The sequence below is a fragment of the Methylophilus flavus genome, assembly GCF_042678905.1.
Taxonomy (GTDB): domain Bacteria; phylum Pseudomonadota; class Gammaproteobacteria; order Burkholderiales; family Methylophilaceae; genus Methylophilus; species Methylophilus flavus.
This window is the reverse complement of sequence record NZ_JBHTLN010000002.1, coordinates 1-57,671: the sequence shown is the minus strand read 5'-3', so window position 1 is coordinate 57,671 and position 57,671 is coordinate 1. Positions and strand designations below refer to the sequence as shown.

The 57,671-nt window shown below is 50.2% G+C and carries 51 protein-coding genes and 1 tRNA gene; 31 read left to right on the top strand and 21 right to left on the bottom strand.

All coding sequences use genetic code 11. The features are described 5' to 3' along the window. The first annotated feature begins 142 nt into the window (after positions 1-142). The 5 genes from ACFQ2T_RS10220 (at position 143) to hemE (ending at position 10,452) form a co-directional block, all read left to right on the top strand. Entirely contained in the window at positions 143-1,180 is a 1,038-nt protein-coding gene (locus ACFQ2T_RS10220; RefSeq protein ID WP_379034065.1) for a S1 family peptidase, read from the top strand. Positions 1,181-1,259: 79 nt separating this feature from the next. Beyond that, the gene (gene hemL, locus ACFQ2T_RS10215) at positions 1,260-2,540 is read left to right on the top strand and encodes a glutamate-1-semialdehyde 2,1-aminomutase (RefSeq protein WP_379034063.1); all 1,281 of its coding nucleotides are present in this window, start codon (positions 1,260-1,262) and stop codon (positions 2,538-2,540) included. 471 nt (positions 2,541-3,011) lie between these two features. Next, a complete protein-coding gene (locus tag ACFQ2T_RS10210) occupies positions 3,012-7,682 on the top strand; it encodes a glutamate synthase-related protein (protein WP_379034061.1) in 4,671 nt (1,556 codons plus the stop codon). A gap of 88 nt (positions 7,683-7,770) precedes the next feature. Further along, positions 7,771-9,198 carry a glutamate synthase subunit beta gene (locus tag ACFQ2T_RS10205; RefSeq protein WP_379034059.1) on the top strand — a complete coding sequence of 476 codons (1,428 nt, stop codon included), beginning with the start codon at positions 7,771-7,773 and terminating at the stop codon, positions 9,196-9,198. A 189-nt stretch (positions 9,199-9,387) separates the two neighbouring features. Further along, complete coding sequence (hemE, locus tag ACFQ2T_RS10200) at positions 9,388-10,452, top strand: uroporphyrinogen decarboxylase (RefSeq protein WP_379034057.1); 1,065 nt, start codon at positions 9,388-9,390, stop codon at positions 10,450-10,452. Positions 10,453-10,509: 57 nt separating this feature from the next. Here the strand turns inward: hemE and ACFQ2T_RS10195 are convergent, their stop codons facing one another. Continuing rightward, positions 10,510-11,103: a cytochrome b gene (locus ACFQ2T_RS10195; RefSeq protein WP_379034055.1), complete on the bottom strand. Its 594-nt coding sequence runs from the start codon at positions 11,101-11,103 to the stop codon at positions 10,510-10,512. A gap of 91 nt (positions 11,104-11,194) precedes the next feature. On the opposite strand from ACFQ2T_RS10195, the gene ACFQ2T_RS10190 reads away from it, so the two are divergent. The 8 genes from ACFQ2T_RS10190 (at position 11,195) to ACFQ2T_RS10155 (ending at position 20,837) form a co-directional block, all read left to right on the top strand. Then, positions 11,195-12,124 (top strand): quinoprotein relay system zinc metallohydrolase 2, encoded by a 930-nt coding sequence (locus ACFQ2T_RS10190; RefSeq protein WP_379034053.1) that lies wholly within the window; start codon positions 11,195-11,197, stop codon positions 12,122-12,124. Between the two features lie 104 nt (positions 12,125-12,228). Then, the gene (gene creB, locus ACFQ2T_RS10185; RefSeq protein ID WP_379034051.1) at positions 12,229-12,912 is read left to right on the top strand and encodes a two-component system response regulator CreB; all 684 of its coding nucleotides are present in this window, start codon (positions 12,229-12,231) and stop codon (positions 12,910-12,912) included. 9 nt (positions 12,913-12,921) lie between these two features. After that, positions 12,922-14,361 carry a two-component system sensor histidine kinase CreC gene (gene creC / locus ACFQ2T_RS10180; protein WP_379034049.1) on the top strand — a complete coding sequence of 480 codons (1,440 nt, stop codon included), beginning with the start codon at positions 12,922-12,924 and terminating at the stop codon, positions 14,359-14,361. Positions 14,362-14,466: 105 nt separating this feature from the next. After that, positions 14,467-15,795, top strand: a complete 1,329-nt coding sequence (gene creD / locus ACFQ2T_RS10175) for a cell envelope integrity protein CreD (RefSeq protein ID WP_379034047.1) — start codon at positions 14,467-14,469, stop codon at positions 15,793-15,795. Positions 15,796-15,886: 91 nt separating this feature from the next. Continuing rightward, entirely contained in the window at positions 15,887-16,393 is a 507-nt protein-coding gene (locus ACFQ2T_RS10170; protein WP_379034045.1) for a M23 family metallopeptidase, read from the top strand. A 234-nt stretch (positions 16,394-16,627) separates the two neighbouring features. Next, a complete protein-coding gene (gene cptA / locus ACFQ2T_RS10165; RefSeq protein WP_379034043.1) occupies positions 16,628-18,334 on the top strand; it encodes a phosphoethanolamine transferase CptA in 1,707 nt (568 codons plus the stop codon). Then, positions 18,304-19,029, top strand: coding sequence for a phosphatase PAP2 family protein (locus ACFQ2T_RS10160; RefSeq protein ID WP_379034041.1), 726 nt, complete (start codon positions 18,304-18,306; stop codon positions 19,027-19,029). Before cptA ends, ACFQ2T_RS10160 begins: the two co-directional genes overlap by 31 nt. Continuing rightward, entirely contained in the window at positions 19,026-20,837 is a 1,812-nt protein-coding gene (locus ACFQ2T_RS10155; RefSeq protein WP_379034039.1) for a phosphoethanolamine transferase, read from the top strand. The genes ACFQ2T_RS10160 and ACFQ2T_RS10155 overlap by 4 nt, the downstream gene beginning before the upstream one ends. On the opposite strand, the gene ACFQ2T_RS10150 is transcribed toward ACFQ2T_RS10155, so the two are convergent. Both ACFQ2T_RS10150 and ACFQ2T_RS10145 read right to left on the bottom strand, forming a co-directional pair. Further along, positions 20,811-21,299, bottom strand: a complete 489-nt coding sequence (locus ACFQ2T_RS10150; RefSeq protein WP_379034037.1) for a hypothetical protein — start codon at positions 21,297-21,299, stop codon at positions 20,811-20,813. The genes ACFQ2T_RS10155 and ACFQ2T_RS10150 overlap by 27 nt on opposite strands. Continuing rightward, positions 21,299-22,321 (bottom strand): hypothetical protein, encoded by a 1,023-nt coding sequence (locus tag ACFQ2T_RS10145; RefSeq protein WP_379034035.1) that lies wholly within the window; start codon positions 22,319-22,321, stop codon positions 21,299-21,301. The genes ACFQ2T_RS10150 and ACFQ2T_RS10145 overlap by 1 nt, the downstream gene beginning before the upstream one ends. 61 nt (positions 22,322-22,382) lie before the next feature. Between ACFQ2T_RS10145 and ACFQ2T_RS10140 the strand changes: the two genes are divergently transcribed. Continuing rightward, positions 22,383-24,041: a sensor histidine kinase gene (locus tag ACFQ2T_RS10140; RefSeq protein WP_379034033.1), complete on the top strand. Its 1,659-nt coding sequence runs from the start codon at positions 22,383-22,385 to the stop codon at positions 24,039-24,041. A gap of 28 nt (positions 24,042-24,069) precedes the next feature. After that, the gene (locus tag ACFQ2T_RS10135) at positions 24,070-25,425 is read left to right on the top strand and encodes a sigma-54-dependent transcriptional regulator (RefSeq protein WP_379034031.1); all 1,356 of its coding nucleotides are present in this window, start codon (positions 24,070-24,072) and stop codon (positions 25,423-25,425) included. Positions 25,426-25,463: 38 nt separating this feature from the next. Here ACFQ2T_RS10135 and ACFQ2T_RS10130 read toward each other — a convergent pair whose 3' ends face one another. Beyond that, complete coding sequence (locus ACFQ2T_RS10130) at positions 25,464-26,237, bottom strand: DODA-type extradiol aromatic ring-opening family dioxygenase (protein WP_379034029.1); 774 nt, start codon at positions 26,235-26,237, stop codon at positions 25,464-25,466. Positions 26,238-26,263: 26 nt separating this feature from the next. Next, entirely contained in the window at positions 26,264-26,653 is a 390-nt protein-coding gene (locus ACFQ2T_RS10125) for a DoxX family protein (protein WP_379034027.1), read from the bottom strand. A 146-nt stretch (positions 26,654-26,799) separates the two neighbouring features. On the opposite strand from ACFQ2T_RS10125, the gene ACFQ2T_RS10120 reads away from it, so the two are divergent. Continuing rightward, entirely contained in the window at positions 26,800-27,702 is a 903-nt protein-coding gene (locus tag ACFQ2T_RS10120) for a LysR family transcriptional regulator (RefSeq protein WP_379034025.1), read from the top strand. On the opposite strand, the gene ACFQ2T_RS10115 is transcribed toward ACFQ2T_RS10120, so the two are convergent. Continuing rightward, positions 27,703-28,107, bottom strand: a complete 405-nt coding sequence (locus tag ACFQ2T_RS10115; RefSeq protein WP_379034023.1) for a DoxX family protein — start codon at positions 28,105-28,107, stop codon at positions 27,703-27,705. A 248-nt stretch (positions 28,108-28,355) separates the two neighbouring features. Here ACFQ2T_RS10115 and ACFQ2T_RS10110 point away from each other — a divergent pair, with 248 nt between their 5' ends. From ACFQ2T_RS10110 to ACFQ2T_RS10070, 9 genes are all read left to right on the top strand, one after another. Further along, the gene (locus ACFQ2T_RS10110; RefSeq protein ID WP_379034021.1) at positions 28,356-28,994 is read left to right on the top strand and encodes a TetR/AcrR family transcriptional regulator; all 639 of its coding nucleotides are present in this window, start codon (positions 28,356-28,358) and stop codon (positions 28,992-28,994) included. After that, positions 28,987-30,066 (top strand): efflux RND transporter periplasmic adaptor subunit, encoded by a 1,080-nt coding sequence (locus ACFQ2T_RS10105; protein WP_379034019.1) that lies wholly within the window; start codon positions 28,987-28,989, stop codon positions 30,064-30,066. Before ACFQ2T_RS10110 ends, ACFQ2T_RS10105 begins: the two co-directional genes overlap by 8 nt. Beyond that, complete coding sequence (locus tag ACFQ2T_RS10100) at positions 30,067-33,255, top strand: efflux RND transporter permease subunit (protein ID WP_379034017.1); 3,189 nt, start codon at positions 30,067-30,069, stop codon at positions 33,253-33,255. It abuts the gene before it with no gap. A 120-nt stretch (positions 33,256-33,375) separates the two neighbouring features. Continuing rightward, complete coding sequence (locus ACFQ2T_RS10095) at positions 33,376-34,032, top strand: protein-L-isoaspartate O-methyltransferase family protein (RefSeq protein ID WP_379034015.1); 657 nt, start codon at positions 33,376-33,378, stop codon at positions 34,030-34,032. Between the two features lie 16 nt (positions 34,033-34,048). Beyond that, positions 34,049-35,386 carry a TolC family outer membrane protein gene (locus tag ACFQ2T_RS10090; protein WP_379034013.1) on the top strand — a complete coding sequence of 446 codons (1,338 nt, stop codon included), beginning with the start codon at positions 34,049-34,051 and terminating at the stop codon, positions 35,384-35,386. 1 nt (position 35,387) lies between these two features. Continuing rightward, a complete protein-coding gene (locus ACFQ2T_RS10085; RefSeq protein ID WP_379034011.1) occupies positions 35,388-35,942 on the top strand; it encodes an isochorismatase family protein in 555 nt (184 codons plus the stop codon). Positions 35,943-35,959: 17 nt separating this feature from the next. Next, positions 35,960-36,298 (top strand): tRNA-binding protein, encoded by a 339-nt coding sequence (locus ACFQ2T_RS10080; RefSeq protein ID WP_379034009.1) that lies wholly within the window; start codon positions 35,960-35,962, stop codon positions 36,296-36,298. A 27-nt stretch (positions 36,299-36,325) separates the two neighbouring features. Beyond that, on the top strand, positions 36,326-36,808 hold the full coding sequence (locus ACFQ2T_RS10075) for a GNAT family N-acetyltransferase (protein WP_379034007.1): 483 nt from the start codon (positions 36,326-36,328) through the stop codon (positions 36,806-36,808). Between the two features lie 223 nt (positions 36,809-37,031). Next, positions 37,032-37,223 (top strand): hypothetical protein, encoded by a 192-nt coding sequence (locus tag ACFQ2T_RS10070; RefSeq protein WP_379034005.1) that lies wholly within the window; start codon positions 37,032-37,034, stop codon positions 37,221-37,223. 87 nt (positions 37,224-37,310) lie between these two features. On the opposite strand, the gene pnp is transcribed toward ACFQ2T_RS10070, so the two are convergent. From pnp to ACFQ2T_RS10050, 4 genes are all read right to left on the bottom strand, one after another. Continuing rightward, positions 37,311-39,431, bottom strand: coding sequence for a polyribonucleotide nucleotidyltransferase (gene pnp / locus ACFQ2T_RS10065; protein ID WP_379034003.1), 2,121 nt, complete (start codon positions 39,429-39,431; stop codon positions 37,311-37,313). A gap of 296 nt (positions 39,432-39,727) precedes the next feature. After that, entirely contained in the window at positions 39,728-39,997 is a 270-nt protein-coding gene (rpsO, locus tag ACFQ2T_RS10060) for a 30S ribosomal protein S15 (protein WP_379034001.1), read from the bottom strand. Between the two features lie 180 nt (positions 39,998-40,177). Further along, positions 40,178-41,071 carry a PfkB family carbohydrate kinase gene (locus ACFQ2T_RS10055; protein ID WP_379033999.1) on the bottom strand — a complete coding sequence of 298 codons (894 nt, stop codon included), beginning with the start codon at positions 41,069-41,071 and terminating at the stop codon, positions 40,178-40,180. Beyond that, complete coding sequence (locus tag ACFQ2T_RS10050) at positions 41,053-41,235, bottom strand: hypothetical protein (RefSeq protein ID WP_379033997.1); 183 nt, start codon at positions 41,233-41,235, stop codon at positions 41,053-41,055. The genes ACFQ2T_RS10055 and ACFQ2T_RS10050 overlap by 19 nt, the downstream gene beginning before the upstream one ends. A gap of 225 nt (positions 41,236-41,460) precedes the next feature. On the opposite strand from ACFQ2T_RS10050, the gene ACFQ2T_RS10045 reads away from it, so the two are divergent. From ACFQ2T_RS10045 to ACFQ2T_RS10035, 3 genes are all read left to right on the top strand, one after another. Then, positions 41,461-41,536 (top strand) — tRNA-Phe (locus ACFQ2T_RS10045). Between the two features lie 41 nt (positions 41,537-41,577). Further along, complete coding sequence (locus ACFQ2T_RS10040) at positions 41,578-41,895, top strand: rhodanese-like domain-containing protein (protein WP_379033995.1); 318 nt, start codon at positions 41,578-41,580, stop codon at positions 41,893-41,895. A 26-nt stretch (positions 41,896-41,921) separates the two neighbouring features. Then, positions 41,922-42,155, top strand: coding sequence for a sulfurtransferase TusA family protein (locus ACFQ2T_RS10035; protein WP_379033994.1), 234 nt, complete (start codon positions 41,922-41,924; stop codon positions 42,153-42,155). Positions 42,156-42,230: 75 nt separating this feature from the next. Here the strand turns inward: ACFQ2T_RS10035 and ACFQ2T_RS10030 are convergent, their stop codons facing one another. Both ACFQ2T_RS10030 and ilvA read right to left on the bottom strand, forming a co-directional pair. After that, positions 42,231-43,349 (bottom strand): YVTN family beta-propeller repeat protein, encoded by a 1,119-nt coding sequence (locus tag ACFQ2T_RS10030; RefSeq protein ID WP_379033992.1) that lies wholly within the window; start codon positions 43,347-43,349, stop codon positions 42,231-42,233. A 151-nt stretch (positions 43,350-43,500) separates the two neighbouring features. Next, on the bottom strand, positions 43,501-45,012 hold the full coding sequence (gene ilvA / locus ACFQ2T_RS10025) for a threonine ammonia-lyase, biosynthetic (protein WP_379033990.1): 1,512 nt from the start codon (positions 45,010-45,012) through the stop codon (positions 43,501-43,503). An 89-nt stretch (positions 45,013-45,101) separates the two neighbouring features. Between ilvA and rpiA the strand changes: the two genes are divergently transcribed. Together rpiA and phoU are read left to right on the top strand one after the other, a co-directional pair. Then, on the top strand, positions 45,102-45,770 hold the full coding sequence (gene rpiA / locus ACFQ2T_RS10020) for a ribose-5-phosphate isomerase RpiA (RefSeq protein WP_379033988.1): 669 nt from the start codon (positions 45,102-45,104) through the stop codon (positions 45,768-45,770). An 84-nt stretch (positions 45,771-45,854) separates the two neighbouring features. Then, a complete protein-coding gene (phoU, locus tag ACFQ2T_RS10015; protein WP_055829012.1) occupies positions 45,855-46,559 on the top strand; it encodes a phosphate signaling complex protein PhoU in 705 nt (234 codons plus the stop codon). Between the two features lie 51 nt (positions 46,560-46,610). Here the strand turns inward: phoU and ACFQ2T_RS10010 are convergent, their stop codons facing one another. Further along, entirely contained in the window at positions 46,611-46,883 is a 273-nt protein-coding gene (locus tag ACFQ2T_RS10010; protein ID WP_379033986.1) for an oxidative damage protection protein, read from the bottom strand. 76 nt (positions 46,884-46,959) lie between these two features. Between ACFQ2T_RS10010 and ACFQ2T_RS10005 the strand changes: the two genes are divergently transcribed. Then, positions 46,960-47,355, top strand: coding sequence for a diacylglycerol kinase (locus tag ACFQ2T_RS10005; RefSeq protein ID WP_379033984.1), 396 nt, complete (start codon positions 46,960-46,962; stop codon positions 47,353-47,355). An 80-nt stretch (positions 47,356-47,435) separates the two neighbouring features. Here ACFQ2T_RS10005 and ACFQ2T_RS10000 read toward each other — a convergent pair whose 3' ends face one another. From ACFQ2T_RS10000 to rimP, 8 genes are all read right to left on the bottom strand, one after another. Then, positions 47,436-49,478: a TonB-dependent receptor gene (locus tag ACFQ2T_RS10000; protein WP_379033982.1), complete on the bottom strand. Its 2,043-nt coding sequence runs from the start codon at positions 49,476-49,478 to the stop codon at positions 47,436-47,438. Between the two features lie 111 nt (positions 49,479-49,589). Beyond that, a complete protein-coding gene (locus ACFQ2T_RS09995) occupies positions 49,590-49,907 on the bottom strand; it encodes a hypothetical protein (RefSeq protein WP_379033980.1) in 318 nt (105 codons plus the stop codon). A 59-nt stretch (positions 49,908-49,966) separates the two neighbouring features. Next, complete coding sequence (locus ACFQ2T_RS09990; RefSeq protein ID WP_379033978.1) at positions 49,967-50,998, bottom strand: histone deacetylase family protein; 1,032 nt, start codon at positions 50,996-50,998, stop codon at positions 49,967-49,969. Positions 50,999-51,061: 63 nt separating this feature from the next. After that, positions 51,062-51,961, bottom strand: a complete 900-nt coding sequence (gene truB, locus ACFQ2T_RS09985; RefSeq protein ID WP_379033977.1) for a tRNA pseudouridine(55) synthase TruB — start codon at positions 51,959-51,961, stop codon at positions 51,062-51,064. Positions 51,962-51,967: 6 nt separating this feature from the next. Beyond that, positions 51,968-52,354, bottom strand: a complete 387-nt coding sequence (rbfA, locus tag ACFQ2T_RS09980) for a 30S ribosome-binding factor RbfA (RefSeq protein WP_379033975.1) — start codon at positions 52,352-52,354, stop codon at positions 51,968-51,970. Positions 52,355-52,480: 126 nt separating this feature from the next. After that, entirely contained in the window at positions 52,481-55,192 is a 2,712-nt protein-coding gene (infB, locus tag ACFQ2T_RS09975) for a translation initiation factor IF-2 (RefSeq protein ID WP_379033973.1), read from the bottom strand. 143 nt (positions 55,193-55,335) lie between these two features. Then, positions 55,336-56,802: a transcription termination factor NusA gene (nusA, locus tag ACFQ2T_RS09970; protein ID WP_379033971.1), complete on the bottom strand. Its 1,467-nt coding sequence runs from the start codon at positions 56,800-56,802 to the stop codon at positions 55,336-55,338. A 38-nt stretch (positions 56,803-56,840) separates the two neighbouring features. Beyond that, on the bottom strand, positions 56,841-57,329 hold the full coding sequence (rimP, locus tag ACFQ2T_RS09965) for a ribosome maturation factor RimP (RefSeq protein ID WP_379033969.1): 489 nt from the start codon (positions 57,327-57,329) through the stop codon (positions 56,841-56,843). Between the last annotated feature and the right edge of the window lie 342 nt (positions 57,330-57,671).

Below are 57,671 nucleotides of genomic sequence, written 5' to 3'. Positions count from 1 at the left end.
TCCTTCAACAATCAAAAATATCGGCTATTCTAGCGCTGTTTTGATGGCTTTTCACTGTATTAATGGCTTGCTTCCGAATTTTTTGCTTTTTTTGAATTAAATTCAGTCGGGTATGGCCGGTAGAAAGTTTAAAGGAGTCAGTATGCGTACGCTGTTCAACGGCTTTATAGCACCATGCGATTATCTGGTTGCATTGACCTTGATTTTTTTTACGCACCCGGCTGCTGCCGAACCTGACCGTGAACTGGTTTATAAGCTAAAAGCATCCGTCGTCAAAGTGCATGTCATGACGCAAACCGGCGGCCATGGTGTCGGCACCGGCGTGGTGGTTGCCAAAGATATGATCGCGACCAATTGCCATGTATTAGCCAATAGCAATGGCATCAGTGTTTCAAAATTTGGCGAAAGCATCAGTCCGGTTGGCCTAGTGGCAGATTGGGCACACGATACCTGCATCCTAAAATTCCAGTATCTGGAGCTGGCCCCGGTTAAGCTCGCTTCGGCGGCTTCCCTGCATTACGGCGACGAAGTCTTTTCAATTGGATTTCCCGGCGGGCCACCCAAACCACAAACCATTGCCGGAAAAGTGCGCGCGCTCTACCCTTTTGATGGTGGCACCATTGTGCGTTCAGATGCCGCATTTATTATGGGCTCCAGCGGCAGCCCGACTTTTAACCAGGCTGGGGAGCTGGTATCCCTCAGCACCTTTAAAAGCCCCGGCAAGCATGCGTACTTTTACAGCATACCGGTAGAGTGGGTGCAGGCCTTGATGCTAGAGGACAAAACCTCAACGCCAGTGCCGGATGCAACGCCGTTTTGGGATTTGCCATTGGTGGAACGGCCATTCTGGATGCAAGTGGTGCAGCCTTACCAGACCAGTGACTGGCCAGAGCTTGAAGCCATCGCGCGCGGCTGGCTGAACCAGCAACCAAAGTCAGCTGAAGCTTACTTTTACCTGGCGAGCGCATTGCATGGCCAAGGGCAACTGGCCGCTGCGCAACAGGCTTACCAGCAGTGTGTCACATTGCAGCCCGCCCATATTGACGCCTGGACAGGACTGGCGATTCTCGCCCAGCAAAATAAACAGCCTACCCTGCTCGCCAATGCCGAAGATCACATCAGGCAACTGGACACCCAGGCATATGCCGATTTACAGCAGCGCCTGCAACAAGCACCTTGATTACCTGGGATGTGTCACATGCATGACCTCACACGCCTCTGTTAGAATAGCGTTTTTGATGTGTTGACTCTCAAGGCTTATGACTTCTCGCAATCAGCAACTGTTTGAACAATCCCAAAAACTGATCCCGGGTGGCGTTAACTCACCTGTGCGCGCCTTCCGCAGCGTAGGCGGTACGCCGATTTTCTTTAAAAAAGGCATGGGTTCGAGGTTATGGGATGCAGATGGCAAGGAATATATTGATTACATCAACTCCTGGGGGCCGATGATTTTAGGTCATGCCCATCCGGAAGTGGTTGCCGCCGTACAGCAAGCTGCCGCTAATAGCCTTAGCTTTGGTGCGCCGACTGGCTTAGAGCTGGAAATGGCCGAACTGCTCAATAAACTGGTGCCGAGTATGGAACAGGTGCGTTTAGTCAGCAGCGGCACCGAGGCGACCATGAGCGCGATCCGCGTGGCACGTGGCTTCACCAAGCGCAATAAAATCATCAAATTTGAAGGTTGCTATCACGGCCATGCCGACGCATTACTGGTGAAAGCCGGTTCCGGCTTGCTGACTTTTGGTGAGCCAAGCTCAGCAGGCGTACCCGCAGAAGTGGCTGCTCACACCCTGACGCTGGACTACAACAACTCACAAATGCTCAAAGACACCTTTGCCAGCATCGGTGATGAGATCGCCTGTGTCATTCTGGAGCCGGTGGTCGGCAATATGAACTTGATAGTGCCGCACCAGGAATTTTTGCAAACCCTGCGTAGCTTGTGCACCCAGCATGGCACGGTATTGATTTTTGATGAAGTGATGACTGGCTTCCGTGTGGCACTTGGTGGTGCACAAGCTTTATATGGCATCACGCCGGATATGACCACGTTGGGTAAAGTCATTGGCGGCGGTTTGCCGGTAGGTGCTTTTGGTGGGCGTAAGGATATTATGGGCGTGCTGGCTCCGCTGGGCGCAGTGTACCAGGCGGGCACTTTATCCGGCAACCCGGTAGCCGTCAGCGCCGGTTTAACGACATTAAAACTGGTACAAGCACCTGACTTTTACGAGAAACTTACAGCACAAACCACAAAACTAATGGATGGTTTAAAAGGCGCCGCACACAAAAGCGGTATTGCCTTCAACGCACAAAGCGTGGGCGGTATGTTTGGTTTGTATTTCAGCCAGAACAGCCCGACCAGCTATGCTGAAATGATGCAAACCGACAAAACTGCTTTCAACAGCTTTTTCCATAGCATGTTAAACAGCGGCATTTATCTGGGCCCTTCTGCATTTGAAGCTGGCTTTGTCTCAGCTGCCCATACAGATGCCGATATCGCAGAGACAGTTGCGGCCGCAGAAAAAGCGTTTGCTGCATTGTAAATACATCACAGCTTGCAACACTGAAGCGATTCACTAGTTGTTTAAAGCTGCACGGAAATGGCCCCGCCTGGTAATCAATGCGGGGCCATTTATTTTTTATAATTTAACAATCACTTTTGAATAGATATTCCTGCATTTGAACTAGCCAATCGCATGAGTGATTGATGGCGTGCTTTTCGGATCACCTTTGCCACACATCATGGCTTAAGCGCACGTTGAAACTGACCTTCCTAGATTGCGAGCAATACTCAATTAAAGCAACAATGCTTCACTGTAATTTCTTCCTGGCTTTGTGGAATTCCGCATGATTTTCACACACGACAATCAACAAATGAAAATGATTCTCAATTATGCAATAAAAAGTGATGCTGCGTTATTTAACGCAGGCTAAACGATTGAAATTGCTAAACTTTAACGGTATCATTGAAGGTTCCTCCAAATGTTTTGTAAGTGAAGAATCTGGCAATGGATATGCAGTCCGACAACAACCTGATGAGTGCTTCTCAAGATACCGCAACCGCGCTGAATGATCAGATCGGTTTAGCCCCGCAATCGCAGGGTTTATACGACAGACGCCACGAAAAAGATAGCTGTGGCGTGGGCTTTGTTGCCCATATTAAAGGCCACAAGAGCCATGATATTGTTGCCAAGGGCCTGCAACTGCTCGACAACCTGACCCATCGCGGTGCAACGGGTTACGACCCGAAACTGGGTGATGGCGCTGGTTTGTTGATGCAAATGCCAGATACCTTTATGCGTGAAGAAGCCGCACAACTGGGCATGACCTTGCCAGTCGCTGGTCAGTACGCAGTAGGCCAGGCCTTCTTGCCACAAAATGCAGTCAACCGCGCCAAATGTGAAGCCATTTTTGCGCAGATTATCGCCGAAGAAAACCAGACATTGTTAGGCTGGCGCGATGTGCCGGTCGATAACAGCAATATTGCTGATGCAGCACGCGCAGTTGAACCAGTGATGCGCCAGGTGTTCATCGCCAGCACAGTGTCTGACAACAACGCATTTGAGCGTAAATGTTTTGTCATCCGTAAACGTATTGAGCATGCAATCCGCGCGCTTGCATTGCAAGACAATGCTCAGTTCTACATGCCGTCTTTCTCTTCCCGCACCATTGTCTACAAAGGCATGTTGCTGGCGAACGAAGTGGGCATCTATTACAAAGACCTGAAAGACGCACGCGTTGTTTCAGCATTAGCACTGGTTCACCAGCGCTTTTCAACCAATACTTTCCCAGCCTGGGACCTGGCGCACCCATTCCGCATGATTGCGCACAACGGTGAAATCAATACCGTGCAAGGCAACGTCAACTGGATGACCGCCCGCCACGAGACGATTAAATCGGTTGTGCTGGGTGAAGACCTGGAAAAACTGTGGCCCCTGATTGTGGAAGGCCAGTCTGATTCAGCCTGCTTCGATAACTGCCTGGAACTGCTGGTAGCTGGTGGGTACAGCCTGCCGCATGCCATGATGATGCTGATTCCGGAAGCCTGGAACAATAACCCATTGATGGACGAAGATCGTCGCGCGTTCTACGAATACCATGCTGCGATTATGGAGCCATGGGATGGCCCGGCTGCGGTGGCATTCACTGACGGCAAGATGATAGGCGCAACATTGGATCGTAATGGTTTGCGTCCGGCACGTTACCTGGTCACTGAAGATGACATCGTCATGATGGCGTCCGAAATGGGTGTGATCACTTTCCCGCAGGAAAAAATCGTCAAAAAATGGCGTCTGCAGCCAGGCAAAATGTTGTTGATCGACATGGAGCAGGGCCGCATCATTGATGACGAAGAAGTCAAAAAAGAACTGGCACAAGCAAAACCTTACCGCCAGTGGATTGAACAAACCCGTTTCCATGTGGCTGAACTGCCTAATGTAGGCTCCGGTGAAGTGGCATTGCAAGCCAGCCTGCTGGATACACAACAAGCGTTTGGCTACTCGCAGGAAGACCTCAAATTTGTGCTGCAGCCGATGTTGGACAACGGTGAAGAAGGTGCGGGCTCCATGGGTAACGACGCGGCTTTGCCGGTGTTATCCAACAAGGCCAAAACTTTATACAACTACTTCAAGCAATTGTTTGCGCAAGTCACCAACCCGCCAATCGACCCGATCCGTGAAGAACTCGTGATGTCACTGGTCACCTTTATCGGCCCTAAACCTAACCTGCTGGCTGTGGATGAAACCAACCCGCCATTGCGTCTGGAAGGTAGCCAGCCAGTATTAAGCCTGGACGGCCTGGAAAAACTGAAGCAAATCGACACCTTAACCAAAGGCCAGTTTAAGTCCATAGTATTGGACCTGACTTACGATGCGGCCCTGGGTAAAGATGGCATGAAACAGGCGCTGGACATCTTGCATGACCAGGCTGAAAAAGCAGTGCATGATGGCTACAATATATTGATCCTGTCAGACCGCACCGTATCTGCGACACGCGTTGCGATTCCTGCCTTGCTGGCCTGTTCTGCAACCCATGAATTCCTGGTGAAAGCTGGTTTACGTACCAGCACCGGCCTGGTCATTGATACCGGTTCTGCACGTGAAGTACATCACTTCGCCTTATTGGCAGGTTACGGCGCTGAAGCTGTCTGCCCATGGCTGGTATATGAAACCATGAAGACTTTGACCGGCGATGTGGAAAAAGCTGGCAAAAACTTTGTGAAAGCAGTGGGCAAAGGCTTGTACAAAGTGATGTCCAAAATGGGTATTTCTACCTATCAGTCTTATTGCGGTGCGCAGATTTTTGAAGCGATTGGTTTGAATAGCCAATTCGTGAACGACTATTTCACCGGTACTGTCAGCCAGATCGAAGGCATAGGCCTGGAGCAAGTGGCTGAAGAAACCATGCGCATGCATGACCAGGCCTTCGGCAACGATCCTACCTTGTTAAATGCACTGGAAGCTGGTGGTGAATACGCTTTCCGTGTGCGTGGTGAAGAGCATTTGTGGACGCCGCAATCGATCAGCAAACTGCAAAGTGCGACCCGTACCGGCCAATATGATACTTACAAAGAATATGCTGCGCTGATCAACGATCAAAGCCGCCGTCACATGACCTTGCGCGGCCTGTTTGAAATCAAACCAGCCGCAGCCGCGATTCCGCTGGACCAGGTTGAACCAGCGAAAGAGATCGTAAAACGCTTTGCGTCTGGTGCGATGTCACTGGGTTCCATCTCTACCGAAGCGCACGCGACACTGGCTGTGGCGATGAATCGTATTGGCGGTAAATCCAATACCGGCGAAGGTGGTGAAGACGTTAAACGTTTTATTCCGGTAAAAGTGGATTCCAGCATTGCTGAAGTATTGGGCAGCGAACTGATAGAAGCGGATGTACCACTCAAAGCAGGTGATTCCCTGCGTTCACGCATCAAGCAAGTGGCTTCAGGCCGCTTTGGCGTGACAGCTGAGTACCTGAGCAGCGCTGACCAGATCCAGATCAAGATGGCACAAGGGGCCAAGCCGGGTGAAGGCGGTCAGTTACCTGGTCATAAAGTATCTCCATATATTGCGAAACTGCGTTTCTCAGTACCAGGCGTAGGCCTGATTTCGCCGCCACCGCACCACGACATTTATTCGATTGAAGATCTGGCACAGCTGATTCACGACCTGAAAAACGCCAATCCAAAAGCCTCTATCTCAGTGAAACTGGTATCGGAAACCGGTATCGGCACGGTGGCTGCCGGGGTGGCAAAAGCCAAATCTGACCATATCGTTGTAGCGGGTCATGACGGTGGTACCGGTGCCTCACCGCTATCTTCTGTCAAACACGCAGGTACGCCGTGGGAGCTTGGCCTGGCTGAAACTCAGCAAACCCTGGTGCTTAACCAGTTACGTGGCCGTATCGTTTTACAAGTCGATGGCCAGATGAAAACCGGCCGCGACGTGCTGATAGGCGCCTTACTGGGTGCAGATGAATTTGGTTTTGCAACGGCGCCGCTAGTGGTTGAAGGCTGTATCATGATGCGCAAGTGTCATTTGAACACCTGCCCGGTAGGCGTAGCGACACAAGACCCGGAACTGCGCAAGAAATTTACCGGCCAGCCAGAACATGTGGTGAACTACTTCTTCTTTGTGGCTGAAGAGTTACGCGAACTGATGGCCAGCATCGGTATCGCCAAGGTGGATGACCTGATTGGCCGTGCAGACTTGCTGGATATGAAAGCCGGTATCGAACACTGGAAAATCAATGGCCTGGATTTCAGCAAGATTTTCCACCTGCCAGACATGCCAGCCAGCGTTTCCCGCAAAAACAATGACATCCAGGACCACGGCATTGCCAAGGCGCTGGATAACAAGCTGATTGAGCTGTCGCAAGCAGCGCTGGAAAAAGGTGAAAAAGTCACCCTGAACCTGCCTATCATGAACACCAACCGCACTGCGGGTACCATGCTGTCGCATGAAGTGGCACGCCGTTACGGTAATGATGGTTTGCCTGATGGCACCATACATGTTAACTTCACCGGCACTTCAGGTCAAAGCTTTGCTGCTTTCCTGGCCAAAGGCATCACCTTTGAGCTGACGGGTGAAGGCAATGACTATGTGGGTAAAGGCTTGTGTGGTGGTCGCATCATCATCAAACCACCTACCACTTTCCGTGGCTTGTCTTATGAGAACATCATTGTTGGCAACACCGTGATGTACGGCGCGACCACCGGCGAGAGTTTCCTCAGCGGCGTGGCGGGTGAGCGTTTCTGCGTACGTAACTCTGGCGCGACGGCGATTGTTGAAGGCGTGGGTAACCATGGTTGCGAATACATGACTGGCGGCACTGTGCTGGTACTGGGTCAAACCGGCCAGAACTTTGCAGCGGGTATGAGCGGTGGTATTGCTTACATCTATGATATCGATGGCCAGTTCGCCAAACGCTGCAACATGAGCATGGTGTCACTGGAGAAAGTCGAAGCGGCAGAAGCCGACGTCGGTAAAGTACAGCACATGGGCCAGCCTGACGAAGTGCTGCTGAAAGGCCTGATCGAGCAGCACGCAGCGCTGACCGGCAGTCCACGTGCCAAGGATATCCTGGCTGACTGGCCAGCCGCACGCGCAAAATTCGTCAAGGTGTTCCCGAACGAATATAAACGCGTACTGACCGAAATGGCTGCGGCCACTGCCAAACAAGCGGCTTAATCGTTTTTGTTTATTGAATACCCCGCGTACGCGCGGGGCCTAGTTAAGGTTGCGCCTGAGTGGCGTGATAGGGAAGAGATAATTTAACATGGGTAAAGTCACAGGTTTTATGGAGTTTGACCGTCTGGCAGAAGAAAACCTGCCGGTTAAGGATCGCGTCAGAAACTACAAAGAGTTTGTTCTGCATTTGACAGACGACCAGGCCAAACAACAAGGTGCGCGTTGTATGGACTGTGGCATTCCGTTCTGTACGACCGGCTGTCCTATCAATAACATTATCCCTGACTGGAATGACCTGGTGTACCACCAGGACTGGCGCAATGCGATTGACGTGTTGCATTCCACCAACAACTTCCCTGATTTTACCGGCCGTATCTGCCCTGCGCCATGCGAGGCTGCTTGTACGCTAAACATCAATAATGATCCGGTAGGCATTAAATCCATCGAGCACGCCATTATCGACAAAGCCTGGGAAAATGGCTGGGTTACCCCGCAAATCAATCCAAATAAAACCGGCAAGAAGATTGCGATCGTTGGTTCAGGTCCTGCAGGGCTGGCGGCTGCACAGCAACTGGCTCGCGCCGGTCACAGCGTCACTGTCTATGAGAAAAATGACCGTATCGGTGGTTTGTTGCGTTATGGTATTCCTGACTTCAAACTGGATAAATCCGGCATTGACCGCCGCATGACCCAGATGGAAGCTGAAGGCGTGACCTTCAAGGTCAATCAATATGTAGGTGAGAATGTCAGCGCCGCTGATCTTGAGCGCGACTACGACGCCGTTGTCCTGGCGGGTGGTGCAGAGTTACCTCGTGACCTGCCGGTCACCGGCCGTGAACTGGATGGCGTGCATTTTGCCATGGATTTCCTGACACCGAACAACAAAATGGTCGCGGGTGACCAAGTGCCTGACCAGATCAAAGCTACCGGCAAACATGTGGTCGTCATCGGCGGCGGTGACACAGGTTCTGACTGTGTGGGTACCTCTAACCGTCATGGTGCTGCCAGCATTACCCAATTTGAGTTGATGCCGCAACCGCCAGAAAAAGAAAACAAGGCTATGGTATGGCCAAACTGGCCGCTGAAAATGCGTACTTCCAGCTCGCATGAAGAAGGCGCTGCCCGCGACTGGTCTATCACAACAAAAGAGTTGATAGGCGAGAATGGCAAGCTGACCGCACTGAAAGGCGCGCGCGTGGAGTGGAAAGACGGCAAGATGATTGAAGTGCCGGGCACCGAATTCACCATCAAAGCTGACCTGGTATTTTTGGCCATGGGCTTTGTCTCGCCTATCCAGAAAGTACTGGATGCCTTTGGTGTGGAAAAAGATAACCGTGGCAATGCCAAAGCGACCACTGATGGCGCTGGCTGCTACAAGACCAGCAAAGCCAAGGTATTTGCTGCCGGTGATATCCGCCGCGGACAATCGCTGGTGGTCTGGGCCATCCGTGAAGGTCGTCAGTGTGCACGCGAAGTCGATGTATTCCTGATGGGAGACTCTACCTTGCCACGTTGATACGCAACTGGGTAAGAAGAAGCGCCGATGAGTCATATCATCGGCGTTTTTGTTTGCGCTGTCGCAAAAAAACACCATTCTTTCAGGTGAAAGCAGGCGGCGCACTCTATAATGCTATTTTGATTTTTGACTGGTCAACCCGAGTATCCAACCATTTACACTGCGATACGAATCAAGACCCCGCCACCCATGAGCCAACTGCAAAACGATACCTTCTTACGCGCCCTATTACGCCAGCCAACGGAATACACTCCGGTATGGATGATGCGCCAGGCCGGGCGCTACCTGCCTGAATACCGCGAAAGCCGCAAAACGGCTGGCAGCTTTATGCAGCTATGCCAGAGCCCGTCATTTGCTACTGAAGTGACATTACAACCGCTGGATCGCTACCCGCAACTGGATGCGGCGATCCTGTTCAGTGACATTCTGACCGTGCCGGATGCCATGGGCCTGGGTCTGTATTTTGAAGAAGGTGAAGGGCCGAAGTTTGAGCGCACCTTGCAGGACGAAACCGATATCCTCAAGCTGGAAATCCCGGATATGTCCAAGCTGCAATATGTGTTTGATGCCGTCAGTAGCATCCGCAAGGCACTGAATGGCCGGGTACCGTTGATCGGTTTTTCCGGCAGCCCATGGACACTGGCGACCTATATGGTGGAAGGCAAAGGCGGCACGGATTTCCTGAATACCAAGAAAATGGGTTATGCCAGACCGGAATTGCTACACCGGATTCTGGAAATTACCGCGCAAACGGTGATCCAATACCTGAATGCACAGATTGCCGCCGGTGCGCAGGCAGTGATGATTTTTGATTCCTGGGGCGGCGCGCTGTCGCACAATGCCTATACCGAGTTCTCGCTTAACTATATGCAGAAAATCGTCGCTGGCCTGACCAAATCAGCCGAAGGCCGTCAGGTACCCTGCATTGTCTTTACCAAAGGTGGTGGCTTATGGCTGGAAGCCCAGGCGGCGATTGGCGCAGATGCGCTTGGCCTGGACTGGAGCATGGACGTAGGCAATGCCCGCAAGCGTGTAGGTGATAAAGTCGCACTGCAAGGCAATATGGACCCAGCGATTTTATTGAGTTCACCAGCAGCGATTGAAAAAGAAGTGGCTAGCATCCTGGCCAGTTACGGTCACGGCAATGGCCATGTATTCAACCTAGGCCACGGCATCACGCAGTGGACGCCGCCTGAGCATGCAGCCTGTATGCTGGAAACGGTACGTAAGCTGAGCCCGCAATACCACCAATAACTTGCTGCATAAAAAAATCCCGCTCCTGATGATGCGGGATTTTTTTATTGCTAAGCATTACTTGAGCGTCATGCGCGACAAGGTTTTATCTTTATCAATAAAGTAATGTTTGAGTGCACCGACGATATGCAGAGTAATCACAACCAGCAAGATAGTCGCAAACAACTCGTGTGAGTCTTTGAAAATATCGCGCAAATCCGCATTATCCAGGCCGCCAAATACTTCCAGCCCAAACCACTTCAAACCATATTTGCTATACAGCGTCATTAATACGCCAGTCAGTGGCATGGCTACCATTAACACATACAGAAAATGATGTGCGGCAGTCGCCAGTTTACGTTCAAAGGTGGAGTTGCTCAGCATGGCAGGCGGCGTATGACTCACGCGCCAGAACACGCGGAATACAACCAGCCACAACAAGGTAAAACCCAGGGATTTGTGCAAATTGAAATACAGGGTACGTGCGCTGCCCGGCTCATCCATTTGCCAGGTATAAATGCCCCAGCCAAATAAATCAAACTCGGTTTGTTTGGGACCGTCTTTCGGTAGCCCGGTCATGTACCACCCCAGTGCAAACATCCCGGCGATGGCCAATGCAATCAGCCAATGCAAAATAACGGCAACTTTGGTATATCGTTGCGTAGAACTCATGTCTTCTCCTTGAAATCCCCGGTGACAACTGTCACTTTGTACTCATGAATATATTGATTATGATGTATGAAACATTCATGGGTGAGTCAGCATGTTATCAAAAATCGCGCGACTGTGTGTCGGTGTTACATTCGGCTTTGTAACGTTTTGTAGTCATGTGTGGGCAGACAGCTTTGAATTGAAGAAAGTTGCCGAAGGTGTGTATGTGCATCATGGCCAGCACCAGGATATTGATGAGGGTTACCAGGGCGACATCTGTAACCTGGGCGTGGTGATTGGCCGCGATGCTATCGCCGTGATCGACAGCGGTGGTAGCAAACATATTGGCGAGCAATTGCTACAAGCCATACGCACGATCAGCAAGTTGCCGGTGAAATATGTGATCAACACCCATGTCCACCCTGACCATATCTACGGTAATGCGGCTTTCCAAGGCGAACCCGTCCACTTTGTCGGCCATGAAAAACTGGCAAACACCATGTTGTTGCGTAAAGAGCAGTACGAAAAACTCAATGCCAGACTGCTAGGTGATGCAGGCAAAGCCAGTACCACCATTCCGCCTGATACTGCTGTGCATGACCAGTTATCCCTGGATTTAGGGGACCGCGTATTGCAACTGCAATCGCGAACCGTGGCACACACACATACCGACCTCACCGTACTCGATAGCAAAACAAATACACTATTTACCGGAGACCTGGTGTTTGCGCAACGCACGCCAGTAGTGGAAGGCGATATCAAAGGCCTGATTGCTGTACTGGAAAAAATCAACCAGACGCAATATGCATTGATTGTACCTGGTCATGGATTAGAGAGCGCAGACCAGAAAACCATTATTGGCGATGAATTGCGTTACCTCAGCCTGTTATTGGCAGACGTGCGCACCAGCATAAAGAAAGGGATCAGCATGGAGCAGACCATGGATACCGCTGCTGAATCCGAGCGCAAAAAATGGCTACTGTTTGATATTGCCAATCGCCGCAATGTGAATGTGATTTACCCGCAGCTGGAATGGGAGTAACTAACCCGCGTGCAATTGATTAACCGTGCTGCCACAGTGATGAAGATTGAGCTCCTGAATTGGGTGACTGGTTGTGGCTAAGCATTCTGCTCTAGAATAACATCATGCCATTACATATTCTGATCGTTGAGGATGAACCCTCAATCGCTGAGACACTCATTTACGCCTGCCGGTCTGAGCAAATGCAGGCCACACATGTCATGTTAGGCCAGCTGGCGCTGAACATCCTGAAACAACAATCCTTTGACATGATCATACTGGACATAGGCTTGCCGGATATGACAGGGTTTGAGGTATGCAAGCACCTACGCCGGTTTTGCCATACGCCTGTTATTTTCCTGACTGCACGTGATCATGAGGTAGACCGGATACTTGGATTGGAGATTGGTGCCGATGACTACGTGCCTAAACCATTCAGCCCACGCGAAGTAATCGCCAGGATAAAAGCTATCCAACGCAGGTTACATCCTGAAAATACCGCTCTGATAGCAGGATTTCAATTGGATGAGATGGCTAGCCGCATTTATTACCACCAGCATTTGCTACAACTGACACGTTATGAATACCTGTTACTCAAAACACTGATACAACAACCTCACCGTGTCTTTTCACGCACTGCGCTCATGGACACTATCTGGCATTCGGCAGAAGAAACCATGGAGCGCACGGTAGATACCCACGTTAAAACCCTACGGACTAAATTACGTGAACTATCGCTTAATCATGCATTAACCACCACGGAGATGATTGTAACGCACAGGGGCATGGGATATAGCCTGCTACCATAATCGCCTCTCATGAAAATCAGTCTTAAAATTTTTCTCGGTTATTTTTTGCTGGTCGGGCTGGCCGCCTGGTTTGTCCTGGTGGTATTCGTTGACGAGGTCAAGCCCGGGGTGCGGCAAGCCATGGAAGACGCGTTGGTAGATACCGCCAATGTGCTAGCTGAACTGGCAAAATATGATCTGAAAGAAGGCAATATCCAGCATGGCCGATTTGCGGAAAGCCTGCAGAATTACCAAGCTAAATCAGGTGTAGCAAACATCTGGGGCATTCCAAAATCCACAGCAGACTACCGTGTTTATATTACTGATACGCGCGGTATTGTCGTGTTTGATTCCCAGGCACAGGCTATCGGTCAGGATTACTCCCACTGGAACGATGTCTACCTTACCTTAAAGGGCAAGTATGGGGCCCGCTCAACGCCCACCAACCCCTCTAACCCAGACGGCGATACCATCATGTATGTGGCTGCACCTATCTTGGATATGGGCCAGACCATAGGCGTGTTAACCGTAGCAAAACCCAACAGCACCATGCAGCCGTTCATCCGGCGCGCGCAACAGAAAATCATGGGCTGGGGCGCGTTATTATTTGTCTTATCTCTCGGCTTGGGCGTTGCATTTACCTGGCGCTTTACCCGCGCTATTCACCGCCTAAGAGATTACGCCATCGCAGTGGCGCAAGGTAAAAAAGCGGCAGCACCTGATTCCAGTAATGATGAGCTGGCCGAGCTGGCACACGCGATGAAAAGCATGCGCGATGAACTCGATGGGCACCAGCATCTCCAGCAAGCCATTCAGCAGTTAACACATGAATTGAAGAGCCCGATTACTGCGATACAGGCCGCTGTGGAACTGATAGAGCCGGATATGCCGGTGCAAGACCGCACTCATTTTCTTAACAGTATCAAAACACAAAGCCATCGCCTGCAACACATGGTAAAAAATATACTGGGGCTGGCTGCGCTGGAACAACAACAGATGCTGGAGCTTCCTGCAAACATCCAGCTAGCAGACCTGGTCAGTCATCAAGTACAGCTCGTCAAAAACCGCGCAGATCAACGTAATATCAAATTGGATACCGAACTTGATCCCGCATTATTTATTCAAGGTGATGCATTTTTATGTGGTCAGGCGATCAGTAATTTGCTGGAAAATGCGCTTGATTTTAGCCCTGACCAAAGCACAATCAAGATTCGGTTGAGCCATACGGTTGAAGGGATATGTTTACAGATTCAGGATGAAGGAAGTGGCATCCCGGATTACGCACTCAGCAGAGTCAGTGATAAATTCTACTCATTACCCAGACCTGCCAACACGCCCAATGCCGGACAAAAAAGCACAGGGCTTGGCCTCAACTTCGTACTCCAGATCATGGCTTTGCACCGGGGTAAATTTTCCATCAGCAATGCAGAGAGCGGTGGCGTGAGTGCCAGCCTGTTTTGGCCACACTGATGTTAGGGCACGAATCCATCCACTTCACACTCGCTTCACATTCAGCACAACATCGCTTCACTTACCCACTTTAAGCTGCAAACTCTTTCATAGAGGAGTTTGGACATGCAAAAACCGCTTTTATATAAATCCCTAGGGATATTAGGACTCATACTCCTGATGTCACTAGCCATTGGCTATGTCAATGATCTGATTATCGAACGGCAGGCAAGGCAGGCATCGGTAGAAAGCGATATCGCCAGATCTTCCACTGCTGCACAAACGCTGACAGGCCCTATCCTGATCATTCCCTACACAGAGCACTACACAGAAACGCAGGGCTCCGGCGCGTCACAAACCGACGTCGAATATAAAGACGAGCGGCGTGTTTATTTGCTGCCGAGTGCGCTTAATCTTTCAGGAGGATTTACCCATCACTACAAACAAAGAGGCATTTTCAAAGCCTTGATGTATGGATTGAATGGTGACCTTTCAGGCTCGTTCAATCTCGATCAAATCAAACTTGAACCACAGCGTAAAGGGGGGAAACTCGTGATGGGTCACCCCTTGCTGGCGATAGGCCTCAGTGACACGCGTGGGATTGATGGACAACCGGTATTGAACTGGGACGGTCAGAAAATCGCCTTGAAGCAAGGCAGCCAATTGCCTTTGTTAAGTAACGGAATTCATGCTGACCTTGGCAGTTTAAGACCTGAACAGCATACAGTTGATTTTAAATTGAACCTGCATATCCGTGGCATGCAGAAATTTGACGTGATCCCTTTGGCCGAAAAAAATATTGTCCAATTACACTCCAGTTGGCAGCACCCGCATTTTGATGGCAATTTCTTACCTGATGCTTCCAGCCAGAAAATAGACCAGCATGGCTTCCAGGCAAAATGGGAAATTTCCTCACTTTCCAGCAGCATTCAGGAGACGCTACTCACAAAGCTGGATCAGAGGTCTGAAAGTATTTCGTTAGAGGCTATCAGTGTCGGCTTTGTCGAACCCATCAATATCTACAGCCTGTCAGATCGCGCTACTAAATATGGCCTGTTGTTTATCGGGCTGACTTTTGCCGGTTTCTTTATCTTCGAAGTCCTTAAACAGCTACGCATACACCCGGCACAATACGCCATGGTTGGCCTTGCGATGGCCGTTTTCTATCTGTTGCTGATCTCGCTGGCGGAGCATATCGGTTTTGCCTATGCCTATGTCATTGCAAGCCTGGGTTGCATCAGCCTTATCGGCTATTACCTGGCAAACGTGATGAAAAATGCAAGATTCGGCCTTGTATTTTCATTCAAACTCGGACTGCTATATGCCACCTTATACGGCATTCTAATCTCCGAAGACAATGCGCTGCTGATGGGCTCCATATTGATCTTCAGCTTGCTGGCTTTCACCATGATAGTGACACGCAAAGTTGACTGGTATGCGTTAAGCCATCATTGATATGCGTCATGGATGCACAAGGTGCACTATGGTTAGCTTTCATACAGGGGTGGCTTGCAACGCAAGCCACCTGCTCTTAAAAGGTCGTTTCATGAAAAAAATCATTTACATACTTATTAGCTCGATTCTGTTAAGCCCATTCATTCCTGAGCGGGCCATCATTCCGGTACAACATGCATCGGCGAGAGACTGGAATCTGGATAGCTACTGGTTTGCGCCTTGGGGAGAATCCGGTGTTCATAAAGGCATAGATATATTTGCCAATAAAGGCAGGCTGGTGCAATCAGCAAGTAAAGGGGTAGTCATCTACGCGGGTGAGCTGGAAAGAGGCGGTCATGTGGTTGCTATACTTTCACCTAAATGGCGCATTCATTACTACGCGCATCTGGACGCCATTAAGATAAGTCCTCTTGCATTAGTCACCCAGCACAGCGCCTTAGGCACGGTCGGCAATAGCGGGAATGCTATCGGCAAGCCGCCACACTTGCACTACAGTGTATTCAGACTTTTTCCTGATCCGGCGGATATCACGTTGGAAACACAAGGCTGGAAACGCATGTTTTACGTTAACCCTCACCTGTTACTGACAAAAGAATAAGCGATTAGCCACCTATCAAACTCTGCATTTTTTGCAGAGTTGCACAGCTTATTCGCATAAAGTTTATGCAGTATTTGCAGCATCACTTATCTTGCACATTTGAAAAATCTCAAAGAAACCATTAAAAAACCATATAAAATCATGTAGTTAAAAACAATCCCCTCTTTTACATTCAGATGGCATAACGATTGCAAAGATATTCCCGTATTTATCAAAATAATAAGGGAAGTCTTAGTGAAGCATCCATTCTTACGTGCCTACGGCCTGTTTTTACTATTAGGCGGGTTAACCCAATTCCTGCTCTGGCTGTTTGGTGCCTCTTCTCTTGAGGGATTCAAAGACGCGGTGATCGTTTCCACCTTGTGGCTGATTCCGCTCTGGTGGCAGCCGCAACGCTTGCGCGCCTGGAGCGCCGGTATTGCGGCATTTATCGGTGTCTCTGCATTGCCAGGTCTTGCTTATTTCCTGGTTTATCGTCAAGAACTGACCCAAAGCCTGATGATGATTCTGTTCGAATCGAATAAAAGCGAATCCCAGGAGTATCTGCACAACTATTTCTCGTGGTGGATTTTGCTGGTATTGCTGGCATTCATCCTGATTCCGATTGTGTACTGGCGTGCATTGAAACCCGCACAACTCCCAAAATCGCGCGCAGCGGTCTATACCTTGATCACCGTATTGATTGCGTTTTCCTCGCCAATCAAACCGGCCATGCAAAACGAGTGGGGCTACGCGTATAAAAGCTTTAACAAGCATTTTAGCGGGGTGCCGCCTTACCAGCTGGCGTTGGGCTACCTGAATTACCAGCAGCAACTGGATGAGGTGAACCGGACATTGCTGACCATGAACAGTATTCCCCCGCTGGCGAACTTATCGGAACAGGCCAAGCCGGGGCCGACCACGGTGGTACTGGTGATTGGTGAATCAACTTCGCGCCTGCACATGGGGCTGTATGGTTATGGCCGCGATACCAATCCCGAATTGGGCAAGATCAAACAGGAACTGACCGTGTTTGAAAATGCATATTCACCTCGCCCGAATACCATTGAAAGCCTGCAGCAGGTGCTGACCTTTGCCAACCAGTTGCATCCTGACGATTACAAGACCAAGCCATCGCTGGTGGCTATGATGAAACAGGCCGGTTACCACACGACCTGGATCACCAACCAGCAGACATTGACCGGTCGCAATACCATGCTGACCACGTTTGCCAAGCAAGCGGATAAGCAATATTTCCTGAATAACGAACGCCGCCAGAACGCCTACAGCTTTGATGAAAAGGTATTGGCACCTTTTGCTGAAACGCTGAACGATCCGCATCCCAAGAAATTAATTGTCGTGCATCTGCTAGGCACACATATGAAATACAGCTACCGCTATCCAGAGAAGTTTGATGTATTCAAAACGGCTAAAGGATTGCCTGCCACAGGCCTGGATGAAGAAAAAACCGCACTGATCAACAGTTATGACAATGCTATCCGCTACAACGACTGGGTCATGGCGCAACTTATTTCCAAGCTGAAAGCCAAGCAGCAACACAGCCTGCTGGTTTACTTTTCAGACCATGGTGAAGATGTGTATGACACCGCCCCACACGACTTTCAGGGCCGTAACGAAGCGGCGCCAACCTTGCCGATGTACAGCATCCCGCTCATCGTCTGGCATTCGGACAACTGGTTCAACGCAAAAAAACTGTTGACCAATGTGAATACGCATCTGCAATACGATAATGCCGATTTGATTTATACCCTGGCCGACCTGGTGGGACTGTCATTCGATGGCTTCCGCCCGGATGAAAGTATCGTCAACGCGCAATTCATGCCGGACAGCATCCTGGTGGGTGATCCTTATATCGGCAAATTGCAAACGTTGCCAGGCACAAAGCATTTCCCTGACAGTGAGGTCGCCACGTGGAACGCTGGCTTACCAACAAGGGATTAGCCTGGTTATGGCTATTGCTGGGTGTAAGTGCCATAGGCATTTTCGCCATGGCGAACTACACCATGCTGGATTTAACACTGGCGGACCGGATGTTCGATTTCAGCCGTGGGCAGTTTACTTACCAGCATGCGTTTTTCTATGACACCGTCATGCACAGCTATATCAAGCACCTGCTGCTAAGCGTTTGGCTGGTGCTGTTGGTGTTAGCCATGCTGCCAACAGGATTCCGCCCAAGCTGGTTATCTTCCGCACAGCAATACCGTCTACGCTGGGTAACCGCACTGGCTGTTGTACATAGCGGGCTGGTGTCTTGGCTCAAACACCAGATGCCGCACGCCTGCCCGTGGGACATTACGCGGTACGGCGGCACTTCGGACTGGTTTCCTGCATTTGCTGCGCATACCCCGCAGATGAACGGGCACTGTTTTCCGGCGGGGCACGCCAGCAGTGGCTTATGGCTATCCGCCCTGTGTTTGTGCTGGTTACCACAACATCCCCGCAAAGCATTGTTGATGGCAGTCGCCGGGCTGGCTGCGGGTTTTGCACTCGGCTGGTGCCAGCAACTTCGTGGGGCACACTTTCTCTCTCACACGCTGACATCCTTATGGTTGATGTGCGCCCTGCTGTTATGCGTGTTGTCATTTTCCAGCAATGGTTACGCAAGTAGCCCTTATTCAAAAAGCAGTTACGTATGAAAAATCTTTCCCTGCCAGCGTTACTCCGCCATTTATTCACACCACAGATCTTATTGATCTGGGGCGTGACGCTTTGGCTGATGGTATTTGACAACTCTGCACTGGTTTCACACTTAAGCCAGCTATACCCGCCACTCGAAGGACAAAGCGGTTTGTTGATCAGCCTGCTACTGTTTTTCACCCTGGTCACTGCTTTATGGTTGATGTTGATCAGTCATGGCCGCAGCGCGCGCTGGCTATTGGCACTGGTGATATTCAGCAGTGCATTTGCCGGATTTTATATGCAGGAATTCGGCATCATTATCGATACAGTCATGCTCGACAACCTGTTCCAGACCGACAGTAAAGAAGCTTTTGGCCTATTGTCCTGGGAGATGATTGCATTTGTCACCGCACTTGGCGTAGCTCCAGCAATATGGCTGCTGTTTAAAGCGCCGGATTGCTGGTTTGTTCGCGATAGTTTGCGTGCTCGTGGCCTGCACATTGGGCTGTTAGTAGTGCTGATGGCTACTTGCGTATGGCCTTACTCAGCCGGCTATGCCAGCTTTATCCGAGAGCACAAGCTTGCCCGCATGTATGCCAACCCGAGCTTCATGCATTACTCACTCATCAAATGGAGCAATCAGCACCTCAGCATCCCCGAAAGCCAGGCGCTGGAACAGGTTGCCACCGACACGCAACGCATTGGTGATAACAGCAAACATGAACTGGTGATTATGGTGGTGGGTGAAACTGCCCGTTATGATCGCTTTTCGCTGAACGGTTACCATAAGTTGACTAATCCGCGCTTGCAGCAGGAAGATGTGGTGAGTTTCAAGCAGGTCACCTCTTGCGGCACTTCCACGGGCGTATCGGTCCCGTGCATGTTTTCGATGCTGGGCAGGCAGCAGTATTCAGCCAAAAAAGCCAGGCACATGGAAAACGCGCTGGATGTATTGAAAGAACACAATATCAACGTGTTATGGCGTGATAACAACTCCGACTCAAAAGGTGTCGCTACACGTATGGCCTACGAGGATTTTCAATCACCTGCCCAGAATAAAGTCTGCGATAGCGAATGCAGGGATGTGGGGATGTTGCAGGGGCTGGACAAGTACATCCAGTCCCACAGTGGCCAGGATGTCATGATCGTATTACACCAGATGGGTAATCATGGGCCTGAATATTATCGCCGCTACCCGAAGGCATTCGAAAAATTCACCCCGGTATGCCGCAGCAGCGATTTATCAAAATGCAGCCAGCAGGAAATCGATAATGCCTATGACAACGCGATTTTATATACCGATTATTTTTTGAGTGAGGTCATTCAATTACTAAAGAAATACGACAATAGCCATGAAACGGCCATGCTATATGTAGCGGACCATGGCGAATCGCTGGGAGAGCATGGGCTTTACCTGCATGCGGCACCTTATATGATTGCGCCGAAGGAGCAGACCCACGTGCCTGCCATTTTATGGCTGGGCAAACAGTTTGATTATTCGATTAAGCAGATACGGCCTTACCAGAATTACCCGCTTAGTCATGATGACGTGTTCTGCACACTCTTGACAGCCTATGAACTCAAATCCAGCACTTGCAATTCACATTACAGTTGGCTGGTCGCAAACCCGGTGGTCCGTGCAGAACTCAAATTGCCGCCGTTGCCATTACAGCCGGAGCAGCCACTTGCGCCTGCTGTCGTTATCCGTGAGCAGCCAGGTGGAAATCTACAGACAAAACTTGATCAACCACCGGCGACGGAAGAGCCAGGCAGAATGAAGGCAATAAAAAATGCCGCATTAAGGCGTAACAGTACTGCAACGTAAAGCGGGCGGTTCACCCATTATCTTATTGGCCGTCACCCATATGACCGGCTTTACCCGCTCATCGACCTTGCATGCATCTATGTAGCCGATAGCGCTTTCGGTGTAAGCGACGTAGCGTATCATCGCTTCTTGTGATTCCACGGTATACGGTGGCTGGATACCGTGGAAATACTGCTCGTTCCAGTAACCTACCTGCGACCTCGGGCTGCTATGCAATACCTGCTGCGAGAAGCGAAGGCGTAACGGATGGTCACTGGACAAATTGGCCGGATGCAATGGTTTACCATGATTGTCATACAGCTTCTTGCGCCAGTATACCGAGGAAAGGTCATTGGCGGCGACCGGCACTGTATATGCCGTCTGTGCAGAGACGATGACAGCGATCACCGGCTCGTCAGCCAAGGCGAAGCCGGGCACAATGCCAGCGACTATGATCCAGATGCTGAACAATTTCAAACGCATCAATACATCATCGCAAATGAAGTTGTAAATCCGCGCGGTATATCTTCATATTCGCCGTTACCGCCCACTATTTCAAACTTCAATAACTGATTTGGTTTAAGTCTCTTGGTCACACCAATGATCCAGCGCTCGGCGTTGGGGGTATTAGGTTGATGCAAATTTTCCAGCCGTGTGATCCAGTACCAGTCATTCTTAATCAGGTAAGCACTTTGCAGGTATGCGCCGCTACCTCCACCCTGGCCATGATCTATCTTACGTGTGTACGCTTCACCACTGAGTTCCCACCGATCAAATTCGAGCAGGAAATCGATACCAAGAATGCTGTATTTAGGTCCAAATGATTGTTCTTCGCGGTAAGTGGCGTAATTCAGGCCTATGGTGTTCAGGCCGGCATTTTCATTGGTGAAATTAAACACATTATTGATTGCAACCCGCGCACCGCGCATATCTTTGTATTGTGTTTCGCCGCGACTTTCCGGTTGTGCATTCATAGTCGCAGTGTAAATCTGGTAATCAAGAGAACGCTCCTGCAATGGCAGCGTACCAAAAAACTGTATGCCGCTGGTGAAAGTGGGAAACAGTTCAGTGGTTGCCACGGGCCGGCTAGCTGTCCATACTAACGGTGAAGCATGCAGTTGGTTCCAGCGACCTAACGGGGTCAGGAATCGCCCAAGCCGCACATTGGCGCGCTCAGTCAGATTGACGTCAAAATACAGGCGCTCGGGGTTGATATAAACATCGCGGAAATCCAGCCCTTGCCTATGGGTATAACTCGCCACATTTTCCAGGTCCAGTTCGCCGAAAAACTTGATACGGGTGTTTTTGTCCCAAGTCACGATCATGGCTAACTCGTTCCAGTTTAGCCGTGTAGATTCTGTGCGGGGTATATGCAGGTCAACGCTGGTGTAGCCACCCACCCGGAAGCCTTCCCAGAAGGTGGCGTCTTCTTCCGCAAGCAGTGGCTTGCACATCATGCACAGGCTGATTACACTGACCGCGCAACGCAGTAAAATAGTGGACATACACACTTTCCGATTAAGCTAATACAACGCTTATAATAGATACGCTATTTTCTCATATTCCATGCCAAAAAATTCACCTTTAACCATCCGGAAAATGCTGCTGATCGCATTTTTGCTGGCAGGATTATTGCCCGCCCTCTTGGTCAGCGTGCTTAGTTTTTACCAGGCGCGCACTGCGTTGCGCACGGAAATTAAACATGACCTGCAAACCACAGGTAAAGCGGTGGGTGAACACATAGACCGGGTGTTGTTTGAGCGTGTGCAAAACGTGCGCAGCTGGAGCCAGCTGGCCATCATGCAAGACATGCAGATTGGTGATATTGATAAGCGCTTATCAGTCTTTCTCGAAGAAACCCGTTTAAGTTATGCCGCTCAATATATTTCAATTGATGTGATCGATCTGCAATCCACCATCATTGCTTCCAGTAATCCGCAGCATATCAATCAACGGCTAACCAGCCCGCCAGTCTGGTTTTCGTTTAATGAAGACGATCAGCCAATCACCATCTACCATTTGCAAAATGATCAGTTAATGATTGCTACACCGATTTACTCTGATTTCACCCTGCAGCCTATCGGTCACCTGATCGCTACGTTTAACTGGTCAGTAATCCAGGACTTACTCAATCATGCCGCCCAGCATGCCACCGAACTTGCACTGGTAGACGAGCAAGAACGTCTGCTGGCACAATCCAGAAACTGGTCTCAACCGCGCTATAACCTGCACACCCATATTCCCATCCAAAGCACGCTTCCTATTTACGGCTGGGAGGTGAAGCTCAATAAAGAACATGATGTGGCAGTCGCACCGGTACACCGTTTAGGGCTGATTTTCGTCGTCCTGTTAGTGGTGATCCTGTTTTTCTCATTGTTGCTCGTCAGGCCGATTGCAAAACGCATCACCCAACCGCTTGAGGAACTGATCCGCTTTGTACAGCAATTTCGTCGACCTAATGTGATCATTCCACCGCTGAGTGGCCCGGTAGAGGTGCAGGCATTGCAGCAGACTTTTACCAAAATGGCGGCGGATCTGGCCGAGTCAGAACAACAACTGACGCGTGCGGCCAAACTGGCCGTGGTGGGTGAAATGGCCGCTGCCATGAGCCACGAGGTACGCACTCCATTGGGTATCATGCGTTCGTCTGCCGATGTGTTGAAACGCGAACCGGCGTTAAGTGACGATGGCCGCGAAGTATTGGGATTTATTATCTCGGAGACCGAGCGCCTGAATAAACTGGTGACATCCCTGATTGACTCGGCGAGGCCTCGCTTGCCAAGCAAAACGCCACTTGAATTGCAATCTCACCTGCAACACGTCTGCGATATGTTGCAAAAACAGGCTTTTGACAAGCATATCCAGCTGTCACTGCATGCGCCGGAAGCGGTGATTATTCCGGTCGACCAGGACCAGATGACACAGGTGATGGTCAACCTCATCATTAATGCCATCCAGATATTGCCCGAGCATGGCCAGGTGGCCGTCTCGCTTTCGCATGACACACAATTCGCCCATGTCTCAGTGGCGGATAACGGCCCCGGTGTGCCACCAGCACAACAGGCACATTTGTTTGAAGCGTTTTTTACCCAGCGTACTGGCGGTGTAGGCCTGGGCCTGGCGGTGGTCAAACAAATCGTGGAAGCGCACGGTGGTACAATTAGCTACAGCACCAGCCCGTGGCAAGGCGCCCAATTTAACCTGGCGCTGCCGCTAAATCCTTAACCTCAATCCAGCTGACTGCAAATATCTAATGTCCACTCCACCACTCACCATACTGGCCGTTGATGATGAACCGAATATGCGGCGCCTGCTGGAAATCAGCCTGCGCCAGGCAGGTTACCGCGCCTTGTCCGCGGGTAATGGCCGTGAGGCGCTGGAGATTATCCGGCAGCAACAGATAGACCTGGTGGTGAGTGACCTGCATATGCCAGGCATGAATGGCCTGCAATTACTAGATGTGATACGTAACGAGCATGAGCATTTGCCCTTGATTATGGTCACGGCACAAGGCGAAATCAAAACCGCCGTCGAGGCGATGAAACTGGGCGCCAGCGATTATATTTTGCGTCCGTTTGAGCTGGAAACACTGGAAATCGCCATTGAAAAAGCGCTGACCGTGAAACGCATTCACCAGGAAAACACTTTCCTCAAGCAAAACCAGCAGCCGGATGTGACCGGTCTGATTGGCAACAGCCCGGCCATGCAGTCGCTGAAACAGATGATCCAGCAAGTGGCGCCAGAGCGGGCCACGGTATTTATTGTGGGTGAAACCGGCACCGGCAAAGAGCTGGTGGCGAAAGCCCTGCATGAAGCCTCTCCACGCAATGCAGCACTATTTGTAGCGATCAACTGTGCCGCCATCCCGGCTGATATCCTGGAATCCGAATTATTTGGGCATGAAAAAGGGGCCTTTACCGGTGCACTGAAAGAGCGCATCGGTAAATTTGAACTGGCAAATGGCGGCACACTGTTCCTCGATGAAATCACCGAAATGCCGATTCAGCTACAATCAAAATTACTGCGCGTATTACAGGAAAACGTAGTGGAAAAGCTCGGCGGTAACCGGCAGATTGCGCTGGATGTGCGCGTAGTGGCGGCCACCAACCGGGATCCGCTACAAGCGGTCAAGGAAGGGAAGCTGCGTGAGGATTTGTATTACCGCCTGAACGTGCTGCAATTACAGATCGCACCATTGCGTGAACGCCAGGACGACATAGGGCTGCTGGCGGAATTTTTCCTGGGTAAACGCCAATGCCAATTGAGTGAAGAGGCACGTTTATGTTTACAGCATTATGCCTGGCCAGGCAATGTGCGTGAACTGGAAAATATTCTGGAACGTGCGGCCATTCTGGCAGGCAACCACACCATACAGCCGCAACACTTACCGGCTGATATCAGCCAGCACGCGGCGCATACGGCTACCGATGTGACTGCCGTTGCAGATACCAATATGCTTTCGATTCCGCGCACGACAGAAGCCATGGAACGGAGACTGATTCTGCAGGCGCTGGAGTCCTGCCAGGGCAATAAAACCAAGGCTGCCAAGTTGCTGGAGATCAGTGAGCGGTCACTCTGGAACAAGCTGAATCAATACGAATTACGTTAAGCTGATTTTTAACACTTGTCGTTTGCGTCTGGTTTTTTCTACTTACGTTCCCATACATAGGCATCCATCGCCAGAATGCCGTAAGTGGTTTCCGGCGTGAATCTTTTTGGTACACCCTGCCCGCTGCCTGCCGCGACAAACAAAGGCATCAGGTGATCTTCACTCGGGTGCGCCTGTATGCCTTGACGATTTTCAGTGCGGTAATTCAATAATGTTTGTGCTTGTTCTGCTGCCAGCTGATCCGCAATCCAGTCGGCAAATGTATTCACATAAGCTAACGGTGCCGCATCGCGCTGCCCGGTAAAAAAGTCTGACAAGTTGTGCGTGATCGCACCAGAAGCAAGGATAAGCACATTCTGGTCATGCAAATCCTGTAGTGCCTGCCCCAGCGCGAATTGTGCTGCCGGTGTACTGCGGCTCTGTATCGATAGTTGCGTCACCGGAATGTCGGCTTCGGGATACATCAGCGACAACGGCACCCAGGCACCATGATCCAGGCCACGATCAGCTTGCGTTTGCGCTTGAATATCATGGGCTGCTAACAACGCGATGACTTTGTTAGCCAACGCAGTTGCGCCCGGAGCCGGGTACTGAATGGCATACAATGCCGCCGGAAATCCGGCAAAATCATGAATGGTGGCCGGATGCGCTGCCAGGCTGACCATAGGTACGCGCGTATCCCAATGCGCTGAGATGACCAGAATAGCGTCTGGCTTCGGCAAGGATGCCGCCAGGGTTGACAGCATTTTTCCAGTCTCCCCTGACTCCAGCGCCAGTGTCGGTGCTCCATGCGAAACAAACAAGGTGGTCATCTAGCAGCCCTCGGCAATATCACTCATTAACGGCGGCGATTATCCAGGCTGTACGCACCGGCGCCAAACGCGACTACCAGCAATAAACCACCCACAATCGTCAGGTTTTTCAGGAACATGATCTGTTGCATCTGGTCAGCCAGGTTGAAATGGAACAGGAATGCCGTTGCCAGCGTAAACAGGGCAATACCGGCAGCAGCCAAACGTGCTTTAAAGCCCACCAGTAAAGCGATACCTAACACCAGCTCAACAAATAAAGCGATGCCATAAGCGACTTCCGGCATAGGTGCGCCTACACTTTGAATGTAGCCGATAGTGCCTTCAGGATTGGCCGCTTTACCGAGGCCGCTGATAATAAAAATGTGTGATAACAAAACACGGCCTAAAACGCTGACTGCTGATTGAAATGAATTCATGTTCTACTCCTCCTGTATATGAGTGGGCATTAGCCATTGAAATAATCTTCTCATGCAGATGACTAATAGGCGTATTGTATTCCTGATCGGAAAAATTGATAATCCCCGCTATTAAAGTATAACTGTCGCATATGAGTTGACAATTTATGCATTCATTTGAAGAAATGCGCTTTTTTATTGAAGTGGTCAAACACGGCAATTTCACCAGCGCAGCTAAAGTACTGGGGATTTCCAAACAGCTGGTCAGCCGTCGTATCATTGCGCTTGAAGCGCGCTTGGGTGTGCGTTTATTGCAACGCACCACGCGCAAGTTATCACCCACAGAAACGGGAAAAGTTTTTTTCCAGCGTGCTCAGCATATTTTGCAAGCCATGCATGACGTAGAAGTTGAAATCAGTCATCGTTCGGATAAATTACGCGGCTTACTCAAAATATCCACCCCGCTTTCATATGCCAACTTACGGTTAGCACCCGCGCTGACCGCCTTTATGCAACAGCACCCCATGCTTGAAATCTGGCTGGATGCAGATAACCGGCAAGTGGACATCGTCAGCGAAGGTTATGACATGGTCATTCGTGTCACTGACCAGCCGGAAGAAGGGATGGTGGCGCGCAAACTGGAAGATGCAGCCATGCGTTTTTGTTGCAGCCCGGAGTACATCGCTCGTCATGGCGCACCCGCATCTCCCCAGGCATTAACATCCCATGCATGCCTGACCCACCGTGCCAGCGAGTGGATATTTAGCGAAAACGATCAGCTGCACCGCATTCATATACAGCCACGCTTAAGATCCAACCATGGTGAGGTATTGCGCGATGCCGCGATTGCAGGACTGGGTATCACGGGCTTACCCGCATTTTATGTGATGGAGGCGCTGCAAACCGGAAAGCTGGTAGAGGTGCTGGCTGATTACACCATACAACAGGCGGGCATTTATGCCATGTATCCATACCATAAGCAGGTCTCTGCCAACACCCTGGCATTGGTGACACACTTGCAGCAATGGTTCGCATCAGGTGAAACCAGATCCGAAACTATTCAGCGCTGATTACTGATTAAGAACCAATCGCTTGCCGTGATCCACGCTGTAGCCGCCGGGCCCAAAGGCGATGACGACAAGTAGCCCGCCAATAATGGTGATGTTTTTCAGGAACATGATGACCTGCACCGGATCGGCCATATTGCTATGAAAAGTCAGCGCCGTGACAAAGGTAAAAATGGCGATTCCCGCAGCCGCCAATTGCGACCGGAATCCGACTAATAACGCAAAGCCTAATCCCAGCTCGACGAACAATGCCACCGCATAGGCTATCTGCGGCAATGGCAAATGAGCACTTTCAATATAGGCGATAGTACCCGCCGGATCCAACAATTTAGTCATGCCGCTGATGACAAAAATTAAAGATAATAAAACACGCCCCATAAAACTAACCCAACGCTGCCGAACATTCATACTGAATCGCTCCTAATCGTTTTTGGACTCGCAGCCCGCTCGATTCTTTGATCGCTACGGACATCGGTATGATGCATGCCGGTGCAAGGCAGAATTTATTACCACCCAGCTAATCAGCCCACCCTGAACACCGGTGTATCACATTTGTTACTCTGCACCCTTCTTGGCTGAAATGCCAGTATGATTTGACTTTGTTATTTAACGATATTAAGTTAACGACGTTAATAATAAATTCCGCTATTGATTTCATGCCGCCAAAAGTAAAAACAGATGTTGAAAAACTGGCTATCCGCACCGTCATCATCGATGCGGCCCGAGACCTGTTTATTCATCACGGGGTAGAGGCAGTGACCATGCGTGGAGTGGCGAACAAGATCGGCTATTCAGCCACCAGCATTTACCTTTATTTCAGTGACAAGGAACAATTACTGCGTGCAGTGGTGGATGCCGACGCCCTTAAACTGGCGCAGGCGCTGCACTCTACGTTAGCCATCAGTGATCCGCTGGAACGGTTTCTGCAATTTGCCCAGCATTATGTGCAGTTTGCGCTGGCTAACCCCAATCATTACCGCATGATGTTCATGACGCCACATCCTCCTTGCGACCCGGCTTTGTCAAGCATTGAACAACATAACCCTGAACAGGACGGCTATGCCCAGCTGATAGGTGTGGCTACCAGCGCTTGTGCGGCCGGCATATTTAAAGATGAATTTAACCACCCGGTTCTCCTGGCACAAACCGTATGGGCATCCATGCATGGCTTATGTGCATTGCAGATCAACATGGCCGATGATGCCTGGATTCATTGGCAGCCCATCGAAGCCCGTATCGATTTCATGATGCGTATGTGTTTACAAGGATTGTTGAAAGTCACTCCACATGAATAACGCTTTTTTATTGACGCTATGTTTCAGCCTGCTACTCGGTGCCTGCCACAAGGAAAACCAGGAAGTTGCCGCCCCACGCCCTGTATGGGTGATGAAGGTGGGTACTACAGGCAGTTATGTAAGCGGGAGCTATACCGGTGAAGTTCGCTCACGTTACGAATCCAGCATCGGCTTCCGCATTGCCGGCAAGATTACTTCTCGGGATGTGAATGTGGGAGACATGGTTAAAAAAGGCCAGCTGATTGCACGGCTGGACCCGAATGATTCCAGACTTAACGCGCAGGCAGCCAGCGCCGAGGTGCAGACTGCGCAGGCCAACCTGTCCCTGACAAAATCAGAACTAGCGCGTCGCGAGCAGCTTTACCAAAAACAATTCATTTCCAAATCTGCGCTGGAAAGTTACGAAACCCAGGTCAAAACCTCGCAGGCTCGCCTGGCACAAGCCCAATCGCAAGCGGCAGTCAGCCAGCACCAAACCGCCTACACACAACTCCTCGCTGATCGTGCAGGGGTCATTGGCATGATCCAGGCCGAGCCTGGACAAGTGGTTGCCGCCGGGCAGACCGTCGCGCAGATTTACGACTTGCAGACACTTGAGATCCAGATTTCTGTACCGGAAACCACCATAGCAGCGCTGAAAATCGGGGATACGGCGCAGGTCACGCTTGCTGAGTCAGCACAATCATATACCGGGCGTATCCGTGAAATTTCACCTGCGGCTAACAGCCAGACACATGCTTTTGATTTACGCATTCAGCTACTTAATATTGATCATCGCATCAAGCTGGGAATGACTGCAGACGTAATGTTCTCTGAGGCGAATACCGCGCAAAAAATTATCGTCCCTTCCACCGCGGTGACGCAAAATGGTCAACAGGCAGCAGTCTGGGTAATTGATCCGCAACAACAGGTACATTTGCGCACGGTCACGACCGGGCCACTCAGCGAACAAGGCATAGAAATTACTTCTGGCCTGCAAGCAGGCGAAACTATCGCCACTATCGGTGTGCATACATTGACCGAAGGCATGCAAGTAAAAGCGGTGACGCCTGCCCCTGAGGTACTTCGCTAAATGACTGCACCTGATATGCCGGATAACCAGCAGCATTCTGAGCTACACCAGCGATTTAATCTCTCGACCTGGGCATTGAAAAACCAGGCCTTGGTGCTGTATTTTATTATCCTGACGCTGATAGGCGGTGTGCTGGCGTATACCCATCTCGGGCAATCTGAGGACCCGCCATTCACTTTCAAGGTGATGCTGGTCCGCGCCGGCTGGCCAGGGGCATCAGCCCAGGAAGTCGAGCAGCAGGTCACTGACAGGATAGAGAAAAAACTGCAGGAAATCCCCTCAATTGATTACACCAGCAGCTATTCAAGGCCTGGCGAATCGGTGGTTTTCATTGTGATTCGTGATAATACTTTCTCGGAGAAAATTCCCGAATTATGGTATCAAATACGTAAAAAGATAGGCGATATCCGCCACACTTTTCCCGGCGACCTGCAAAGCCTTACCTTTAACGATGAGTTCAGTGATGTCTACGGCACCATGTACGCCATCACTGCCGATGGCCTTAACCCGCAGCAACTGAAACGGCAGGCTGAATGGGTAAGGTCACGCCTGCTCAAACTACCCGATGTTGAAAAAGTCGATTTGTTTGGTGAACAGCCACAGAAAATGATCATCGAGATTTCCAACCAGAAACTGACCTCGTTGGGCATCAGTCCGGCACAACTGGCGCAGATGCTTAATCAGCAAAACACAGTCATCGGTTCAGGCACATTTGATGCAGGGCCGGAACGCATCAGGCTCAGCGTGAGCGGGCGCTTACAAACAGTGGAAGATTTGCGTCAGTTTCCTATTCGCGCTGGCAATCAAAACCTGACTCTGGGAGATATCGCTACCATCAAACGCGGTTACGCTGACCCGCCTGCGCAACGCATACACTTCAACGGCCAGTCGGCATTATTGATTGGGGTCAGCATGCAGCAAGGCGGCGATGTGATTGCACTGGGTGAAGCGTTGCAACAAAACATCACCAGCGTACAAAAACAGCTGCCGGTGGGTGTGCAATTGCACCCTGTGACGTCACAGCCGGATATTGTCCAGCACTCGGTACACGACTTTGTACGTTCCCTGACTGAAGCATTGATCATTGTGCTGGCTGTCAGCCTGCTCTCTCTGGGCTGGCGGACCGGTATCGTGGTCGCGGTGGCAATCCCGATCGTACTCGCAGGCACTTTCCTGATGATGGACTGGTTTGGCATAGGCCTGCACAAAATCTCGCTAGGTGCCTTGATCCTTGCATTGGGCTTGTTGGTGGATGATGCCATTATTGCCGTAGAGATGATGGCATCGAAAATGGAGCAGGGCTGGGCGCGTATGGACGCGGCCTCATTTGCATTCACCTCTACCGCAATGCCTATGCTGACAGGCACGCTGGTGACCGTGGCCGGTTTTTTGCCGATTGCTATTGCGGTGTCTTCTACCGGGGAATATACCCGTTCCATTTTCCAGGTATCCGCAATCGCATTGACGTTGTCCTGGGTGGCTGCGGTGATCGTGGTACCGTTTTTAGGCTATCACCTGCTACCTGATGCTGCGCAGCAAACCAGTGCGCCTGGCGGGGTAATGCAAAAAATAAAGTATTTCCTGGGCTTTAAAAAACAGCCTGAAAGCGAAGCAAGCGCTCACCCCCACAATATCTATGAGACTAACTTTTACAAGCGCCTGCAGGGCATTGTCAGCTGGTGTGTGATGCACAAAGGGATGGTCATTATCGCCACCATCATCCTGTTTGCAGTGTCGATGTTCAGTTTTGGCAAAGTACAACAACAGTTTTTCCCGGACTCTACCCGGCTGGAAATTGTGGTCGACTTGCGCCTGGCCGAAAATGCCAGTGACCAGTCCACCGATGAGGCGGTGAAAAAGCTTGAGCATTGGTTACAGCAATGGCAAAAAAATCACGCGCCGGTACAAAATGTAGTGTCTTATGTCGGCTCAGGTGCCCCGCGTTACTATTTGCCACTGGATGTGCAACTGCCTCATCGTGCATTTGCGCAGTTGGTGATTCTCTGTGACAACTTGCAACAGCGGGAAGCTTTACGTAATGACCTGCTGACATTGTTCGAACATGACTTCCCGCAACTGCGCGCATCTATCCTGCGGCTGGAAAATGGACCGCCGGTGGGTTTCCCTGTGCAATTTCGTGTCGATGGCCAGAACCTCCAGGCCATCAGGGAGGTCGCGCACAAGATTGCCGATGCCATGCGCGCCAACCCTCATTTGCGTAATGTACAGCTAGGCTGGGAAGAGCCAAGTAAAGTGATTCATGTGGATATCGACCAGCACAAAGCCAGGCTGTTAGGGGTGAGTTCGCCCGATATCGCGCAATTGCTGAATACGCAGTATTACGAGCAAGTCGTCAGCGAATTCAGAGAAGGCAATGAACGGATAGACCTGGTGATGCGCAGCACCAGTGCAGAACACAGCAAACTCTCGCAACTGGCGCAACTCACGGTATTAAGCCAGCGTGGCGAGCGTGTCCCCCTGGCGCAGGTTGCCAACATTCATGACGGTTTTGAAGAAGGCGTGATCTGGCGGCGTAACCGCGTGCCCTCCCTCACGGTGCGTGCCCACTTGCGAGGCAATATGCAAGCGCCGGTAGTGTCTACACAAATCACGCAAGCGATTCAGCCCATATTGCAAAAGCTGCCTGCTGGCGTGACTGTAGAAACAGGGGGTGCGATAGAAGAATCAGCCAAAGGTGCCAAATCAGTGGCTAAAGGTGTGCCCTTGTTTTTCGCTGCGGTATTTACCTTATTGATGTTGCAGTTACGCAGTATCTCGAATGTGTTGTTGGTAGTACTCACCGCACCTTTAGGGATGATAGGTATCACTTTCTCTCTGCTGCTGTTCAATATGCCATTCGGCTTTGTAGCCATGCTCGGCAGCATCGCACTATCCGGCATGATCATGCGCAACTCGGTGATTCTGGTCGACCAGATTAATCAGGATATCGCCGAAGGTGCTTCGCTGGAACAGGCAGTCGTACAATCCACCGTACGCCGCTTCCGGCCTATCGTACTCACTGCCGCCGCTGCGATTCTGGCGATGATTCCGCTCACCCGCAGTGTGTTCTTCGGGCCGATGGCCGTCGCCATTATGGGCGGCCTGGCAGTGGCTACTGTGCTTACCATTTTGTTTGTACCAGCCCTATATACATTCTGGGCAAGGCTTACCGCAAGAACCGCGAAATGATGACGCAATAAACTATAATACTGAGACCAGACAGGCATTGTATGCAGGGCAGGATTTAAAAGGTAATTGCCTTCAATTCTGCAAGTAGATGGACATTGAACTTACACACAGGACTAGACCATGACAGACCAGGCAACCGCACGTTTTAACATGATTGAGCAACAGATCCGCACCTGGGAGGTGCTGGATCCCAAAGTACTGGCAACACTCAATAGTATCCCGCGTGAAAACTTTGTTCCGGATGCGTATCGCGGGCTGGCCTTTGCTGATATTGAGATTCCCCTAGCGCATGAGCAGCAAATGTTAAGCCCTAAAGTGGAAGGCCGTTTTTTACAGGCGTTGCAACTGCAAGCGACAGATAAAGTACTTCTGATTGGCGCAGGCAGCGGTTACCTGGCGGCCTTGATGGCGCAACATGCTGCGCAAGTAACCGCGCTTGAGATATTCCCTGACTTGTGTGAATTAGCCAGCCAAAACCTGGGTAAACAAGGCATCCAGAATGTGCAGGTGATTGAGGCTGATGGTCATAGCGGACTGGAATCCAATGCGCCGTTTGACGCGATTGTGTTCACTGCCTCAAGCCCGGTAGAGGCTGAAGGTGTCCGTCGCCAGCTGAGCATAGGCGGCCGCATGCTGATCGTGCTGGGCAAAGCCCCGGTCATGCAGGCAACCTTGATCCAGCGCCTGGCCGAGCACAGCTACAAACAGGACGTGCTGTTTGAGACCAGCCTGACTGAAATGCAGAACGCACCGCAAGCACAAGCATTCTCTTTCTAAGCAATATCTTCACGCTATGAATATCCTGTCACGGTTTTTGCTACTGACCGCCTTTTGCATACCGCATGCGATTCTGGCAGCGTCACAAAGCTTGATGGACGTGTATCAGGAAGCCAAAGCCAATGACCCGGTGCTGGCTTCCGCTGGTAGCGCCAATCAGGCGGCGCAGGAAATCATAGAGCAAGCCAAGGCTGGCTATCGGCCTTCGGTGAATTTTTTGGCAGGCGCCAATGCCAACCGTACCGATTTAAAGATTGTCGGTAGTCAGGCGCCTTTCCCCGGCGGACGCAATAACTTTGAAGGCTACCAGGCCCAGTTGCAGGCGAGGCAACCAATCTTCCGCAAGGAAAACCTGGAACGCATAGACCAGAGCAAAGTGCAGGTCAGCATTGCGGACAAGCAATATCACCTCGCACAACAAGGGCTGATGTTGCGAACAACGCAGGCTTATTTTGATTTACTGCTGGCGCAAGACAGAATCAATTTGATCGATGCACAGAAGAAGGCCATTCAACGCCAGTTTCAACAGGCCAAGGCCACTTTTGATGTCGGCTCAGCCACCATTACTGACGTCAATGAGGCGCAAGCGCGCTATGACCTGATTGGTGCACAAGAACTCTCGGCGCTGAATGATATGGAGATTGCCAAACACAGCTTGCAGGCGATTACCGGCAGATTGCCTGAACGGATTGCCGCTGTGCGTGAAGATATCCAGATTACACCCGGCCTGAAACCCATGCAGGAATGGCAGGATGTCACCAATGCCAGCAACCTCAATATTCAGATCCAGCAGGAAAGCGTGCAGGTCAGTGAAAAAGACATTGAAATCGCGCGCGCCGGGCATTACCCGTCAGTAGATGCGGTCGCCAGCTACCAGGACAGTTACAGCAATGGCGGCCAGTACGGGTTTGGCGGTGACCTGAAAAGCGCCAGCATCGGTGTAGAAGTCTCCATGCCGTTATACCAGGGCGGCGCCGTTACCTCCCGCGTGCGCCAGGCCGCTTTTAACCGGCAAAAAGCACTGGATGACTTGCAGAATGCATTGCGCCAGACCACACTGGAAACCCAGCGCGCCTATTTGAACCTGAATACCAGCATCGCCCAGGTGAAAGCGCTGGAGCAGGCGCTCAAAAGCAGCCAGAGCCAGATGGACTCCACCCAGCTAGGTTACGAAGTCGGCATACGCACCAGCGTAGATGTGCTCAACGCACAACAGCAATATTTCAGCGCCAACCGTGACTTATTGCAGGCGCGCTATAACTACCTGGTCAATATCATCCGCCTCAAAACTGCCAGCGGCATCGTATCTGAAGCGGATTTGCAGGATATAGACCAGCAACTGGCAAGGAAATAGTATGAATACCATCATAGCAAGCACGGACGCGGTCTGGATGCTGGTCGATGTGCAAACACGCTTATGTGCAGCCATGCAAAAAGACGCCATGTCCGCCGTGGTGAATAACATTCAGCGACTGATCCAGGGCGCGCAACTCCTCAATATTCCATTATGGGTGACTGAGCAATATCCGGAGAAACTGGGTGAAACGCTGCCGAAATTGCAGACTCTGTTACCAGAGTACACACCACGTTTTGGCAAACTGGCTTTCTCCGCCTGGCATGAAGCAGCCTTGCAAGAATCCTCCGTCAGCGTCGCGCCACAGGTTGTACTGTTCGGCTTGGAAGCCCACATCTGTGTATTGCAAACCGCACTAGATGCACTGGCTTCAGGTAAGCAGGTATTTGTGGTTGAAGATGCAGTGATTTCACGCAATGAAGCCCATCGTTTAAATGCGTTGGCAAGACTACAGTCAGCTGGTTGCATCATTACCAACACAGAGTCTTTGTTATTCGAACCTATGCAAGGTGCAACGCATCCGCAGTTCAAAGCGATCTCTGGGCTGATTCGCTGACTAGACTTACTGCAAAAATGAATCAAATCGAATGGAGTGATTTCACCAAAGTAGAGTTACGCGTAGGACGCGTACTTTCTGCAGAGATATTTCCCGAAGCACGTAAACCCGCCTATAAGTTACAAATCGATTTTGGTGATGAGATTGGTATCCGCAAATCCAGTGCCCAAATCACTGCGCACTACACCCCGGAAGTACTGGTAGGAAAACTGGTCGTCGCGGTGGTCAATTTCCCCACTAAACAAATTGGGCCTTTTATGTCTGAATGCCTAGTCACCGGTTTTCACGATGCGGAAGGCAATGTCACATTGTGCATGCCGGAACATGAAGTCCCTTTAGGCAGCAAATTGCTATGACACAAAACCTACAGCAGAAAGTCATTCATGCACATCCGTGAAGCGACACTGGCAGACTTTGACCAGATCTGGCCATTTTTCCATGAGATAGTCGCTGCTGGCGAAACCTACGCCTACCCGCGCGACACAATCCGCGAACAAGCGATTAAATCATGGATGGAGACGCCGCGAAAAACCTTTGTCGCAGAAGAAAACGGGCAGATATTAGGTAGCTATTACATCAAAACCAACCAGCCAGGCGGCGGTGATCATGTCTGCAATTGCGGTTATATGGTGTCATCCGCGGCACGTGGTTTAGGTCTTGCAACAACCATGTGCGAGCACTCGCAGCAAGTGGCAAAATCATTGGGCTACCAGGCCATGCAGTTCAACTTTGTGGCCTCCAGCAATGAGGGTGCTGTGCGCTTATGGACCAAACTGGGATTTGAAACAGTAGGCAGGTTACCAAAAGCATTTCTCCATCCGAGCAGAGGTTATGTTGACGCATTGGTGATGTACAAATGGTTTTAAACTTACATATGCTATAAACATTCTTTCGTACAGCCATGAGAAAACAGTATCATTTCCGGCATAGTGAGCAGGGGCTTTTAGCCTGGGATGTCCACAATCTGATCCGCTATACACAAGATCTTGCTGTTGTTGAAATTCCACTTGAGTCCATCGCAGAGTTGGATGAGCCTTACTGGTATAGCTTTGAGGTGATGTACCGACTTGCAGGTCTATTGCAGAACACATGCAACTGGTTGAAGCGGCGGACATTGCTTATCCGATCATCATTTGTCCTGCTGGCAAGATAATGGATGGCATGCACAGGGTAATAAAATCCTACCTGGCAGGATATAAGTGCATCAAAGCGTATCGCTTGCCAGTTTTACCACAGCCGGATTACGTTGGCGTTGATCCAGATGATTTACCCTATGACTAATTATCAAAAACTCTATCGGGTTTAATACTTTCGGTATGCAACTCAATAAAAAAGCCCGCTTGCGCGGGCTTTTTACTTCACTGCTAATTACTCAGCAGCAGGTGCTTCTTCTCTTGCTGGTGGATCGATCAGGGCTTTAATGCTCAAGCGCACTTTACCTTTATCATCCAGCTCGACTACTTTCACTTTCACGATGTCGCCTTCTTTGAGGTAGTCGCCTACCGCTTTTACGCGCTCGTGAGCGATTTGTGAAATATGAACCAGGCCATCTTTACCTGGCAACAATGTCACCACGGCACCGAAGTCCAGGATCTTGACCACTGGGCCTTCGTAAACCTGGCCGATTTCAACTTCAGCGGTGATAGCAGCGATACGGCGTTGTGCTTCAGCACCTTCTTCAGCGCTGGTACATGCGATTTTCACGGTACCGTCATCTTCGATATCAATGCTGGTATTAGTTTCTTTAGTCAGTGCCTGGATCACGGCGCCACCTTTACCAATCACGTCACGGATTTTGTCCGGATTGATCTTCATGGTAATGATGCGTGGTGCAAATTGTGACATTTCGGTGTTTACACCAGACACAGCCTGCTTCATCAAACCAAGAATGTGCGCGCGACCTTCTTTGGCTTGTGCCAGCGCCACTTCCATGATTTGTGCAGTAATGCCGGTGATTTTGATGTCCATTTGCAGGGCAGTGATGCCTTGATCGGTACCGGCTACTTTAAAGTCCATATCACCCAGGTGATCTTCGTCACCCAGGATATCAGTCAGCACCGCTACGCGGTTGCCTTCCTTGATCAGGCCCATCGCTACACCAGCAACATGTGCAGTCAATGGCACGCCGGCGTCCAGCATGGACAGGCAACCACCACAGACAGAAGCCATAGAGCTAGAACCGTTAGATTCAGTAATTTCTGACACAACACGGATGGTGTAGTCAAACTCGCCTTTGGCTGGCAATACTGCTTTCAATGCACGTTTAGCCAGGTTGCCATGGCCGATTTCACGGCGCTTAGGTGTACCTACGCGGCCAGTTTCGCCAGTCGCGAACGGAGGCATGTTGTAGTGCAGCATGAAGTTTTCGTAGTATTCACCACCCAGTGCATCGATCAGCTGCTCATCTTTACCGGTACCTAAAGTAGTCGCCACCAATGCTTGTGTTTCACCACGGGTAAACAGGGCTGAACCGTGTGTGCGTGGCAATACACCGGAACGGATCACGATAGGACGCACAGTGCGGGTATCGCGGCCATCAATGCGTGGCTCGCCGTTCAGGATCTGGCTACGCACTGTTTTGGCTTCAAGTTTAAAGAATTCATCTTTAATCTTGTTGGCTTCCAGAGTCGAAGTCTCTTCAGTGATCAATGTGCTCATGACGCGTGATTTCACTTCATCCAGCTTGGCAGAACGCTCGCCTTTGGATTTGATCTGGAAAGCGGCATTGATGTCAGCGGCAGCAATCGTTTCGATTTTTGCAATCAGGTCAGTGTCTGGCTCTGGTACTGTCCAGTCCCAGGCATCTTTACCAGCTTCATTCGCCAGTTCGTTGATGATTTTAATCACAGACTGCATCTGCTCGTGGCCGTAAACAACCGCACCCAGCATCACGTCTTCAGGCAATTCTTTCGCTTCTGATTCAACCATCATCACAGCAGTTTCTGTCGCTGCAACCACCAGGTCCAGTGCAGATTCTTTTAGTTGTGAAGCGGTCGGGTTTAATACGTATTCGCCATTGATGTAACCCACGCGGGCTGCACCCATAGGGCCATAGAATGGAATACCTGACAATGCAATCGCTGCAGAAGCACCGATCATGGCCGGGATATCCGCATCGATTTCAGGGTCGTAAGACAACACTGTGGCAACGATTTGCACTTCGTTGTAGAACGCATCAGGGAACAGAGGACGCATCGGACGGTCGATCAGACGCGCGGTCAATGTTTCTTTTTCTGAAGGGCGGCCTTCACGCTTGAAGTAGCCACCAGGAATACGGCCAGCAGAATAGGTCTTCTCTTGATAATCAACCGTCAGTGGAAAAAAGTCCTGGCCTTCTTTGACGCTGGTTTTAGCAGTGGCTGCGACCAATACGACTGTATCGCCATAGCTCACCATCACGGCACCGTCAGCCTGGCGCGCCACTTCCCCTGTCTCAATCGTCAGGGTATGCGCACCGAACTGGACGCTTTTTTTAGTAATTTCAAACATTGTTTTTCCTTTATCTACCATGGCTATTCACTACCTAATAGCCAATCTCAACAATAGAAACATCGAATAAAAAATTTATTCTACGTTTCGCGATATGCGGTGACTTCTATCAGTACGCTATTTGTCTGAAACATCAAACAAACGCACTCACAGAAGCCACCCCGTTAGTGAAGTTTAAATCCCGGTCTTTCATGCAAATTTCAGGATTTTTAAAACAAAAAAGCCGAGGCAATCACCATGCCGTCGGCTTTTATTTCGTTATAAGTGAGTTGTAACTTTCGTCACTTTAAACCAAATTATTTACGCAGGTTCAGACGCTCGATCAATGTCTGGTAGCGGCTGACATCTTTACCCTTCAGGTAATCCAGCAAGCTACGACGTTGGCTTACCAGCGCTAGCAGACCACGACGTGAGTGGTTGTCTTTTTTGTTGGATTTGAAGTGTTCTGTCAGGTAAGTGATGCGGTTGGTCAATAAGGCAACCTGCACTTCTGGACTGGCAGTATCGTTAGGACTGCGTTGGAAATCTTTGATAATTTTTGCGGATTGTTCTGCGGTAACAGCCATCTTTATCTTCCTAATTAGCGTCAATATCGTTGCAGCCAGACAACCTATTTGCCTTACCGCGTCGATAATCAATTTACTCGAACCGAGCATTATAGTGACAAAGCCCTGCCTTGCAAAGGATTTTATTCAAGTAAGTTTCTGTTTTTGCTAATTTTTTGGCTATTTTGTGCGTAAAGGCAATTATGCGAAGTCTTTATAAAACCCGACGTCCTCAGGCACAGCACCACGGATACTACAGATGGCCGCAGCAAATCTGGCAGCATCGGCCAACATGGTTTGCCTGGGCATATCTGCCAGCAGACCGCGAATGACAATCGAAGTATAAGCATCCCCGGCGCCTACGCTATCGACAAACGGTGCCTGCAAGGCCACAGGCGCTTCACGGAAGCTACTGCCATGTTCATCCAGCCAGAAACTGCCCTGCTCGCCGCAGGTGACAAACATTTCGCGCAAATTGAATGCTTGCAGCAACTGCCTTGCTTGCGCGTTTAAATCCGCCTCGGCGGGCAGGCCTAGCAGCTTGTTTACCTCCGGCAATTCTTCATGATTGATTTTGAGGATATCCGCCGCGTTCAAAGCCAACTTTAAACTGGTTTTGTCATACCACGGCGCGCGCAGATTGATATCGCAAAACACAGTGGCACCATGGCAAAGCTTTAACCATTGCTCGGCAATGCCTTGCATGGGCGCATGCCTGAGGGCGAGGGTGCCGAAATACACCAGATCGGGCGGATATTGCCCGGTCAATGTTTCTACCGGCAGCCAATCCAGCGCATCATAGGCTTGCCCATCCAGGATTTCGAAACGATGCCCATGCTGTTCGAAATGCACCTTGACCTGCCCGGTCGGCAGCTCTGCCTTCTGTTGCACGCCTCTGGTGGACAAGCCAGCCTCGTGCATTTCATCCAGGATACGTTGCCCCAAAACATCTTTACCAACAGCGCTTAACAAATGCACATCCAGCCCAAACGCGTGACAGTGCCGTGCAACGTTATAAGGTGCGCCACCGATAATGGTTTGCTCGGGAAAAACATCCCCCAGGACTTCGCCTAAAATCATGACTGAATTTGACATTCGTTTATCCTTATTTTTATTAAATCACCGACGATCGCAAGTAAACTTTGCGCAAAAGCTCTGCCAGAGAGCCACTGTTCAAGACCTGGCATTTTATCAGCATGCATCACAGGGCTTGCGGGTTTGACCACGGTCACAAACCACTGTTGCAATTGAGCAGCCATGGCCCTTGCCATAGGTCGCAGGCAGGTTACTGGCAACAAATGATTGGTCAACGTTAAAGCTAAAATGTTCAGATGTTTAATTACAGGCAGGGCGCAATCTTTGAGGAATGGCGCTCTGCAACACAATTTTCCCCGTGCAGTTAATTTTTTTATCTTTTGTGTGCATTCCCGAATATCTTTGCTATAATGCGCCTCTTGCAATTCGGGGCGACCTGAATTGTTGTTGGCCAGATAGCTCAGTCGGTAGAGCAGAGGATTGAAAATCCTCGTGTCGGCAGTTCGATTCTGCCTCTGGCCACCACTTCTTCCATGCCTTCCGGCATATTATTCCTGGGTTTGTTGATGTCATTAAAACACTTAACACCGGATGAATTACACCCCTTATTGAATGACCCTTCGGTATTGCTGATTGATATCCGCAATGATCACGAGCTGGTCTCCGGCATATTGCCTGGCGCTTTGCATGTGCCTTTGGGCAACCTAGCCACCGCGTTTAATCAACTGCCGCAGGATAAAAAACTGGTGTTTTATTGCCGCAGTGGCGTACGCTCTGTTTCTGCAGGTGAATTCGCGCTTGCACAAGGCTGCGCTGATGTCTCCCACCTCGCGGGTGGCATATTGGCATGGGCTGGCGCCGGTTTGCCGATTGAACCAGCGTAGTTAAATATTCATTCCAGGATATTCAAATGGTAAGCGATAAAGAAGTGGATGCACGTAACTTGAACTGCCCTTTGCCTATTTTGCGCTGTAAAAAGGCTTTGAATGACTTAGGCCCGGCACAAGTGCTGAAGATCATGGCGACTGACCCTGGCTCAAAAAAAGATTTCGATGCGTTTTGCCGCCAGACGGGTCATACCTTACTTGAGTTACAAGAGAGCGATGGCATTTTCACTTTCTGGATCAAAAAGCGCACTGCATAACTGCTCTCATAATCAATAAATTGAATGAATAAAAAAGCCCGCATATTACGGGCTTTTTTATTCAAGAGTTAGCGATTACTTCGCGTTTTCCAGGCTACCCATGGCTTTCGGATAGGTCACTACACCCCAAGGCATATTTTTAACAGCGATCTGCTTGGTGACTTCAAGCTTTTCTGCATCGATCACCAGCACTGCGTCGGATTTACCGCAGGCTAACAGAATGTCCTTATTATTTGGCGTAAAGCTGAAATGCCAGCAACGGTTACCGGTAGGCACTTCTTTGATTTTCTCAAAAGTGTTGGCATCAAACACTTGCAGCAACTTCGCTTTGTTGGTCGCAACAAAAATGCGCTCGCCTTTGGCATCATAGGCTATCCCGTATGGCGTTTCGGCAGTGTCTACTGTACGCACCACGTTAAACTCTTTATCCAGCACCAGGAATTTATTACCGAACTCCAGCGTTGCCAGGTAAGTATTGCCATCTGGTGAAACCTTGATGCCGCGAGGGCGATCACCATGACTATGCGTCTGCACGGTTTTAATCAATTCGCCGGTTTCAATGTTATGTACGGTGACAGTATTGTCAGCCTCGTTGGTGATGACCAGCTGCTTGCCATCGGCTGAAAATTCAATCCCTTCAGTTTCCGGCCCGCCAGTGATTTCGCGTACTTTTTCACCTTTGGTTAAATCCACCACAGCGATTTTTGCCGGGATTTTTTCTTCGTCATCATCGTCATCGTCTTCTTCACCCGCTTTTGGCGGAGGCCCGCCTTTAGCGCTAGGTTCTGAAGACACGAAAGCATAGTTGCCACTTACGCGTACAAACTCAGGATTCTTGCCAACATTGATCTGCTGCAACACTTCACCGGTCGCAGTATCAATCACTGAGATGCTTTCGTTATCTTTAGTAGCGACAATCAGTTTCTTGCCGTCGTCAGTCACCGCCAAACCGCGCGGACCTTCAGCTTTGACGTTCAACTGTTTGGACACTTGCATGGTCACCAGGTCAATCACATCCACACCGGCATCTTGTGTGGATACATAAGCTACCGGGCCAGCACTCAGATTATCAGAGGCCGGCGCTGCAGCTTCAGCAGCAGGCTCTTCCGCTTTGTTACAGGCAGCCACAGTGGCGACCAGTGCCAGCAACAGCAAACTGGTGCGCGCGCGACGCGCTAAGGGTGAATTCAACATGCAATCTATCTCCTGATTATTATTTAAGTTTAATGACACCAGCAATATTCATTCTCAGCGACCAAGGCAATGCATACGCCAATTGCAATCTATCTACAGCAAAAAGTGGTTGATATAAACCACCACATTGGCTGATAAAGACCAAAAAGATTTAGCCCAGGAATAACTGATAAGCTGGATTGTTACTTTCATCCCAGTAGGGATAACCAAGCTGTTTAAGAAATTGCTCGAAAGCAGCTTTGTCTTCCTGTGGCACCTGCATGCCTACCAGCACACGGCCAAAGTCGGCGCCATGGTTGCGGTAATGAAACAAACTGATGTTCCAGTTGTGACCCATAGATTCAAGAAAGTTCATCAATGCGCCGGGTTTTTCGGGAAACTCAAACCGGTAAACAACTTCGTTGCGCGCCTGCGGCGCATGTCCGCCCACCAGGTGACGCAAATGCAATTTGGCCATTTCATTGCCAGTCAGGTCCAAAGCTTTCAGGCCTGCAGCATCAAGCGCGCGGGTAATCTCAGCCGGCTCATTCGGATTTTGCACCGACACACCCACAAAAATATGCGCATTTTTTGCGTCGGAATAACGGTAATTGAACTCAGTAATGTTGCGATTGCCCAGTAAGCGGCAGAAGGTTTTAAAAGCACCAGGTGTTTCGGGAATCGTCACGGCAAACACCGCTTCGCGGTGTTCACCCAACTCGGCCCGCTCGGCAATAAACCGCAGGCGGTCAAAGTTCATATTGGCGCCAGAAGCAACGGCTACCAGGTTTTTGCCTTGTAGTTGATGCCGTTCAGCATAGGCTTTCAACCCGGCCACGGCCAGTGCGCCAGCTGGCTCCAAAATACTGCGCGTGTCTTCAAACACGTCTTTGATCGCGGCACAGATCTCATCGTTATCGACCACGATCATCTCATCGACATATTGCTGCACCAGTGCAAAGGTATGCTCTCCAACCTGCTTCACAGCGGCACCATCGGCAAACAAGCCCACTTGCTCCAGCATGATGCGCTGGCCAGTTTTGAGCGATTCGGTCATAGCTTCGGCATCTTGCGCTTCCACCCCAATCACTTTGATTTCAGGCCGCAATGCTTTGACATAGGCGGCAATACCCGCCAGCAAACCGCCACCACCCACGCAACAGAAAATTGCCTCGATAGGTTCAGGATGGTCCTGCAAAACCTCCATGGCAATCGTGCCTTGCCCGGCAATCACATCCGGGTCATCGTATGGGTGTACAAAGGTAAGGCCTTCGCTTTTTTCAACTTCCAGCGCATGCGCATACGCGTCAGAATAGCTATCGCCGAACAACACCACTTCGGCTCCACGCGCCCGTACCGCATTGATCTTGATTGCCGGCGTCGTGGTCGGCATGACAATCACGGCACGACAGCCCAGTTTTTGCGCGCTCAGGGCGACGCCTTGCGCATGGTTACCGGCACTGGCACAAATCACGCCGCGAGCGAGCGACTCCTGCGGCAGATTGGCCATTTTATTATAGGCGCCGCGCAACTTGAATGAGAATACCGGCTGCATATCCTCACGCTTGAGCAAGACCTGATTACGCAGCCTCACGGACAGGTTGGGCATGATATCCAGCGGCGTGTGGCGGGCCACGGCGTAGACTTGGGAGTGTTCGATTTTTTCGCGGTAGTCGGTGGTCATCAAGTGCTTTAAGGTTTTAAAACCGCAAGGTTGCAGTGTATGATAGGGAATTGTTTGTATTATAAAGAATTAATCAAGGATTGAAGCAGATGGCATTGGATAAAGCACAACAAGACGCACTTAAACTGGAAGTAGCAAAAGCAGCGATTACCTATGTAAAAGATGGCATTATCGGTGTGGGTACAGGTTCAACCGCCAACTTTTTTATTGATGAATTAGCCAAAGTTAAACACAAAATCGAAGGTGCTGTCGCCAGCTCGGAAGCGACTGCCAAACGTTTGCGCGACCATGGCATTGAAGTATTTGATTTAAACAGTGTCGACAGCCTGGATATTTATGTTGATGGCGCGGATGAAATTACCGAGCATTTGCACATGCTTAAAGGTGGTGGCGGTGCGCTGACGCGTGAAAAAATCGTCGCAGCCGTGGCTAAATCCTTTATCTGTATCTGCGACGAAAGCAAATTCGTTCCAGTGCTGGGCAAATTTCCGTTGCCGGTTGAAGTGCTGCCCATGGCGCGTAGCCAGGTAGCGCGTGAATTGGTCAAACTCGGCGGTCAGCCAAAGTTGCGTGACTTCACAACCGATAATGGCAACATCATTCTTGATGTTCATGGGCTGACGATCAGCGACCCAATCGAACTGGAAACCAAAATCAACCAGATTGTCGGTGTAGTCACTAACGGCTTGTTTGCGTCACGTCCAGCCAATGTCTTGCTGCTTGCAACGCCAAATGGTGTTAAAACCCTGACCAAATAATTGAAAACATTACGCTAAAAACTATCATATAGTTGTCACATTGTACTGGTAACCTAGCGGGCACAATAATTAGGAAATGACGTCATGCAATTTGAACACACCTCAAAACAATATGATGTTGAACTGGAATCGGTACGCGCCAAGGTTCTGGAAATGGGGGGGCTGGTTGAACAGCAAATTGTAAACGCGCTGGAATCATTGACTACGGCTGATGTGAATCTGGCTAAAGATGTGATGGCGCGTGACGCACGCGTCAATGCGCTGGAAGTACAAGTCGATGAAGACTGTAGCCATATCATTGCCCGCCGCCAGCCTGCGGCACGTGACTTGCGCATGATTATGATGATGGTGAAAACCATTACTGACCTGGAACGCATCGGCGACGAAGCGACCAAAATTGCCCGTACTGCGCAGCGTATCTATGAGCAGGACCGCATGTACAAACCTCGTTTCAACGAGATTAAATCCATGGTCGGCCTGGTGCGTGAAATGCTGCGTACTTCACTGGATTCATTCGCGCGCCTGGATGTGAGCCAGACTGTTGAAGTCGCCAAGCAGGACGAGCAGGTGGATGAGCAGTTCCGTGCAGCCATGCGCCAGCTGATCACTTTTATGCTGGAAGATCCACGTACTATTTCCATGTCACTTGAAGTGCTGTTTGTGGCAAAAGCGATTGAGCGTATTGGTGACCATGCCAAAAATATCTCTGAATATGTGGTGTATATGGTGAAAGGTAAAGATATCCGCCATACCAGCCTGGAAGACATCAAACGCGAAACCATGTCTTGATCATTAAAAACAAAAAGCACTCCTTAGAGTGCTTTTTTTATGCCCGGCTAGTTAAGCACTGGGTGGAACATAACCAGTGGCCACATCTGCACCATCCCCAAAGAAATACTTTTCAGTTTGCTCAGACAGATACTTCCTGGCGCTGGCATCTGCCAGGCTCAGGCGGTTCTCGTTCACCAGCATGGTTTGCTGCTTCAGCCAACCTGCCCATGCTTCCTTGGACACATGCAGATAAATCTTTTTACCCAGTTCGCCAGGATACGGAGGGAAATCCAGTCCGTCCAACTCCTTGCCCAGTTTCACGCACTGCACCAATCTTGCCATGTTCATCCTCATTACACTGCTAAAAGCGTTATCATAGCGCATGTTAAAATGTGATGTAGATTTTTAGAGACTATCCATGCAAAACAAACCCTCACCCACTCACGAAGAAAGTCCGTTCAAAGGCAAAACCGGCATCCGCCGCCTGGTCAATGCTTTCGGCTATTCCATGGATGGTTTCAAAGCCGCCTACCAGCATGAAGACGCTTTCAGGCAGGAAGTGTGGCTCTCGCTGGTGTTGATTCCACTGGCGTTTTACCTTGAAGCAGAAGCCTTGCACCGTATCCTGATGGTAGGCAGCGTGCTGTTAGTCATGATCGTAGAATTACTGAACTCAGCCGTGGAGGCTGTGGTAGACCGCGTATCGATTGAGCGTCACGCACTGGCTAAACGCGCTAAGGATATTGGTAGTGCAGCAGTACTGCTGGCCCTTATCAACCTGGCTGTTGTGTGGGGACTGATCCTGCTCGGTTAAGCTGAGGATCTGGCAAATAAAAAAGGTTGGCGATTGCCAACCTTTTTTATTACATCATATTGATTCAATCACTCTGGATTCTAGAAGTCAGCCCTGGCGCCAACCAGTATAGACCGCGAACCAGCCGGAGAAATATCCTTGAGGAAAGAAGCATGCTCACGGATCTCGTCATTGAGCAGGTTATTGGCTTTGGCAAACAGCTCAACGTGATATTTCACAGGCAGTTTGTAAGCCAGCAACGCGCTCAGATTAGTATAGCCATCGGTTTTCAATTCATTTTCAGCCACATCGTTTTGTTTGAAGGCATGCAACACATCCACGCGGGCATTCCAGCTACCTAACCGGTAATCCAGCCCGCCGCCTAAACGTAATGGAGAAATACGCGGCAGATACTCGTTATTCCGCGTATCTTTGGCATGTACATAGTCACCGCGCATCTTAAGTGTCCACTCGTCGTTCAGCGCAAACTTGCCTTCCAGCTCCAGCCCTTTAAACAAAGCCGGCACCGCAGTAAAGTTGGCAATCTCCTGGCCAGTTCCTGGATCGGTTGTACCTGAATTTAACAAGCCAATAAAGTTCTGGAAGCGTGTCGCATAAGCCCCCAGCGTAATACTGTGACCGTTGGCTTTCCACTTTAATTGTGCATCAATGCCGTTGGAAACCTCTTTATCCAGATTGACATTACCGACTTCAAATTGCCCGGTCGCCACGTGCTCGCCATTGGCATACAGCTCAAAATAGCTAGGTGCACGTTCGTTATGTGACAGGTTGGCAGTTGCACTCCATGCGTCATCAATCGTATACAGACCACCTAAGGCAAAGCTGTTAGGGTTAAAGCGGTTGTTAAACGCCTGCGTAAATTTGTCATCCGCAGTCGAATTGACTGAGGTTTCACCAAAGCGTCCGCCAAAAGTGATTTTATGTTTGTCGATAGGTAACTCTTCATAGACATAGAGCGCCTGTGTCTGCGTGACTACATTAGGCACAAATGCTTCTTCACCCAACGCCTGGAAACGCGTATTCTGGAACTGGTAGCCGACCACGCCGTTGACGCCAGCCCATGGCACATGGGTAGCTTCCAGGCTGCCTTCCATACCGCGGTTCTTGAAGGTGGTGCCTACTAGTCCGTCTTCCAGCTCGACGTGTTGATAATCTGTATGCGCTACACGTAACTTCAATTTCTGCAGCGGGCCACGCAATTCCCTGACTTCGCCGGCCATCTCCCAGCGTTCTTGCTCCATATCAATACGTACATCGTCTTCTGCCACTACGCCATAATTATTATTCAAGCTGGAGTAGGAAACCCCCAGATAGCCGGTGTCAAATGTCCATGCCGCTCCTAAAGCACCACCATTTGCCAGCGCACTGCTGTTATTCAACTTACCTTTGCCTTTGCTATCGCGAGGCTCTCCATCGGCCAGGCTTTTGCGCTTGGACACAGCATAACCAGGGATATCCAGGTTACTGGTTTCGCGCGAATAAAAGTCGGCATGGATCGCAAATGTACCATTGCCGACATCCACCACCGCAGCGCCATTACGGGCATTATCCGGCCCGCCAAAACGCGCTTCGCCACGTCCGGTCATGTCGTTTAAAGATTCTTTGGGGATACGGTGATCAATGGCATTCACAACTCCGCCCACTGCGCTGCCGCCATAGAGCAATGCCGCCGGTCCGCGCACAACATCGATTTGCTCAATGACCAACGGATCAATGGCAACGGCATGGTCGAAGCTAAGTGACCCTGCATCGAGGATGCCGACACCGTTTTGCATGATACGCACACGCTCACCATCAAGCCCTCGAATAATCGGGCGCGACGCATTCGGGCCAAATTGGGTGGCGGTGACACCGGGTATACCATTCAACGTTTCGCCCAGCGTGCCCTGGCGACGCAAACTCAATTCACGTCCGCCGAGCACTGCGACTGGCACTACCATGTCATCAGAGCTAACGCCTAATGGATTGCCGGTAACAGGCACATTATCAATATCCAGCGTATGGCTGTGCTCTTCGGCATGCAGGGCTGTGATTGGCAAAGCCAAAGCTGTCGTTAACGCCAGCCAGACAGGGTTTAATGTTAACTGGGCAGCACGCGAAGTATGCTTTACTGTGTTTATCATGATTCTTTCTCAACAATTATCCGTCCGCAGACAAGTGCTGACACCACATTCATGTGGCAGCAAGCTCTGCAAACAATGATTCAAACGCGCAGGTGCGCGGTAACAGGGATGTTAACGTTGAGTAAGAACGGGAGGGGCGCGTGCAGCATAGACCCGGTTAGAGGACTGCACAACAGCGTGGTAGGTAATGGTGTAGTCAGGTTTATCACTTGCGACAACCGGGAAGACAAAAGCCGGTGTCGGTAAAGCACCTGCCATTAAAGACAGGCTTAAACAAAGTGTACAAGGCTCACTGCCAGTATGTTTTGAATCAGGTTGTGACTGACTGGCAAGATCGTTTAAGTGGCTGATTTCATGCGCAGCCATACTGATTTGCGTGACCGCAAACAGCATGGAAAGGAGCACATAAATATAAAACCGCTTTAACATGTTGAATATATTAACATATCTCGCACAGCAAGATATGCAATTTTGTTGCAAAAATATGACTACTGTACTATCAGCACCTGCAATATGGATTCAACCGCATGCGCATTATTTGCTGGTACATAACCGCCTTCCATCACCCAAACCGTTTTGCCTTGCGCGTACTGGTTAGCCAGATTGGTCAGTTTGCGTGCAATGGCGGCATAACCGGCATCCGAATAATTCAAGCCACCAAGTAAATCGCCCTGATGCGTATCCAGTCCCGCCGACACTAAAATCAACTCGGGTTGAAAGCGTTGCATGGCAGGCACAAGTTGCCTGTCAATGGCTGCCAGCAGGATAGCTTCGTCACTGCCGGCTGGTACATCTACATTCATAGTGTAGCCTTTGCCACGCCCACTCCCGACTTCTGCTGGTCTGCCAGACCGTGGATAAAGTGGATGCTGGTGCGCGCTAAAGTAAAACACAGTGTCGTCCTGCTCAAAAATATCCTGGGTGCCGTTGCCGTGATGCACGTCGATATCCACAATCAATATCTTTTGCACTCCATATTGTTTTTGCGCATAGCGTGCTGCCACCGCGACATGATTGTAAATACAGAAACCCATGCCGCGATCAGCCGTGGCATGATGCCCGGGCGGCCTGACCAATGCAAATGCGCTTTTAGTCTTGCTCTGCATCACTGCATCAACACCCGCCATGGCTGCACCACTTGCCAGCCTGGCTACTTCTAGTGAATCTTTCGAAATCACCGTGTCGCCGGTACTCAACGTGAGATAAGGCTTGCTGGTGGTCAGCTGTTGCTGCTCGGCTTCTAGCAAATCAAGATAGCTGGCCTGATGCACAGCGAGCAAATTTTCACGCTTGGCCGCAAAAAATGCAGGCCAATGGAGATTGGCATTAAGGGTTTGGTGCTGTTTGAGGTGTTGGACAATATATGCAAGCCGGTCGGGAGCCTCCGGGTGGCCTGTACCGGTGTCATGTTGCAAAAAGCGATCGCTGTAGAGGATAGTGACCGGTGAAGCCTGGGCTTCGAGCGGCAGGATAGATAGTAAAAAGAAACCCAGAAAATAACTGCGTAGCCAGAAATGCATTTCACCCTCCTCAACCACCGCTGTACAAGGATGCGCTCAAGAGCAGGCAAGCATCCCGCAACACTACAAATTAACCACGCGCTTGGGTGCGACCCGTCCATTTGCAAGCTGCACACCTAGCCCAAGGAACAAACCTGCTTCACTATATACCCTCAAATCACCGTCAGGAATCAGCCCCGGCAACCAGACCGGATTGCCCTGCTTGAAATAGTACGCGGCATCTGTAGACAGTTCTAACTTAGGCAGGGCGGTAATGGCAGTATCTACCGGCAACAGCAGCGCATCCCGCGCTTCCATGGTCATTGCCTCCAAACCCTCTAGTGTCACAGTATGTACGATCTGGTAGGTGGCTGTGGCAGTCCTGCGCAAGTTTATCAGGTGGGCACCGACACTAAGCGCTTTACCGATATCTTCGGCCAGGGTGCGGATATAAGTACCTTTGCTACAAGTCACTTCGATACGTGCGATATTATCCTGGCAATCCAGCAATTGCATTGCGTAGATAGTCACCTGGCGTGGCTTACGTTCCAGCTCTATACCTTCCCTGGCATAAGCATAGAGAGGCTTGCCATCCACCTTGAGGGCAGAATACATGGGAGGAATCTGGGTAATTTCACCTGTCAATGCAGGCAATACCGCTTTAATCGCTGGTGCCTGTACATCGCAGGTGACCTCCTGCAAAATCTCGCCTTCTTTGTCACCTGTCGTGGTCGTGATGCCAAACTTGACGGTGGCTACGTAAGTTTTATTTTCGTCAGTCAGGTGTTGCGCAAATTTGGTGGCTTCGCCCAGACAGATAGGCAGTACGCCAGTGGCCAGCGGATCCAGCGTGCCGGTATGTCCGGCTTTTTGGGCCTGGTACAGCCATTTGACTTTTTGCAGTGCCTGGTTGGATGAATAACCATGCGGTTTATCCAGCAGTAACACGCCGTGAACGGCGCGTTTGATGCGTTTTGTTTGCATAGAAAGTTATTCTTGCGAAGGGGTGTCAGGTGTCGCTGGTTCAGGCACCGGTGGTTCGGAGACGGCCTGATTAATCAGCTTATCCATGTGCATGCCGCGGTCTATCGATTCGTCATAGACAAAATGGAGTTGCGGCATGGTCCGCAACATCATGCGTTTGCCTAGTTGCGAGCGCAAGAAACCGGCAGCTTTTTCAAGGCCTTCCTGCAGGCCTTTACTGCTTTTGGATGCAGTGTAGAACACTTTTGCGTGTGCCATGTCACCGGCAACCTCAACATCAGTCAAGGTCACCATTTGCACACGCGGGTCTTTCACCTCAAACATCAGCAAATCAGCCAGTTCGCGGCGTATTTGCTCAGAGACACGGTCGTTACGAGAAAATGCTTTAGCCATATATCCTCCTGACTTTAAAAGCCTAAATGAGGCTAGGCGTCACACAAAAAATGGAGCGCTGCATATCTTGAATATGTAAGCGAACATTTTTTGGGTGGCAACAAAGCATCATGACGGGTTTTAAAGTCAAAGCGTACGAGCCACTTCAACGACTTCGTAGATTTCTAACGTATCGCCAACTTCAATCTCGTTGTAGTTCTTGAGTGACAGGCCACATTCAAGGTTGTTTTTGACTTCCTTGACATCGTCTTTAAAGCGTTTCAACGAATCAAGCTCACCGGTATGAATAATCACATTGTTACGTAACAGGCGGACTTTAGCATTCCGTTTAACCACGCCATCCTGTACATAACAACCAGCCACAGAGCCCACTTTGGAAATGCGGTACACTTCGCGGATTTCCACGGTACCAATCATTTGCTCTTTTTGCTCTGGTGCCAGCATGCCACCCAAAGCGGCTTTGATTTCGTCTACTGCTTCATAAATAATATTGTAGTAACGTAAATCCACACCCAGGTTTTCGACCAGTTTGCGTGCGCCAGTATCGGCACGCACGTTAAAGCCAATCAACACGGCTTTGGACGCAGCTGCCAGGTTGACATCAGACTCACTGATCGCACCGACAGCGGTATGGATAATATTGACGCGCACTTCGCTGGTAGACAGTTTCTGCAAGCTGGTCGTCAAGGCTTCGAAAGAACCCTGAACATCTGATTTAACAATCAGGTTCAGTGTTTGCACTGCGCCTTCACCCATATTTTCAAAAATATTTTCCAGCTTGGCTGCATGCTGTTTAGCCAGTTTCACATCACGGAACTTTCCTTGACGGAACAGGGCAATTTCACGTGCCTTGCGCTCGTCATTCAGGACAATGGTTTCTTCACCGGCACTTGGCACGTCAGACAAACCGAGCACTTCTACCGGAATAGAAGGACCTGCTTCTTTGATATCATTGCCGTTCTCATCCAGCATGGCGCGTACACGGCCATAAGCAGTGCCTGCCAGCAACATATCGCCACGGCGCAAGATGCCGGATTGCACCAATACAGTAGTGACCGGACCACGGCCTTTATCCAGGCGACCTTCAATCACCAGGCCTGTGGCCGGCGTATTTTGTGGTGCCATCAGTTCAAGCACTTCAGCCTGTAACAATACCGCTTCCAATAACTCGTCAATGCCTTTACCTGTTTTAGCAGACACTTCGCGGAACATGGCTTCACCACCATATTCTTCCGGCACCACTTCATGGGTAATCAGTTCGCTCTTCACACGCTCAGGCTGCGCCTCTGGTTTATCGATCTTGTTGATCGCCACCACGATAGGCACATTACCCGCTTTAGCATGGTGGATCGCTTCGATCGTTTGCGGCATGACACCATCATCGGCAGACACAACCAGAATCACAATATCCGTGGCCTTGGCGCCACGGGCACGCATGGCAGTAAACGCCTCGTGACCCGGGGTATCCAGGAAAGTCACCATGCCACGTGGCGTTTCCACATGATAGGCGCCGATATGCTGGGTAATGCCACCCGCTTCACCGGAAGCCACACGGCTACGGCGGATATAATCCAGCAAGGAGGTTTTACCATGGTCAACGTGACCCATAACTGTGACGACAGGCGGGCGTGCTTGCAACACGGCTTCCGTCATATCGGTTTCTTCGAGGAAACTCTCAGGATCGTTGGCAGCAGCGGCTAGGGCTTTATGTCCCATTTCTTCTACCAGAATAATCGCAGTGTCTTGATCCAGCACTTGGTTGATGGTGACCATCATGCCCATTTTCATCAGGGCTTTGATCACTTCAGCAGCTTTCACGGACATTTTGTGTGCCAGGTCAGCCACTGAAATGGTTTCAGGGATCATGACCTCTTTGATCACTGGCTCAGTTGGTGCATTAAATGCGTGCTGATCATCTTTGTTTGACTTGTGATGCTTGCCTTTAGGGGTGCGCCATCCCTGAGAGGTGCCGCCAGCTGCATCACCACGGGTTTTGATACCGCGTTTTTTGTTTTCGTTATCGTTCCAGTCACGATTACCAGGCTTGCTCTTTTTATCTTTGCTTTCCGCCGGTTTGTCAGCAACTTTGTTCGCTGGCTTATGCAGGGTACCTTCAGATAATTTCGTAGGCGCTGGCTTGTTCTTGGCTGCTTCAGCATCGGCCTGACGTTTCGCTTCTTCTTCAGCGCGACGCAATGTCAGTGCCTGCTTGCGTTGTACATCTTCTGCCTGGAGTGATAATAATTTAGCATGACGCGCCGCTTCGTTTTCACGCAAAGCGATTTCTTGCACAGACAATACTGCGCCTTTGGCTTTGGCGACAGGTGCAGCGGGTACCTCTGCTTCAGGCGCAGGTTCTGCCACTTCAGCAATGGGCTCCACCACTGGCTCAGGCTCAGCTTCAACCACAGGCGCTTCGATGACCGGCGCCTCAACTTCAGGCTGAACTTCGGCTATTGTTTCTTCGAATTCTTCAGGCAGTGCAGTGCTCACCTCTTCAATGGCAGCGGCTTCAACGGGAGACTCGTAACCACCTTCTTCAGGGCGCTCCAATACACGTTTTTTGCGCACTTCAACCTGAATGGTGCGTGCCTTGCCTGAACTATCCGTTTTTTTGATCTCGGTGTTCTGCTTGCGCATCAGGGTGATTTTGCCTTTTGGGGCATTGGCGGCGCCATGCTCTTTACGCAAGTAATCCAGCAGTGCAGCCTTGTCACCTTCTTCCAAAAAATCATCCACAGACGTTTTATTGACGCCTGCGCCTTTCAGTTGCTCGATGAGCAGGGTCGTTGGAAGACCCAGCTCTGCGGCAAATTGTGCGACGGTTGAAAGTGCCATGTACTGCTCCAGTTCAATTACTTTATATTCTAATTTAAGGTGTACGCATGATTCTTGCCTGGCGGGTTACAAGAAACCGCAAATTACTTAAACTCAGGTAACAAACCCAGACTATTTAAAACCTGGGCTGCTTTAGCGCCAGGTTATTTAAACCAGGGCGCGCGCGCGGTCATAATCAATGCCTTGGCACGCTCATCATCTATTCCAGTCAGCTCAACCAGCTCATCCACTGCCAGTTCAGCCAGGTCTTCGCTTGAATGGATGTTATTCGCTGAAAGCTTGTGTGCTGTATCCGCATCCATGCCTTCAAGCGTCATCAAATCATGCGTGTCTTCTTCCACTTTCTCTTCTTTGGCTATCGCCTCGGTCAGTAAAGCAGCGCGTGCGCGTGAACGTAACTCATTCACTGTGTCTTCATCAAAGGCTTCAATCTCAGCCATCTCCGAAATCGGCACATAGGCAATTTCTTCCAGCGTACTAAAGCCTTCTTGCACCAGGATATCGGCCACTTCTTCATCCACGTCCAGCTTCTCAATAAACAGCTGGCTGATTTTTGCGTATTCGTCCTGATTTTTCTGTGCGGCGGCTTCTTCAGTCAGGATATTCAGACTCCAGCCAGTCAGCTCAGAAGCCAGGCGCACATTTTGCCCATTACGGCCAATCGCCACGGCTAATTGCTCCTCGCTCACCACTACATCCATGCTATGTGCATCTTCATCGACAACGATAGAGCTCACTTCAGCCGGGGCCAGTGCGTTAATCACAAACTGCGCCGGGTCCATGCTCCACAACACGATATCAACACGCTCGCCACCCAATTCGGAAGTCACTGCCTGTACACGTGAACCACGCATACCGACACAGGTACCTACCGGGTCCAGGCGCTGGTCATTGGTTTTCACTGCGATCTTGGAACGCAAACCAGGATCACGCGCTGCAGAGCGAATCTCCAGCAAACCTTCTTCAATTTCAGGCACTTCCAGCTCAAACAAACGTTTGAGGAAATCAGGTGCAATACGCGACAAAATCAACTGTGGGCCACGGCCACCACGGTCTACGCGTGACAAGTAGGCACGTACACGGTCACCCACACGCAGGTTTTCTTTCTGAATCATCGCTTCACGTGGTAACAGGCACTCAATACGGCCCACCTCGATAATCGCGTTGCCCTTTTCCATACGCTTGATCACACCAGTGACCAGGCTTTCGCCACGACCCAAAAAGTCCTGGATCATTTGTTCACGTTCAGCTTCACGTACTTTTTGCAGAATCACTTGTTTGGCAGCTTGTGCGCCAATACGGCCAAAAGAGATAGACTCTAATGGTTCTTCGGCATAATCGCCAATCTGGCGGCCTTCCGCACGTGCGTCTTCTTCATCAAATTGATAGGTGGAGCTTTCGAGCAAGTCGTACTCGACATATTGCCAGCGTCTGAAAGTGCTGTAATCACCACTTTCGCGGTCAATTTCCACACGAATGTCGGCACCTTCTTCATGGTTCTTTTTAGTTGCTGAAGCCAATGCCAGCTCCAATGCCGTAAAAATCACTTCTTTACTGACATTCTTTTCATGTGCCAGAGCATCAACCAACAACAATATTTCACGACTCATCGCAATCTCCAACGCACCGTACGAATTAACTAAACGAATTAATCAAAAACCGGGCTCAAACGAGCCTTGTCTATATTATCCAGCGATAAACTGTAATTCCAGCCATCACACTCAATCTTTACCTTGCCCTCTTCAACGCCTTGCAGAATACCTAAAAAGGTTTTTCTTGGCAGCGTCGTTGGTGTGGATTTAGGGCCGTCATCCTTAATCCCGATTCGCAACTTGATCTGCACTCGTTCACCTGCAAAGCGGACAAAATCACTTTCTTTGCGCAATACACGATCCAGGCCAGCAGACGACACTTCCAGCCTGTCATAATCGATATCCAGTTCGACGGTTAACACATTACCCAACTGGTTGCTTACCAGCACGCAGTCATCAATGTTCACACTGTCTTTAATATCCGTAGGCGCCAGCTTATCGATAAACACGCGTAGCAATTTACCGCGGTTGGATATTTCAAAATCAACCAACTCATATCCCAATTGGGTAACTGTCTTTTCAACAACCGAATGCAAATCCTGCATGGCGACCCTTATTTCCCAAACATATCGACCAGAAACGAAAAATGGGCGCAAAGCCCATCAATCCACAGCATTATACCAAAATTCCTTTTAAATTTAAAGCCATAACTTGCAGCCCCACCTGTGGCCCGCCTTGCATTTTTGCGATAAATAAAGGTCATCTGATTCTGATTAGCCCACTTGGGTCAATGACATGCTTGTTTTGGATGCTTATGATGCTTGTAGACGAGGGAGAAGACGCAACAACAGCCGTACAACGCAGACCAATACTGACCCAGCGGCGTGAATCATTGGTAGCAAGCAGTTCCCCAATACAGATTTCATGGCAGTCTATTAAATGTTTTA

Bases quoted from the DNA above. Each gene is read 5' to 3' on its own strand.
- ACFQ2T_RS10210 (WP_379034061.1), top strand. From the start codon at position 3,012: ATGCAGTCCGACAACAACCTGATGAGTGCTTCTCAAGATACCGCAACC.
- ACFQ2T_RS10000 (WP_379033982.1), bottom strand. From the start codon at position 49,478: ATGATAAACACAGTAAAGCATACTTCGCGTGCTGCCCAGTTAACATTA.
- ACFQ2T_RS10070 (WP_379034005.1), top strand. From the start codon at position 37,032: ATGCAACTGGTTGAAGCGGCGGACATTGCTTATCCGATCATCATTTGT.
- ACFQ2T_RS10205 (WP_379034059.1), top strand. From the start codon at position 7,771: ATGGGTAAAGTCACAGGTTTTATGGAGTTTGACCGTCTGGCAGAAGAA.
- ACFQ2T_RS10135 (WP_379034031.1), top strand. From the start codon at position 24,070: ATGTCCACTCCACCACTCACCATACTGGCCGTTGATGATGAACCGAAT.
- ACFQ2T_RS10190 (WP_379034053.1), top strand. From the start codon at position 11,195: ATGTTATCAAAAATCGCGCGACTGTGTGTCGGTGTTACATTCGGCTTT.
- ACFQ2T_RS10130 (WP_379034029.1), bottom strand. From the start codon at position 26,237: ATGACCACCTTGTTTGTTTCGCATGGAGCACCGACACTGGCGCTGGAG.
- ACFQ2T_RS10040 (WP_379033995.1), top strand. From the start codon at position 41,578: ATGTCATTAAAACACTTAACACCGGATGAATTACACCCCTTATTGAAT.
- ACFQ2T_RS10105 (WP_379034019.1), top strand. From the start codon at position 28,987: ATGAATAACGCTTTTTTATTGACGCTATGTTTCAGCCTGCTACTCGGT.
- ACFQ2T_RS10120 (WP_379034025.1), top strand. From the start codon at position 26,800: ATGCATTCATTTGAAGAAATGCGCTTTTTTATTGAAGTGGTCAAACAC.
- ACFQ2T_RS09990 (WP_379033978.1), bottom strand. From the start codon at position 50,998: ATGCATTTCTGGCTACGCAGTTATTTTCTGGGTTTCTTTTTACTATCT.
- ACFQ2T_RS10110 (WP_379034021.1), top strand. From the start codon at position 28,356: ATGCCGCCAAAAGTAAAAACAGATGTTGAAAAACTGGCTATCCGCACC.
- creC (WP_379034049.1), top strand. From the start codon at position 12,922: ATGAAAATCAGTCTTAAAATTTTTCTCGGTTATTTTTTGCTGGTCGGG.
- infB (WP_379033973.1), bottom strand. From the start codon at position 55,192: ATGGCACTTTCAACCGTCGCACAATTTGCCGCAGAGCTGGGTCTTCCA.
- ilvA (WP_379033990.1), bottom strand. From the start codon at position 45,012: ATGACCACCGACTACCGCGAAAAAATCGAACACTCCCAAGTCTACGCC.
- rimP (WP_379033969.1), bottom strand. From the start codon at position 57,329: ATGCAGGATTTGCATTCGGTTGTTGAAAAGACAGTTACCCAATTGGGA.
- rpsO (WP_379034001.1), bottom strand. From the start codon at position 39,997: ATGGCTGTTACCGCAGAACAATCCGCAAAAATTATCAAAGATTTCCAA.
- ACFQ2T_RS10145 (WP_379034035.1), bottom strand. From the start codon at position 22,321: ATGTCCACTATTTTACTGCGTTGCGCGGTCAGTGTAATCAGCCTGTGC.
- creD (WP_379034047.1), top strand. From the start codon at position 14,467: ATGCAAAAACCGCTTTTATATAAATCCCTAGGGATATTAGGACTCATA.
- ACFQ2T_RS10050 (WP_379033997.1), bottom strand. From the start codon at position 41,235: ATGGCTGCTCAATTGCAACAGTGGTTTGTGACCGTGGTCAAACCCGCA.
- ACFQ2T_RS10125 (WP_379034027.1), bottom strand. From the start codon at position 26,653: ATGAATTCATTTCAATCAGCAGTCAGCGTTTTAGGCCGTGTTTTGTTA.
- hemL (WP_379034063.1), top strand. From the start codon at position 1,260: ATGACTTCTCGCAATCAGCAACTGTTTGAACAATCCCAAAAACTGATC.
- nusA (WP_379033971.1), bottom strand. From the start codon at position 56,802: ATGAGTCGTGAAATATTGTTGTTGGTTGATGCTCTGGCACATGAAAAG.
- ACFQ2T_RS10155 (WP_379034039.1), top strand. From the start codon at position 19,026: ATGAAAAATCTTTCCCTGCCAGCGTTACTCCGCCATTTATTCACACCA.
- ACFQ2T_RS10055 (WP_379033999.1), bottom strand. From the start codon at position 41,071: ATGTCAAATTCAGTCATGATTTTAGGCGAAGTCCTGGGGGATGTTTTT.
- ACFQ2T_RS10030 (WP_379033992.1), bottom strand. From the start codon at position 43,349: ATGTTGAATTCACCCTTAGCGCGTCGCGCGCGCACCAGTTTGCTGTTG.
- ACFQ2T_RS10220 (WP_379034065.1), top strand. From the start codon at position 143: ATGCGTACGCTGTTCAACGGCTTTATAGCACCATGCGATTATCTGGTT.
- rbfA (WP_379033975.1), bottom strand. From the start codon at position 52,354: ATGGCTAAAGCATTTTCTCGTAACGACCGTGTCTCTGAGCAAATACGC.
- hemE (WP_379034057.1), top strand. From the start codon at position 9,388: ATGAGCCAACTGCAAAACGATACCTTCTTACGCGCCCTATTACGCCAG.
- ACFQ2T_RS10085 (WP_379034011.1), top strand. From the start codon at position 35,388: ATGAATACCATCATAGCAAGCACGGACGCGGTCTGGATGCTGGTCGAT.
- ACFQ2T_RS10080 (WP_379034009.1), top strand. From the start codon at position 35,960: ATGAATCAAATCGAATGGAGTGATTTCACCAAAGTAGAGTTACGCGTA.
- creB (WP_379034051.1), top strand. From the start codon at position 12,229: ATGCCATTACATATTCTGATCGTTGAGGATGAACCCTCAATCGCTGAG.
- ACFQ2T_RS10195 (WP_379034055.1), bottom strand. From the start codon at position 11,103: ATGAGTTCTACGCAACGATATACCAAAGTTGCCGTTATTTTGCATTGG.
- ACFQ2T_RS10010 (WP_379033986.1), bottom strand. From the start codon at position 46,883: ATGGCAAGATTGGTGCAGTGCGTGAAACTGGGCAAGGAGTTGGACGGA.
- ACFQ2T_RS10090 (WP_379034013.1), top strand. From the start codon at position 34,049: ATGAATATCCTGTCACGGTTTTTGCTACTGACCGCCTTTTGCATACCG.
- ACFQ2T_RS10100 (WP_379034017.1), top strand. From the start codon at position 30,067: ATGACTGCACCTGATATGCCGGATAACCAGCAGCATTCTGAGCTACAC.
- ACFQ2T_RS10075 (WP_379034007.1), top strand. From the start codon at position 36,326: ATGCACATCCGTGAAGCGACACTGGCAGACTTTGACCAGATCTGGCCA.
- rpiA (WP_379033988.1), top strand. From the start codon at position 45,102: ATGGCATTGGATAAAGCACAACAAGACGCACTTAAACTGGAAGTAGCA.
- truB (WP_379033977.1), bottom strand. From the start codon at position 51,961: ATGCAAACAAAACGCATCAAACGCGCCGTTCACGGCGTGTTACTGCTG.
- pnp (WP_379034003.1), bottom strand. From the start codon at position 39,431: ATGTTTGAAATTACTAAAAAAAGCGTCCAGTTCGGTGCGCATACCCTG.
- phoU (WP_055829012.1), top strand. From the start codon at position 45,855: ATGCAATTTGAACACACCTCAAAACAATATGATGTTGAACTGGAATCG.
- ACFQ2T_RS10115 (WP_379034023.1), bottom strand. From the start codon at position 28,107: ATGAATGTTCGGCAGCGTTGGGTTAGTTTTATGGGGCGTGTTTTATTA.
- ACFQ2T_RS10005 (WP_379033984.1), top strand. From the start codon at position 46,960: ATGCAAAACAAACCCTCACCCACTCACGAAGAAAGTCCGTTCAAAGGC.
- ACFQ2T_RS10150 (WP_379034037.1), bottom strand. From the start codon at position 21,299: ATGCGTTTGAAATTGTTCAGCATCTGGATCATAGTCGCTGGCATTGTG.
- ACFQ2T_RS10140 (WP_379034033.1), top strand. From the start codon at position 22,383: ATGCCAAAAAATTCACCTTTAACCATCCGGAAAATGCTGCTGATCGCA.
- ACFQ2T_RS10170 (WP_379034045.1), top strand. From the start codon at position 15,887: ATGAAAAAAATCATTTACATACTTATTAGCTCGATTCTGTTAAGCCCA.
- ACFQ2T_RS09995 (WP_379033980.1), bottom strand. From the start codon at position 49,907: ATGTTAAAGCGGTTTTATATTTATGTGCTCCTTTCCATGCTGTTTGCG.
- ACFQ2T_RS10095 (WP_379034015.1), top strand. From the start codon at position 33,376: ATGACAGACCAGGCAACCGCACGTTTTAACATGATTGAGCAACAGATC.
- ACFQ2T_RS10035 (WP_379033994.1), top strand. From the start codon at position 41,922: ATGGTAAGCGATAAAGAAGTGGATGCACGTAACTTGAACTGCCCTTTG.